Origin of the sequence: Streptomyces sp. NPDC004126 (assembly GCF_050275515.1) — a bacterium.
GTDB lineage: Bacteria > Actinomycetota > Actinomycetes > Streptomycetales > Streptomycetaceae > Streptomyces.
In genome coordinates, this window is record NZ_JBNNPF010000041.1 from 1 (window position 1) to 57,406 (window position 57,406).

Annotated in this window: 47 protein-coding genes (1 of these 47 cut by a window edge); 18 read left to right on the forward strand and 29 right to left on the reverse strand. The window is 72.0% G+C overall.

All coding sequences use genetic code 11. The features are described 5' to 3' along the window. A partial coding sequence (locus ACQKM2_RS30185) for an adenosylhomocysteinase (protein WP_427715208.1) occupies positions 1-818 on the reverse strand: 818 nt, incomplete at its 3' end. 341 nt (positions 819-1,159) lie between these two features. Here ACQKM2_RS30185 and ACQKM2_RS30190 point away from each other — a divergent pair. Then, positions 1,160-3,256: a fructose-specific PTS transporter subunit EIIC gene (locus tag ACQKM2_RS30190; RefSeq protein ID WP_427715209.1), complete on the forward strand. Its 2,097-nt coding sequence runs from the start codon at positions 1,160-1,162 to the stop codon at positions 3,254-3,256. Positions 3,257-3,331: 75 nt separating this feature from the next. Here ACQKM2_RS30190 and ACQKM2_RS30195 read toward each other — a convergent pair whose 3' ends face one another. From ACQKM2_RS30195 to ACQKM2_RS30220, 6 genes are all read right to left on the reverse strand, one after another. After that, positions 3,332-4,267 (reverse strand): cation diffusion facilitator family transporter, encoded by a 936-nt coding sequence (locus ACQKM2_RS30195; RefSeq protein WP_427715211.1) that lies wholly within the window; start codon positions 4,265-4,267, stop codon positions 3,332-3,334. Positions 4,268-4,341: 74 nt separating this feature from the next. Further along, positions 4,342-5,499: a mannose-6-phosphate isomerase, class I gene (gene manA, locus ACQKM2_RS30200; protein WP_427715213.1), complete on the reverse strand. Its 1,158-nt coding sequence runs from the start codon at positions 5,497-5,499 to the stop codon at positions 4,342-4,344. Positions 5,500-5,547: 48 nt separating this feature from the next. Further along, positions 5,548-6,681 (reverse strand): SIS domain-containing protein, encoded by a 1,134-nt coding sequence (locus ACQKM2_RS30205; protein WP_427715216.1) that lies wholly within the window; start codon positions 6,679-6,681, stop codon positions 5,548-5,550. A 59-nt stretch (positions 6,682-6,740) separates the two neighbouring features. Then, a complete protein-coding gene (locus ACQKM2_RS30210; RefSeq protein WP_007264456.1) occupies positions 6,741-6,926 on the reverse strand; it encodes a Trm112 family protein in 186 nt (61 codons plus the stop codon). Between the two features lie 301 nt (positions 6,927-7,227). Then, positions 7,228-8,598, reverse strand: coding sequence for a phosphomannomutase/phosphoglucomutase (locus ACQKM2_RS30215; RefSeq protein ID WP_427715217.1), 1,371 nt, complete (start codon positions 8,596-8,598; stop codon positions 7,228-7,230). Positions 8,599-8,676: 78 nt separating this feature from the next. Next, the gene (locus ACQKM2_RS30220) at positions 8,677-9,141 is read right to left on the reverse strand and encodes a DUF3499 domain-containing protein (protein WP_427715219.1); all 465 of its coding nucleotides are present in this window, start codon (positions 9,139-9,141) and stop codon (positions 8,677-8,679) included. A gap of 111 nt (positions 9,142-9,252) precedes the next feature. Here ACQKM2_RS30220 and ACQKM2_RS30225 point away from each other — a divergent pair, with 111 nt between their 5' ends. Beyond that, positions 9,253-9,729: a metallopeptidase family protein gene (locus ACQKM2_RS30225; protein WP_386274976.1), complete on the forward strand. Its 477-nt coding sequence runs from the start codon at positions 9,253-9,255 to the stop codon at positions 9,727-9,729. Positions 9,730-9,752: 23 nt separating this feature from the next. Here ACQKM2_RS30225 and ACQKM2_RS30230 read toward each other — a convergent pair whose 3' ends face one another. The 3 genes from ACQKM2_RS30230 to ACQKM2_RS30240 form a co-directional block, all read right to left on the reverse strand. Then, positions 9,753-11,231, reverse strand: coding sequence for a DUF5719 family protein (locus tag ACQKM2_RS30230; protein WP_427715222.1), 1,479 nt, complete (start codon positions 11,229-11,231; stop codon positions 9,753-9,755). Beyond that, positions 11,228-14,800 carry a glycosyltransferase gene (locus tag ACQKM2_RS30235; protein ID WP_427715224.1) on the reverse strand — a complete coding sequence of 1,191 codons (3,573 nt, stop codon included), beginning with the start codon at positions 14,798-14,800 and terminating at the stop codon, positions 11,228-11,230. Before ACQKM2_RS30235 ends, ACQKM2_RS30230 begins: the two co-directional genes overlap by 4 nt. A gap of 254 nt (positions 14,801-15,054) precedes the next feature. After that, positions 15,055-15,318 (reverse strand): WhiB family transcriptional regulator, encoded by a 264-nt coding sequence (locus ACQKM2_RS30240; RefSeq protein ID WP_003983763.1) that lies wholly within the window; start codon positions 15,316-15,318, stop codon positions 15,055-15,057. 644 nt (positions 15,319-15,962) lie between these two features. On the opposite strand from ACQKM2_RS30240, the gene ACQKM2_RS30245 reads away from it, so the two are divergent. From ACQKM2_RS30245 to ACQKM2_RS30255, 3 genes are read left to right on the forward strand one after another with little or no spacing between them, the layout of a single operon-like run. Then, on the forward strand, positions 15,963-16,526 hold the full coding sequence (locus ACQKM2_RS30245; protein ID WP_427715229.1) for a cysteine dioxygenase: 564 nt from the start codon (positions 15,963-15,965) through the stop codon (positions 16,524-16,526). A 13-nt stretch (positions 16,527-16,539) separates the two neighbouring features. After that, positions 16,540-17,499, forward strand: coding sequence for a 2-phospho-L-lactate transferase (gene cofD / locus ACQKM2_RS30250; RefSeq protein WP_427715232.1), 960 nt, complete (start codon positions 16,540-16,542; stop codon positions 17,497-17,499). After that, positions 17,496-18,791: a coenzyme F420-0:L-glutamate ligase gene (locus tag ACQKM2_RS30255; RefSeq protein ID WP_427715234.1), complete on the forward strand. Its 1,296-nt coding sequence runs from the start codon at positions 17,496-17,498 to the stop codon at positions 18,789-18,791. The genes cofD and ACQKM2_RS30255 overlap by 4 nt, the downstream gene beginning before the upstream one ends. Positions 18,792-18,797: 6 nt before the next feature. Here the strand turns inward: ACQKM2_RS30255 and ACQKM2_RS30260 are convergent, their stop codons facing one another. From ACQKM2_RS30260 to ACQKM2_RS30270, 3 genes are all read right to left on the reverse strand, one after another. Then, positions 18,798-19,805, reverse strand: a complete 1,008-nt coding sequence (locus tag ACQKM2_RS30260; protein WP_427715236.1) for a DNA-3-methyladenine glycosylase family protein — start codon at positions 19,803-19,805, stop codon at positions 18,798-18,800. A gap of 514 nt (positions 19,806-20,319) precedes the next feature. Continuing rightward, positions 20,320-20,766: an NUDIX hydrolase gene (locus ACQKM2_RS30265; protein WP_427715309.1), complete on the reverse strand. Its 447-nt coding sequence runs from the start codon at positions 20,764-20,766 to the stop codon at positions 20,320-20,322. Positions 20,767-20,854: 88 nt separating this feature from the next. Next, positions 20,855-21,613, reverse strand: coding sequence for a GntR family transcriptional regulator (locus ACQKM2_RS30270; RefSeq protein WP_427715312.1), 759 nt, complete (start codon positions 21,611-21,613; stop codon positions 20,855-20,857). A gap of 334 nt (positions 21,614-21,947) precedes the next feature. On the opposite strand from ACQKM2_RS30270, the gene ACQKM2_RS30275 reads away from it, so the two are divergent. Then, positions 21,948-22,118, forward strand: a complete 171-nt coding sequence (locus ACQKM2_RS30275) for a hypothetical protein (protein ID WP_427715239.1) — start codon at positions 21,948-21,950, stop codon at positions 22,116-22,118. 480 nt (positions 22,119-22,598) lie between these two features. Here the strand turns inward: ACQKM2_RS30275 and ACQKM2_RS30280 are convergent, their stop codons facing one another. Beyond that, positions 22,599-24,047, reverse strand: a complete 1,449-nt coding sequence (locus tag ACQKM2_RS30280; RefSeq protein WP_427715241.1) for a peptidoglycan recognition protein family protein — start codon at positions 24,045-24,047, stop codon at positions 22,599-22,601. 140 nt (positions 24,048-24,187) lie between these two features. On the opposite strand from ACQKM2_RS30280, the gene ACQKM2_RS30285 reads away from it, so the two are divergent. The 5 genes from ACQKM2_RS30285 (at position 24,188) to ACQKM2_RS30305 (ending at position 32,017) form a co-directional block, all read left to right on the forward strand. Continuing rightward, positions 24,188-24,937, forward strand: coding sequence for a TIGR03089 family protein (locus ACQKM2_RS30285; RefSeq protein WP_427715243.1), 750 nt, complete (start codon positions 24,188-24,190; stop codon positions 24,935-24,937). Positions 24,938-25,107: 170 nt separating this feature from the next. Continuing rightward, positions 25,108-26,400 carry an LCP family protein gene (locus ACQKM2_RS30290; RefSeq protein WP_427715245.1) on the forward strand — a complete coding sequence of 431 codons (1,293 nt, stop codon included), beginning with the start codon at positions 25,108-25,110 and terminating at the stop codon, positions 26,398-26,400. A 223-nt stretch (positions 26,401-26,623) separates the two neighbouring features. Further along, entirely contained in the window at positions 26,624-28,360 is a 1,737-nt protein-coding gene (locus ACQKM2_RS30295) for an LCP family protein (RefSeq protein ID WP_427715247.1), read from the forward strand. A gap of 329 nt (positions 28,361-28,689) precedes the next feature. Continuing rightward, positions 28,690-30,234 carry an LCP family protein gene (locus tag ACQKM2_RS30300; protein ID WP_427715314.1) on the forward strand — a complete coding sequence of 515 codons (1,545 nt, stop codon included), beginning with the start codon at positions 28,690-28,692 and terminating at the stop codon, positions 30,232-30,234. Between the two features lie 391 nt (positions 30,235-30,625). Beyond that, positions 30,626-32,017 (forward strand): LCP family protein, encoded by a 1,392-nt coding sequence (locus ACQKM2_RS30305; protein ID WP_427715317.1) that lies wholly within the window; start codon positions 30,626-30,628, stop codon positions 32,015-32,017. 19 nt (positions 32,018-32,036) lie between these two features. Here ACQKM2_RS30305 and ACQKM2_RS30310 read toward each other — a convergent pair whose 3' ends face one another. Both ACQKM2_RS30310 and ACQKM2_RS30315 read right to left on the reverse strand, forming a co-directional pair. After that, entirely contained in the window at positions 32,037-33,557 is a 1,521-nt protein-coding gene (locus ACQKM2_RS30310; RefSeq protein WP_427715248.1) for a glycosyltransferase family 39 protein, read from the reverse strand. A 118-nt stretch (positions 33,558-33,675) separates the two neighbouring features. Beyond that, positions 33,676-34,212, reverse strand: coding sequence for an acyl-CoA thioesterase (locus ACQKM2_RS30315; RefSeq protein WP_427715251.1), 537 nt, complete (start codon positions 34,210-34,212; stop codon positions 33,676-33,678). A 106-nt stretch (positions 34,213-34,318) separates the two neighbouring features. On the opposite strand from ACQKM2_RS30315, the gene ACQKM2_RS30320 reads away from it, so the two are divergent. Continuing rightward, positions 34,319-35,641 (forward strand): LCP family protein, encoded by a 1,323-nt coding sequence (locus ACQKM2_RS30320; protein WP_427715252.1) that lies wholly within the window; start codon positions 34,319-34,321, stop codon positions 35,639-35,641. An 83-nt stretch (positions 35,642-35,724) separates the two neighbouring features. Here the strand turns inward: ACQKM2_RS30320 and ACQKM2_RS30325 are convergent, their stop codons facing one another. The 3 genes from ACQKM2_RS30325 to ACQKM2_RS30335 form a co-directional block, all read right to left on the reverse strand. Further along, complete coding sequence (locus ACQKM2_RS30325) at positions 35,725-36,441, reverse strand: polyprenol monophosphomannose synthase (RefSeq protein WP_427715320.1); 717 nt, start codon at positions 36,439-36,441, stop codon at positions 35,725-35,727. Positions 36,442-36,554: 113 nt separating this feature from the next. Beyond that, positions 36,555-37,637 (reverse strand): sugar phosphate nucleotidyltransferase, encoded by a 1,083-nt coding sequence (locus tag ACQKM2_RS30330; protein ID WP_427715255.1) that lies wholly within the window; start codon positions 37,635-37,637, stop codon positions 36,555-36,557. A gap of 631 nt (positions 37,638-38,268) precedes the next feature. Further along, positions 38,269-38,811: a hypothetical protein gene (locus ACQKM2_RS30335; protein WP_427715256.1), complete on the reverse strand. Its 543-nt coding sequence runs from the start codon at positions 38,809-38,811 to the stop codon at positions 38,269-38,271. 132 nt (positions 38,812-38,943) lie between these two features. On the opposite strand from ACQKM2_RS30335, the gene ACQKM2_RS30340 reads away from it, so the two are divergent. Then, positions 38,944-40,119, forward strand: a complete 1,176-nt coding sequence (locus tag ACQKM2_RS30340; RefSeq protein ID WP_427715258.1) for a tyrosine-type recombinase/integrase — start codon at positions 38,944-38,946, stop codon at positions 40,117-40,119. Positions 40,120-40,317: 198 nt separating this feature from the next. On the opposite strand, the gene ACQKM2_RS30345 is transcribed toward ACQKM2_RS30340, so the two are convergent. Further along, a complete protein-coding gene (locus ACQKM2_RS30345) occupies positions 40,318-41,475 on the reverse strand; it encodes an acyl-CoA dehydrogenase family protein (protein ID WP_365146144.1) in 1,158 nt (385 codons plus the stop codon). 240 nt (positions 41,476-41,715) lie between these two features. Between ACQKM2_RS30345 and ACQKM2_RS30350 the strand changes: the two genes are divergently transcribed. Both ACQKM2_RS30350 and ACQKM2_RS30355 read left to right on the forward strand, forming a co-directional pair. Continuing rightward, positions 41,716-43,059, forward strand: a complete 1,344-nt coding sequence (locus ACQKM2_RS30350) for a UDP-glucose dehydrogenase family protein (protein WP_427715261.1) — start codon at positions 41,716-41,718, stop codon at positions 43,057-43,059. Between the two features lie 4 nt (positions 43,060-43,063). Next, positions 43,064-44,365, forward strand: coding sequence for a glycosyltransferase family 87 protein (locus tag ACQKM2_RS30355; protein WP_427715264.1), 1,302 nt, complete (start codon positions 43,064-43,066; stop codon positions 44,363-44,365). Here ACQKM2_RS30355 and ACQKM2_RS30360 read toward each other — a convergent pair. From ACQKM2_RS30360 to purE, 3 genes are all read right to left on the reverse strand, one after another. Beyond that, positions 44,362-45,429 carry a membrane dipeptidase gene (locus ACQKM2_RS30360; RefSeq protein ID WP_427715266.1) on the reverse strand — a complete coding sequence of 356 codons (1,068 nt, stop codon included), beginning with the start codon at positions 45,427-45,429 and terminating at the stop codon, positions 44,362-44,364. The two genes, ACQKM2_RS30355 and ACQKM2_RS30360, sit on opposite strands and share 4 nt — an antisense overlap. A 163-nt stretch (positions 45,430-45,592) precedes the next feature. Then, complete coding sequence (locus ACQKM2_RS30365; protein ID WP_427715269.1) at positions 45,593-46,771, reverse strand: dipeptidase; 1,179 nt, start codon at positions 46,769-46,771, stop codon at positions 45,593-45,595. Continuing rightward, the gene (purE, locus tag ACQKM2_RS30370; protein WP_427715270.1) at positions 46,768-47,304 is read right to left on the reverse strand and encodes a 5-(carboxyamino)imidazole ribonucleotide mutase; all 537 of its coding nucleotides are present in this window, start codon (positions 47,302-47,304) and stop codon (positions 46,768-46,770) included. The genes ACQKM2_RS30365 and purE overlap by 4 nt, the downstream gene beginning before the upstream one ends. 146 nt (positions 47,305-47,450) lie before the next feature. Here purE and ACQKM2_RS30375 point away from each other — a divergent pair, with 146 nt between their 5' ends. Next, positions 47,451-48,668 (forward strand): RNA-guided endonuclease InsQ/TnpB family protein, encoded by a 1,218-nt coding sequence (locus tag ACQKM2_RS30375; RefSeq protein ID WP_427715272.1) that lies wholly within the window; start codon positions 47,451-47,453, stop codon positions 48,666-48,668. A gap of 12 nt (positions 48,669-48,680) precedes the next feature. Here ACQKM2_RS30375 and ACQKM2_RS30380 read toward each other — a convergent pair whose 3' ends face one another. Continuing rightward, the gene (locus ACQKM2_RS30380) at positions 48,681-49,820 is read right to left on the reverse strand and encodes a 5-(carboxyamino)imidazole ribonucleotide synthase (protein WP_427715275.1); all 1,140 of its coding nucleotides are present in this window, start codon (positions 49,818-49,820) and stop codon (positions 48,681-48,683) included. A 209-nt stretch (positions 49,821-50,029) separates the two neighbouring features. Here ACQKM2_RS30380 and ACQKM2_RS30385 point away from each other — a divergent pair, with 209 nt between their 5' ends. After that, a complete protein-coding gene (locus ACQKM2_RS30385) occupies positions 50,030-50,566 on the forward strand; it encodes a GtrA family protein (protein ID WP_427715278.1) in 537 nt (178 codons plus the stop codon). 10 nt (positions 50,567-50,576) lie between these two features. Here the strand turns inward: ACQKM2_RS30385 and ACQKM2_RS30390 are convergent, their stop codons facing one another. Both ACQKM2_RS30390 and ACQKM2_RS30395 read right to left on the reverse strand, forming a co-directional pair. Then, positions 50,577-51,842: an ATP-binding protein gene (locus ACQKM2_RS30390; protein WP_427715281.1), complete on the reverse strand. Its 1,266-nt coding sequence runs from the start codon at positions 51,840-51,842 to the stop codon at positions 50,577-50,579. 52 nt (positions 51,843-51,894) lie between these two features. Further along, on the reverse strand, positions 51,895-52,572 hold the full coding sequence (locus ACQKM2_RS30395) for a response regulator transcription factor (RefSeq protein WP_125816630.1): 678 nt from the start codon (positions 52,570-52,572) through the stop codon (positions 51,895-51,897). Positions 52,573-53,044: 472 nt separating this feature from the next. On the opposite strand from ACQKM2_RS30395, the gene ACQKM2_RS30400 reads away from it, so the two are divergent. Then, the gene (locus ACQKM2_RS30400; RefSeq protein ID WP_427715285.1) at positions 53,045-54,571 is read left to right on the forward strand and encodes a peptide MFS transporter; all 1,527 of its coding nucleotides are present in this window, start codon (positions 53,045-53,047) and stop codon (positions 54,569-54,571) included. Between the two features lie 161 nt (positions 54,572-54,732). Here the strand turns inward: ACQKM2_RS30400 and ACQKM2_RS30405 are convergent, their stop codons facing one another. The 3 genes from ACQKM2_RS30405 to ACQKM2_RS30415 form a co-directional block, all read right to left on the reverse strand. Then, positions 54,733-55,083 (reverse strand): hypothetical protein, encoded by a 351-nt coding sequence (locus ACQKM2_RS30405; protein WP_427715288.1) that lies wholly within the window; start codon positions 55,081-55,083, stop codon positions 54,733-54,735. 256 nt (positions 55,084-55,339) lie between these two features. After that, the gene (locus ACQKM2_RS30410) at positions 55,340-56,671 is read right to left on the reverse strand and encodes a hypothetical protein (protein WP_427715289.1); all 1,332 of its coding nucleotides are present in this window, start codon (positions 56,669-56,671) and stop codon (positions 55,340-55,342) included. Continuing rightward, positions 56,668-57,406, reverse strand: the 3' portion of a protein-coding gene (locus tag ACQKM2_RS30415; protein WP_427715292.1) for a hypothetical protein. It continues 359 nt past the right edge of the window; only the last 739 of its 1,098 coding nucleotides appear in the window; the start codon falls outside the window, past its right edge — the gene reads right to left on this strand; it ends in the stop codon at positions 56,668-56,670. The genes ACQKM2_RS30410 and ACQKM2_RS30415 overlap by 4 nt, the downstream gene beginning before the upstream one ends.

Here is a 57,406-nt window from a genome sequence, read left to right on the forward strand (position 1 = left end):
CAGCCCTTGCCGACGTCGCCGTAACCGCACACGACCGCGACCTTGCCGCCGATCAGCACGTCGGTGGCACGGTTGATGCCGTCGATCAGCGAGTGCCGGCAGCCGTACTTGTTGTCGAACTTCGACTTCGTCACGGCGTCGTTCACGTTGATCGCCGGGAAGAGCAGGGTGCCCTCGGCCATCATCTCGTAGAGGCGGTGGACGCCGGTGGTGGTCTCCTCGGTCACGCCGCGGATCTCGGACGCGAGCTGCGTCCACTTCTGCGGGGACTCGGCCAGGGTGCGGTTGAGGAGCGTGAGGATGTACGCGTACTCCTCGGAGTCCGCGGTGGACGGGTCCGGGGCCGCGCCGGCCTTCTCGAACTCGACGCCCTTGTGGACGAGGAGGGTGGCGTCACCACCGTCGTCGAGGATCATGTTCGGGCCGCCGGTGGGGGTGTTCGGCCAGGTCAGCGCCTGCTCCGTGCACCACCAGTACTCCTCCAGCGTCTCGCCCTTCCAGGCGAAGACGGGGACGCCCTGCGGGTTCTCCGGGGTGCCGTTCGGGCCGACCGCGATGGCGGCGGCGGCGTGGTCCTGGGTGGAGAAGATGTTGCAGGAGGCCCAGCGGACGTCGGCGCCGAGGGCGACGAGGGTCTCGATCAGCACGGCGGTCTGGACCGTCATGTGCAGGGAGCCGGTGACGCGGGCTCCGGCCAGCGGCCGCGCCTCGGCGTACTCCTTGCGGATCGACATCAGACCCGGCATCTCGTGCTCGGCCAGGGTGATCTCCTTGCGGCCGAAGGCGGCAAGGGAAAGGTCGGCGACCTTGAAGTCCATGGGTGCTGCTCCTCATGGTTCGAGAGGTGGGTACGGCTGGGCCGTGCACGGGGCTGGCCGGTGCACTGAGCACAGTCCGTCGCGGGGCCCTCTCTCCCCTCGGCCGGTCACGAGGACCGCCCGACCGCCATCAGCAGCGACGCCTGACACTGATGACGAATCTACACCGGTCGGCGCATCGGACCCCAGTGGGGACGGGAAGAAGTCGCGCCTCGTTTTCAGGCCGTCCGGCGGGATGTTCGGGGCCTTTCGGACTTTTGATCCACCCCTTATCTGTTGCAGGATGCCGGTGGATGGGTTCGTACGCGATCTCGCGGACCAATGGCGTGAAGGAGACTCAAGTGACCAGTCCAGCCGGCCCTCCCGGTGACCCTGCGAGTGGGCGGAAGCGTCTGAAGCTGCTCGCCGTCACGGCGTGCCCCACGGGGATCGCGCACACCTACATGGCCGCCGAGAAGCTGACGCAGGCCGCGGCCGAGCTCGGCGTGGACATGAAGGTGGAGACCCAGGGCTCGATCGGGGCCGAGAACGTGCTCTCTGACAACGATGTCAGAGAGGCGGACGGGATCATCATCGCCGCCGACAAGGAGGTCGACCGCGAGCGCTTCGCCGGCAAGCGGGTGCTGTCCACCGGCGTCGCCGACGGCATCCACAGGCCGAAGGAGCTGATCGAGGGGGTGCGGAGCGCGCCGGTGCAGACGGGCACGGCCCCGGCGGGCGGCGCCGCCGGCGGCAGCGGCGGCGGCAAGGAGCGGAGCCTCGCGTACAAGGCGCTGATGAACGGCGTCTCGTACATGATCCCCTTCGTGGTGGTCGGCGGTCTGCTGATCGCCATCGCGCTGGCACTGGGCGGCCACGCCACGGCCGAGGGGTACGCGGTCACCCCGGGCACCTTCTGGGACCACGTGTTCCAGATCGGCGTCCTGGGCTTCACGCTGATGATCCCGATCCTGTCCGGCTACATCGCGTACGCCATCGGCGACCGGCCGGCACTGGTCCCCGGCATGATCGGCGGCTTCATCGCGAACACGGGCACGCTGTACGACTCGAAGTCGGGCGCCGGCTTCATCGGCGCGATCGTGACGGGCTTCCTGGCGGGCTACCTGGTCCTGTGGATCAAGAAGGTCAAGGTCCCCAAGGTCGTCCAGCCGATCATGCCGATCATCGTGATCCCGATCGTGGCCACGACGGCGCTCGGCCTGTTCTTCATCTACGTCATCGGCAAGCCGATCTCCTGGGTGTTCGAGAGCCTGACCTCCTGGCTGTCGGGTATGACCGGCACCAGCGCGATCCTGCTCGGCGCGCTGCTCGGCCTGATGATCGCCTTCGACATGGGCGGCCCGGTCAACAAGACGGCGTTCCTCTTCGGTACGGGCCTCATCGCGTCCGGGAACTACGCGGTCATGGGCATGTGCGCGGCGGCCATCCCGGTGATGCCGCTCGGCCAGGGCCTGGCGACGGTGCTGCGCCGCAAGCTGTACTCGGAGCAGGAGCGCGACACGGGCATGGCCGCGCTGTTCATGGGCATGTTCGGCATCTCGGAGGGCGCCATCCCGTTCGCGGCGGCGCGGCCGGCGATCGTGATCCCGGCGAACATGCTGGGCGGTGCGGTGGCGGGTGCGGTCGCCGGTGTGGCGGGCGTGGGCGACCACGTCCCGCACGGTGGGCCGGTCGTGGCCGCGCTGGGTGCGATCAGCGGCTGGGCGTGGTTCCTGATCGCGATCGCCATCGGCACGGTGGTGACGGCGCTGACGACGAACGCCCTGATCGAGATCAAGGTGCGCCGGGCCGTGCAGGCAGCGGCCGCCGGGGCCGCGCCCGCCGGGGCCGCGGCGGCGGAGCCGGTGCTCGCCGGCGTGGGTGCGGCTGCGGCTGCGGGTGCGGCTGCGGGTCCGGTGACCGGCGAAGGTGCCGGCGGGACCGCCCTGCGGGTGCTGGCGGACCCGGTGCCCGCGGGCGGCGCCGGTGCGGAGGCCGGGCCGGAGGTGTTGTCCGGGTACCTCACCGCGCGGACGGTCAGGACGGAGCTGGCCTCGGACACCAAGGAGGCCGCGATCCGGGAGATGGCCGAGATGCTGGCGTCCACCGGGAACGTCCGGGACGTGGACGAGCTCGTACGGGTGGCCCTCGCCCGGGAGGCGCAGGGCACGACGGGACTGGGCGAGTCGATCGCGATCCCGCACGCCAAGACGGACGCGGTGGTCCGCCCCACGGTCGGCTTCGCCCGGTCCTCGGAGGGCATCGAGTGGGGCGCGCTGGACGGTACGAAGGCCCGTCTGGTCTTCATGATCTCGGTGCCGGAGGCCGCCGCGGGCGACGAGCACCTGCGGATCCTGGCCCTGCTGTCGCGGAAGCTGATGGACGCGGACTTCCGCGAGCGGCTCCTGTCCGCGCCGGACGGGCCGGCCGTCCTGGAGGTGCTGAGCGAGATCCGGTAGCCCCGGCTCCCGCCCGTACGTACGAAGGCCCCCGCAGCCGGTGAGCTGCGGGGGCCTTCGCGCGTCGGGGGCCGGTCAGCGGCCGTCGGCCTTGGCGGCCTCGGGGTTGTAGATGTCCGGCTCCAGGTAGATCACGCGGGCGATCGGGACGGAGGCGCGGATGCGGGCCTCGGCGGCGTTGATGGCGTTGGCCACCTCGGTCGCGGTGTCGTCGTGCTGGACGGCGATCTTGGCGGCGACGAGGAGTTCCTCGGGGCCCAGGTGCAGGGTGCGCATGTGGATGACGCCGGTGACGGTGTCGCCGTCGACGAGCGCGGCCTTGATCTTCTCGACCTCGGCGGTGCCGGCGGCCTCGCCGAGCAGCAGGGACTTGGTCTCCAGGGCCAGGACGACGGCGATGACGATCAGCAGGACGCCGATGCAGAGGGTGCCGATGCCGTCCCAGACGCCGTTGCCGGTGAGCAGGGCGAGGCCGACGCCGCCGAGGGCGAGGACCAGGCCGACGAGCGCGCCGAGGTCCTCCAGCAGGACGACGGGCAGCTCGGGGGCCTTGGCGCTCTTGATGAACTGCTTCCAGCTCTGGCTGCCGCGGCTCTCGTTGGACTCCTTGATCGCGGTGCGGAAGGAGAAGCCCTCCGCGACGATCGCGAAGACGAGGACGCCGACGGGCCAGTACCAGGCCTCGATCTCGTGCGGGTCGTGGATCTTCTCGTAGCCCTCGTAGATGGCGAACATGCCGCCGACGGTGAAGAGCACGATGGAGACGAGGAAGGCGTAGATGTAGCGCTCGCGCCCGTACCCGAAGGGGTGCTGGGGGGTGGCCTCGCGCTGGGCCTTCTTCCCGCCGAGGAGGAGCAGGCCCTGGTTTCCGGAGTCGGCGACCGAGTGGACGCTTTCCGCGAGCATCGACGAGGAGCCGCTGAAGAGGAATGCCACGAACTTGGCTACAGCGATGGCGAGGTTGGCGGCGAGTGCCGCCACGATCGCCTTGGTACCGCCCGACGCGCTCATGGTTGCTGGGTGTCCTTCCTGGCCACTGACTACGGCCGCACATTGTTGCAGCTACGGGTGCGGCCGACGCTACGTCAGAGGACCACGGTGGCCCGGAAGACGGTGCCCGTACCGGACAGTTCGGTCTTTTCGCCCGCGGGGACGAAGACCGACTCGCCGGGGGCGAGGGCCAGTTCGCCGACGCGGGGGGCGCCGGCCGTGCAGAGCAGGATCTGCGGGGTGCCGTCCGGAAGGGCGCGGGGGGCGCCGCCGGGGGCCAGGACGTGCCGGGAGAGCCTGAATTCGTCGATCGGGGTCTCGTAGACCTCCTCGCCGTCGCCCTCGGGACGCAGGACGCCCGGGGCGCTCGGCTCGAAGATGACGACCTTGAGCAGCTCGGGGACGTCCACGTGCTTGGGCGTCAGCCCGCAGCGCAGCACGTTGTCCGAGTTGGCCATCAGCTCGACGCCGAGGCCGTCGAGGTAGGCGTGCGGGATGCCGGCGCCGAGGAACATGGCCTCGCCGGGCTGGAGCCGCACGTGGTTGAGGAGCATGGCCGCGATGACGCCCGGGTCGCCCGGGTAGTCGTGGACGAGGCCCGCGTACGCCTCGTACGGGCCGCCGAGGCGCTCGGCGGCGGCCGCGGCCTCGGCGACCGTACGGGCCATCTCCCCGCGGTCGGCGGTGAGGACGGCGGTGAGGACCTCCCGCAGGGCCGCCTCCTCGGGGTGGGCGCGCAGCAGGTCCACGTACGGCTTGAGGGAGTCGACGCCGAGGCCTTCGAGGAGGTCCGCGGCCTCCGCCGGCGGGCGGAAGCCGCACAGGCCGTCGAAGGGGGTGAGCGCGCAGATCAGCTCGGGCTTGTGGTTGGCGTCCTTGTAGTTGCGGTGGCCCGCGTCGATCGGGACGCCGCGCCGCTCCTCGTCCTCGAACCCGGCGCGGGCCTGGGCGAGGTCGGGGTGGACCTGGAGGGAGAGGGGGGCGCCGGCGGCGAGGATCTTGAGGAGGAAGGGCAGGCGGGGGCCGAACCTGGCGACGGCGGCGGCTCCGAGCTCACCCTCCGGGTCGGCGTCGATGACGGCCGCCAGGGTGGTCTCGCCGGCTCCGCGGTCGAGGCGGGAGGGGGCGCCGGGGTGGGCGCCCATCCACATCTCGGCCTGGGGCTCACCGGTCGGCTCGACTCCGAGGAGGGCCGGGATCGCGGTGGTGGATCCCCACGCGTAGGGGCGGATCGTGTTGGTGAGGCGGTCCATCGTCGTCGTCTTCCTGGATCTGGATGTGGTGCGGGCACGGGTGTGTGCCTAGCTGTGTCCCCGGGTCGCCAGCGCCAGGTAGGCGGTGGCGAAGTCGGTGACGGCGAGGAGTTCGGCGAGCTGTTCCAGCTCGCCGCCCTCCTCCGGTTCGAGCTCGCTGATGGCCGTGTCGTGGCTGAGGGCGAGCTCGCGCGCGGCCGGGGCGGCGCTGAGCCCGCCCGTCGGCCGGTCGCGCAGCAGGACGATGCGGGCGCGCAGGGCCTGGGGCTCCTCCACGCGGTCCCGGAAGAAGTCGTCCGGGTCGGCTCCGGCGGCGAAGGCCCCGGCGAGCAGCACCCCGTGCGCGGGCAGCGCCTCGGGCAGGGTTGCGGAGAGCGCGGGGCGGCCGGCCAGTTCGGCGAGGGTCGCGGCGAAGCGGCGGCCGGCGGGGCCGGCGCCCTCTCCCTCGCTCCAGATGAGGGGGAGCGAGTCGGCCAGTTCGGCTGCGAGGGTCTTGGCCGGGTTGGAGTAGGTGGCGATGGCCGGGCCGCAGCGCTCGGCGGTCCGGTCGAGCCGGTCGGCGACGCGCTGGAGGGCGTCGGGGGCGGCGCTGATCAGGCCGACCTTGTCGAGGAGGACCAGCAGCGGGGTCAGCAGGGCCCAGAGGGCTCCGGGACCGGCCGCGGCGGACTCGTCGTACTCCTGGTACGGGGCCTTGGCCATCGGAACGAGGACCCCGTGCGCGCCGCTGACCGCCTCGCCCAGCGGTGAGCGCTCGGGGGCGACGGCGACCACGGCGCAGCCGCGCCGGTAGGCCTGCTCGGCGAGGGCCGCGAGGCCGGGCTCGGTGCCGTCGGTGGTGGCGATGAGGAGCAGGTCCACGGGTCCCGCCCAGCCGGGCAGGTTCCAGCGCAGCGCCCCGGCGGCGTGCGCGACGCCGGTGGGGTGCAGGCGGGTGACCGGGGCGGAGGCTCCGGCGAGGGCGCCGAGCAGGTCGGCGACGCCGGTGGCGGCGGTGCCGGGGCCGGCGATCAGGACGGAGCGGGGGCGCCCGTCGGGGCGCAGGTCCGCGAGTCCGGCCTCGGTGGCGTGCCGGGCCGCGGTGCGGACTCTGGCCCCGGCCTCGGCGGCGCCGCGGAGCAGGCCGCGGCGGTCGGCACGGGCGAGATCGTCCGGTGCGTCGAGGAGTGACTCGTCGAGCATGGGGGCCTCCGGCGGTGTTGACGGATCCAGGCTGGTCGAGCGGTGGGGAACGGGGCCGGTCAGGCGGGGCGGCGGGCCTCGTCCACGAGGAGGACCGGGATGCCGTCGCGGACCGGGTACGCGAGACCGCAGTCCTGGCCGGTGCAGATCAGCTCGGGGGCGGTCTCGTCCGCCGACTCGTCCCGGAGGGGGGCGTGGCAGGCGGGGCAGGCGAGGATCTCCAGCAGGCCGGCTTCGAGCGGCATGGGCGGTTCCCTTCGGGGATGCGGATCGCTTATCGCGGATTGGGCGAGGTCAGCGTACCGCCGAGTCACCTGCGGTGCGGCTTGAAGGGGGTCGGGCGTTGCCCGGCAGCCTGACCGCCCTGTCGGGCGGGGACCCGGTATCGGGTGCGGCGCCTCCCCCGGACTCCGTCCGGGGGGACCCCCAGGGGGCTCTGCCCCCGAGCCCCCGCGCCTCAAACTCCCCAAGCTACCGCTGGGAGGTGCCCCCAGGCGGGGCTGATTTTGGCCCGGCGGGGCCGGTGGTGCCCCGCCGGGTCAGGGGTCAGGCGCGGACGAGGGTGAGGACCTCGTCGCGGATCTTGGTCAGGGTGGCCTCGTCGCGGGCCTCCACGTTGAGGCGCAGGAGCGGCTCGGTGTTGGAGGGGCGGAGGTTGAACCACCAGTCGGCGGCGGAGACCGTGAGGCCGTCCAGCTCGTCGAAGGTGATGCCGTCCTGGCCGGCGTAGGCGGCCTTGACCTCGGCGGTGCGGGCGGCCTGGTCGGCGACGGTGGAGTTGATCTCGCCCGAGCCGACGTAGCGGTCGTACTCCGCGACGAGGGCGGAGAGGGTGCCCTCCTGGCCGCCGAGGGCCGCGAGGACGTGGAGCGCGGCGAGCATGCCCGTGTCCGCGTTCCAGAAGTCCTTGAAGTAGTAGTGCGCGGAGTGCTCGCCGCCGAAGATGGCGCCGGTGGTGGCCATCTCCTGCTTGATGAACGAGTGGCCGACGCGGGTGCGGACCGGGGTGCCGCCGTTCTCGCGGACGACCTCCGGGACCGACCACGAGGTGATCAGGTTGTGGATGATCGTGCCGGAGCCGCCGTTGCGGGCCAGCTCGCGGGCCGCGACCAGGGCGGTGATGGCGGACGGGGAGACGCCCTCGCCGCGCTCGTCGACGACGAAGCAGCGGTCGGCGTCGCCGTCGAAGGCGAGGCCCAGGTCGGCGCCCTCGGCGAGCACGCGGGCCTGCAGGTCCACGATGTTCTTCGGGTCGAGGGGGTTGGCCTCGTGGTTCGGGAAGGTCCCGTCCAGCTCGAAGTACATGGGGACGAGGTCCAGCGGGAGGCCCTCGAAGACGGTGGGGACGGTGTGGCCGCCCATGCCGTTGCCCGCGTCGACGACGACCTTCAGCGGGCGGATGGCCGTCAGGTCGACCAGGGACTTCAGGTGCTCGGCGTAGCCGGCCAGGGTGTCCTGCTCGGTGATGGTGCCCGGGACGGTGCCGGCGGGGATCTCCGGGGCGCCCTCGTCGGTCCACTTCTCGGCGAGCTCGCGGATGGTGGCGAGGCCGGTGTCCTGGCCCACGGGCGCGGCGCCGGCGCGGCACAGCTTGATGCCGTTGTACTGGGCCGGGTTGTGCGAGGCGGTGAACATGGCGCCGGGCAGGTCCAGCTTGCCGGAGGCGTAGTACAGCTGGTCGGTGGAGCACAGGCCGATCAGGGTGACGTCGACGCCGCGGGCGGCCGCGCCCCGGGCGAAGGCGGCGGACAGGCCGGGCGAGGAGGGCCGCATGTCGTGGCCGATCACGATCGCCGTGGCGCCGGTGACCTCGACGAACGCAGCACCGAACAGTTCGGCCAGGGGCTCGTCCCACTCGTCGGGTACGACGCCGCGTACGTCGTACGCCTTGACGATGTTCGAAAGATCTGCGGCCACTGCCTGCCCTCCTGAGGGATCTGTGCGGTGGAGCAAACCTACCTTGTACGCAGAGCGGCTTTTCAGACGATCCGTACGTCAGGAATCGGGCGAACGGAGGACGCGCAGGTGTCCGCGACGGGTCTCGCCGGCCACCGGGGCACCCGGTCCGGAACCGCCGGCCTCGGCCGCGCGCTCGGGCGGACGGGCGGCCTCGCGGACCGCGTTGGCCAGGGCTTCGAGGTCGTCCCCGCTGGGGCGGGACGGGCCGGAACCGGCCGACAGGCGCACGACTTCCCAGCCGCGCGGGGCGGTCAGGCGCTCGGAGTGCTCGGCGCACAGGTCATAGCAGTGGGGTTCGGCGTAGGTGGCGAGCGGGCCGAGAACTGCGGTCGAGTCGGCGTAGACGTACGTCAGTGTGGCGACGGCAGGGCGGCCGCACGCGGTGCGCGAACAGCGACGTACAAGGCTCACGACGTTGGACGGTACCGCACTCTTGACCGGGCCGCGACGACTCGCCCCCCGGCCGCCCTCCCGTGTCGTACTCCGCCCGGGCTGCGCCACGGGTGACGAAGAGGGGCAACGGGTCCGTAAAGCGGCCCGATCTTGGCCGACGTGACACCAGGTCGTGACCGTATCGGGTCCTGGCCGTGGCGTGCGGGCTACCCTGCGGGGGTGACGGACAGTTCGCTTCCTCCCCGCCCGGCGGTTCCCGCCGCGGCCCCTTCCGAGCCGCGGCAGCGGCGGCGCGACCGGCACGGCCGGGGGATGCGCGGGCCGCTGGCCCCGCCGCAGGTGCCGCTGTCCGCGAGCCGGGCGGAGCTGTTCGGTGACCTCGTACGGGATTCCGTGGAGCGGCTGGAGCGGCGCTGGACGCAGCTGGCCGAGGTGGAGTTCGTCATCGCGGACGTGCCGGGGCCGCCGGGCGGGCCCGACGCGGGCTGGAACGACGAGGCGGTGCCGCTGGGCGGGCTGGTGGAGGCCCGGGACGGGAGGCCGGCGCGGATCGTGGTGTTCCGGCGGCCCGTGGAGATCCGGGCGAAGACGCGGGACGAGCGGGCGCTGCTGGTCCACGAGATCGTGGTGGAGCAGGTCGCGGAGCTGCTCGGGCTGTCGCCGGAGACGGTGGACCCGCGGTACGGGCAGGACTGACGCCCCGCCCGTACCCCCCTGTTTCAGCGCAGCAGGATCGAGGGGTCCTCGGCCGCCCTGGGGACCGAGACCGTGGAGCGGTCGTCGCCGAAGGCCTGGACGGTGAACATCGGGATCCCGTCGTGCGGCAGGGTCAGGGTGCGGGCCGCGTGGACGGGGCCCCCGGACAGGGTCTCGACGGTCAGGGCGTAGGGGCCCTTGCCGCCGGAGGGGGCCGGCGGCGGGGTGACCGCGCGGGTGGTGCCGCCCTTGAGGGTGATCTCCGTGGCGGTGCCCTGCCCGCCCTCGGTGCCCGGGGAGGCGGTGACGCGGACCTTCGCGTCGGCGCCGGAGGCGGTGAGGGTGAGGACGGTGGTCTTGTCGTCGGCCCGGTTGTCGGTGACGGTGGCCCGCTCGCCGACGGGGGCGCTCGCGGGGACGAAGGCCAGTTCCTGCTTGGTGCCGGTGCCGCGGACCACGCGCAGGGCGGCGACGACGGGTACGGCCTTCTTCGGGTCGGCGGGGGCCAGCAGCAGGGAGCCGGCCTCGCCCCGGGTCACGTCGCCGAGGTCCAGGGTCTCGGTCATGCCGCCCTTGAGGTGGAGGCGTTCCTTGCCGGCCGGGCTGATGGGGCCGGTGGGGCCGGACAGCTTCACGGTGAGGTCGGCGTCGTCCTCGCCGGGGGCGAAGGCGACCAGCCGTACGGAGATGGCGTCGGCCGGGATCCCGGGCAGGACCAGGGTGTCCGCCGGGCCCCCGGAGGCCGGGAGCCAGTCGGCGCCGGTGCCGTCCTCGGCCACGTGCACGGATGCGCCGACCCGGCCGGAGCGCGCCGTGACGTGCGCGGTGGCGTCCGCGAGCTGGCTGTCGGGGGCCAGCTGGGCCAGCGACACCTTGGTGGTGGACCGGGGGGCGACGTCGTAGACGGGGTCGGGGGTGCCCGGCTTGTCCTTGAGCAGGCCGTCGGGGCCGTGCAGCTTGATGGCCACCTCGGCGACGGTGTCGTCGGGGTTGGTGAGGTGGACGTAGTCCTGGCGGCCCTTGGCGGTGCCGACGCCGGGGAACCAGAAGTCGGTGCCGGGCGCGGTGCAGGCCAGCCCGAGGAGGCCGCGCGCGTGGCCGGCGGACACCTTGGTGGTCTGCTGGGCGGTCCAGCCCGGGGCCAGGGCTCCCTCGGCGGCGCCCGTCAGCGCCGGTGCCTCCGCGCCGGAGGCGGTGGCCGCGGCGGGCTTGCCGGGCTCCTTCAGGTCGAGGACCGCCTTGCCGTCCTTGTCGGCCAGCCGGGCCGTGCCGGCGCCGCCGCCCTTGCCGGGGGTGAGGGAGGTGTACGTGGTCTCGGCGATGTCGGAGGAGCTGGGCGCGGGGCACACCAGCACGGAGCGTTCCACCGGCATCCGGGCGGCGGCCGCCCGCCCGGCGCCGTCGGCCGGGGTGGCGGCGGGGGCGGTGAGGAAGGCCAGCCCGGTGGCGGCGGCCAGCGCCGCCGTCACGGCCGCGAGCGTCAGGGGGGCGCGCTGCTTCACTGGTGGCTCCCGTCCGGACGCGGGTGGTGCTGTCCGTAGGCGTCGTACTGCTGCTCGTACTCGTACGGGTGGGGCTGCTGTTGCTGCGGGAAGTGCGGTTGTCCCCCGGGCGGGGGGTACTGCCCGTAGGCGTCGTGGGCGGGCTGCGGCTGGTGCGGCTGCTGCGCCTCGTACGGGTGGGGCTCCTGGTAGGCGTACGAGTCCTCGCCGTAGACCTGCTGCGCGGGGATCTGCGCGTAGGGGTCGACGACGGCCTCGGCCGGGACCGGCTCCGGGTCGGGCGCGCCGGCCGGTCCGGTCCGGCGGCGGCGGCCGTGGCCGTGGCCGGGCTCGCCGGGGCGGTCCCCGGCGGGGGCGGCGCCGGGCTCGGTCTCCTCGGGCAGGTCGTCGTCGAGGCGGGCGCGGCGGCCGGGCAGGGCCATCACGAGGAGCAGCAGGGCGAGGGTGCCCTGTGCCCAGTGCCAGGCGGTGCGGGTGGAGGAGTCCTGGTGGACGAGGTCGAGGTGGCCGGCGTCGGTGGGCAGGGCGAAGCCCTGGGCCCAGCCGTCGACGGTCCGGGGGGTGAGGGGTTCGCCGTCGAGGGTGGCCCGCCAGCCGGCGTCGGCCCGGTCGGCGATGCGCAGGGTGCGGCCCTCGGGGCCGGCCGGGAGGTCGGCGTGGACCTCGACGGGGCCGGCTTCGACGGTGAGGGTGGCGGTCTGGCCCTGCCGGGCGGGGACGATCGCGACGCGGGAGGTGAGCCGTTCGACCTCCCACAGGGCGGTGCCGTCGTTCTGGTGGCGCTGTTTGAGGCCGGGGGTGCCGTCGAGGATGCGGCGCATGGGGGCGGAGCCGCCGGCCGGGATCATCACGTAGCGCACGGCGAAGGCGCTGAGCTGCTCGGACTGGTTGGCTCCGGAGCCGGAGACCAGGCTGGAGACGGCTTTGGCGAGGCGGGGTTCGGGGCCGGCCGCGGCGAGGAGTTCTCCGTCGCCGAGGCGGGCGCCGGAGCCGCGGACCAGGGCGTAGGAGACGGTGGCGGGCGAGTCTCCGTCGAGGACGAGGGTGCGGGTGCGGTTGGTGTCGCCCGAGTGCTCGGCGACGACGGCGGGGACCTGGACGGGGTCGCGCCGTGCCAGCGGTCCGTCGGCGCCGGCGGCGGCCCAGGCGGCGGCGAGGAGCAGCGGTCCGGCGGCGGCGGCGAGGGCGGTCAGGGCGGCGAGCGGCTGGCGCCAGCCGAAGCTGCGGGCGGCGACGCGGTACTTGGCGCCGTCGGCGCCGAGTGCGGCGGCCGCGAGGAGTCCGAGCCCGTACAGGAGGGTGCCGGGGCCGGCCCAGCCGGTGCGGTTGAGGAGGACGGCAAAGAGCAGTCCGGCGAGGGCGGCGGTCCAGGCGGTGCGGACGGCGAGGCGCCGGTCGGCGCGGAGCAGGGCGGCGAGGGCGGCGAGGAGGACGCCGGCGAGGAGGAGCGGGCCGGTGGTGCCGGGGCCGCCGGGGTCGGCGGTGAGGAGGCCGAGGGGGGTGGCGGAGCCGGTGCCGTAGGGCAGTCCGGCTTCGCGCAGGAAGCGGCCAGGGCGGGTGAGGAGGCCGAGGGACCAGGGGGCGAGGACGGCCAGGGGTACGGCGAGGACGGCGAGCAGGCGGGGGGCGTACGTCTTCCAGTGCGCGCGGCGCGCGAGGACGGCGGCGGTGCCGAGGACGGCGGCGAGGGGCCATGCGACGGGGGTGAAGGCGGTGGCCGGGGTGAGCAGCAGGGCGTACGTCCACACCGCGCGGCGGCCGCTGCCGGGTTCGGCGTCGGTGAAGCCGTGGGCGGTGGCGGCGGAGCGGGCGATGAGCGGCAGGAGCACGGCGAGGACGGCGGTGCCGAGGCGGCCGCCGGCGAGGGCTCCGGTGACGGCGGGGAGGAAGGCGTAGCCGACGGCGGCCCAGGCGCGCAGCAGGCGGGAGGTGACGAGGGGCCGGGAGGCGAAGTAGGCGGTGAGGCCGGCGAGGGGGACCGCGCCGACGAGGAGCAGGGTCAGGGCGGCCTGGGTGGAGCCGAGGAGGAGGGCGGAGAGGCCGGCCAGGACCGCGAGGTAGGGGGGTGCTCCGGCGGTGGTGCCGGTGCCGACGGGCTGCCAGTCGCCGGTGTAGGTGTGCCAGAGGCCGCCCGCGCCGGAGGGGGCGGGGAGCAGGGCGCCGCCCGTGAGGCTGCCGCCGCCGATGAGGGCGCGGCAGGCGACGAGGGAGACGAGGAGGAGGCCGGCGAAGAGGGCGGGTGAGGGGTTGCGGGCGATCCGCTTGAGCCGGCCGGGCCGGCCGGTGTCGAGGTGGTCGGCGTCGTCGCCGCCGGGGCCGGGTTCGAGGGCTGCGCCGTGCCGGGCGGCGGGGGCGGGGTCGTCGTCGCGTCCGGAGCCGAGGTGGGCGGCGAGCTGTTCGGCGCCGGCGCGGAGGGTGGCGCCGGGCGGGGGGAAGAGGGGGCGGAGTTCGGCTGCGGGGACGGCGGGGCGGCGGCGGGCCCGCCGGGCGGTGAGGATCCGGCCGGGGCGGAGCAGGGTGGTGAGGAGTCCGGTGAGTTCGTCGACGGCCTGGCCGGGGGCTTTGCCGAGGAGGTAGCCGAGGGTGCGCAGCAGGGTGCCGAGAACCAGGCGCAGCAGGACGTAGGGCAGGGCGCGGCCGGGGGTGTTGGCCAGCAGGGTGTGGACGGCGCCGGCCTTGTCGACGCGGTGGGGGCTGACGGCGGAGCGGCCGGCGCAGTCGACGGTGCGGCGTTCCCGGGCGGCGGCTTCGGCGTGCCGCAGGACGGCGTCGGGGGCGACGAGGACGGTGTGGCCGGCGCTGTGGGCGCGCCAGCAGAGGTCGACGTCGTCGCGCATCAGGGGCAGGCGGCGGTCGAAGCCGCCGAGGGCGTCGTACACGTCGCGGCGTACGAGCATGCCGGCGGTGGAGACGGAGAGGACGGGGCGGACCTGGTCGTGCTGGCCCTGGTCCTGTTCGCGGCGGTCGAGGCCGGTCCAGCGGCGGCCGCTGCGGGCGATGGTGACGCCGGCTTCGAGGAGTTGCCTGCGGTCGTACCAGCCGCGGAGTTTGGGGCCGATGACGGCGGCCTCCGGGTTGCCGTCGGCGACGCGCAGGAGTTCGGTGAGGGCGTCGGGTTCGGGTGCGCTGTCGTCGTGGAGCAGCCAGAGCCACTGGACGGGTTCGCCGTGGGGGAGGTCGGGGAGGTCGTAGGCGTCGTCGCGCCAGGTACGGCTGACGGGGTCCCAGCCGCTGGGGCGCTTGAGGTACGGGAGTTCCTCGGGGGTGAGGGTGCCGGCGCTGCGGGCGGCTTCGTCGACGGCGGCGCCGAATCCGGTGCGGCGGGCGAGGTGCAGGACGCGGTCGTCGCCGAGGGCTTCGGCGAGGAGGCGGGCGGAGTCGTCGGCGCTGCCGGTGTCGGCGGCGACGTGGTTCTGCGCGGGGCGTTCCTGGGCGAGGAGTCCTGCGAGGGTCTCGGGCAGCCAGCGGGCTCCATCGTGCGCGACGAGGACCGCGGTGACGACGTGCCGGGGGAACTCGGGGGTGGCGGCCGCCTGCTGGGAGGCCGGCGAGCTGCTGTGCGGGGACATCGCGGTACGGGCCCTCCGGCCTGGGGATCCGGGGGTGTTGTGCCCTCGGAGGCTGCTGGACAGCGCCCCACACTAACGGCTGGGAAGGGGAGGGTACGCCGCGTCGGGAGAAGGTCCGGAACGCGACGGTCCGCCTCCTGCGGGGAAGGTGCGGGAGGCGGACCGTTTGCTCAGTCTGTCGTTGTTTCCGTTGCTTTCGGTGGTGCTTCCGGTGGTGCTCCGGGACCGTTTCGGATCGCCGGTCGTCGCCGCTCTCAGACCGCGGCCTTTTTCAGCCGGCGCCGCTCGCGCTCGGACAGGCCGCCCCAGATGCCGAATCGCTCGTCGTTGGCGAGGGCGTACTCAAGGCATTCGGAGCGGACCTCGCAGGCGAGGCAGACCTTCTTGGCTTCGCGGGTGGAGCCGCCCTTCTCGGGAAAGAAGGATTCGGGGTCGGTCTGCGCGCACAGTGCGCGCTCCTGCCAACCGAGCTCCTCGTCCGCCTCTTCGACCAGCAGTTCCTGAAACAGCTCGGTCATGTGCGCCCCTCGCTCTGTCTGTGCGTCCCCGTGATGTTGCCGTTACTGATCGCCGAGTAACGACACGAGTGAAATTACAAGTGTGTGGCTCCTGTGCAGTCAAGCCGAGATCTGCTATTGGGGCCCTTATTCACTCTGCGGAACCAAGCGTATACAGAAAGTGTTCATATCGCCAAAAATCGTGACACAAGCCACAGGCTGTCCGCGGCTGCCGCCCTCGTTCGAGGTCGACGCGTCACCCCGAGGAGGGGTTGCGATTCGGCCGAAGATGCAGCCGAGATCACATTCCGATCACGAGTGACGCCGACGGGTTTGATCTCGGTTCCCGTTGAGTCGGAGCGGCACATCCCCTGGCTGCGGGTGCACAAACCTTTCTCCGCGCACAGTAACCGGATGAGGTGAAACTTTTCCCTCAAACCGGACATTGGGTTGACAGTCCGGCCCTCCGCCCGGTCTCCTTGTCCTCATGTCAGCGCCCGCAGCCGCCACCCGGACCCCCATTCGTGGGTTCCTGTGCGCTGCCCAGGTTCGCTGTTGCTGTTGCAGCTGTTGATGCCCCCGGAGCCCCTGGCTCCGCTGCGCTCCGGCCACTCCCCCACAGCAACCGCCCGGCACGACTGACACCCGTCGAGGACACCCCCACGATGAACAGCGCCTCCGCACCCTCCGCCACCCCCGCGCCCGCCGCCTCCGCGCCCGCGACCGCCCAGGCCGCCGTCGTCGAGAGCGACCTCCAGATCGCCGGCGACATCCTCGCCGTCCAGCACCTCCTCCAGCCCGCCCGCGAACACCCCGCCACCGTCGCCGAGTTCGCCGGCCTCGCCCGGTCCATCGCCGAGGACCGCGCGAGCTGGGAACACCTCGTCCAGTACGACGCCACCACCCGCTGGTACCACCGCCTGCGCACCGGCCCCGGCTACGAGGTCTGGCTGCTCAGCTGGGTCCCCGGCCAGGGCAGCGGCCTCCACGACCACGGCCGCTCCTCCGGCATCCTCACCGTCCTCGACGGCGAGCTCACCGAGCACACCCCCCGCGGCCGGCTCAGCCACCGCGCCGGCTCCCAGCGCGTCTTCGCCCCCGGCTACGCCCACGAGGTCGTCAACGACACCCTCGACGGAGCCGTCAGCCTGCACGTCTACTTCCCCGGCCTGACCGAGATGCCGATGCACAGCTGCTCCCCGGCCCGCGAGGAGCACGTACCCGCCTGACAAACTGCGGGGTATGCGCATTGTTGTTCTGGCCGGCGGCATCGGCGGCGCCCGTTTCCTCCGCGGACTCAAGTCCGCCGTCCCCGACGCGGACATCACCGTCATCGGCAACACCGGTGACGACATTCACCTGTTCGGGCTCAAGGTGTGCCCCGATCTGGACACGGTGATGTACACCCTCGGCGGTGGCATCAACGAGGACCAGGGCTGGGGCCGCACCGACGAGTCCTTCACCGTCAAGGAAGAACTCGCGGCGTACGGGGTCGGACCCACCTGGTTCGGCCTCGGCGACCGCGACTTCGCCACCCACATCGTCCGCACCCAGATGATCGGCGCCGGCTACCCGCTCAGCGCCGTCACCGAAGCCCTCTGCGACCGCTGGCAGCCCGGCGTCCGGCTGCTCCCCATGTCCGACGACCGCGTCGAGACCCACGTCGCCGTCACCGACCCGGAGACCGGCGAACGCCGCGTCGTCCACTTCCAGGAGTACTGGGTCAAGCTCCGCGCCTCCCTCGACGCCGAAGCCGTCGTCCCCGTCGGCGCCGAACAGGCCAAGCCCGCCCCCGGCGTCCTCGACGCCATCGCCGGCGCCGACGTCATCCTCTTCCCGCCGTCCAACCCCGTCGTCTCCATCGGCACCATCCTCGCCGTCCCCGGCATCCGCGAGGCCCTCGCCGCCTCCCCGGCACCCGTCGTCGGCCTCTCCCCCATCGTCGGCGGAGCACCCGTACGGGGCATGGCCGACAAGGTCCTCGCCGCCGTCGGCGTCGAAACCACCGCCGCCGCCGTCGCCCGCCACTACGGCTCCGGCCTCCTCGACGGCTGGCTCGTCGACACCTCCGACGCCGCGGCCGTCACCGAAGTCGAAGCCGCCGGCATCCCCTGCCGGGCCGTCCCGCTGATGATGACCGACACCGACGCCACCGCCGCCATGGCCCGCGCCGCACTGGACCTCGCGGAGGCCGCCCGGTGACCGTCCCCTCCTACGAGGTGCGGGCCGTCCCCGGCATCCCCGAGGTCCGGCCCGGCGACGACCTGGCCCGCCTCATCGCCGACGCGGAGCCCGGCCTGCGCGACGGGGACGTCCTCCTCGTCACCTCGAAGATCGTCTCCAAGGCCGAGGGGCGCATCGTCCGCGCCGACTCCCGCGAGGACGCCATCGACGCCGAGACCGTACGCGTCGTCGCACGCCGCGGCACACTGCGGATCACCGAGAACCGCCGCGGACTGGTCATGGCGGCCGCCGGCGTCGACGCCTCCAACACCGAACCCGGCACCGTCCTGCTGCTGCCCGAGGACCCCGACGCCTCGGCCGCCGCGATCCGCGCCGGACTGCGGGCCGCGCTCGGCGTCGACGTCGGCGTCGTCGTCACCGACACCTTCGGCCGGCCCTGGCGCTCCGGACTGACCGACGTCGCCATCGGCGCCGCCGGGGTACGCGTACTCGACGACCTGCGCGGCGGCACCGACGCCCACGGCAACCCGCTCAGCGCGACCATAGTGGCCACCGCCGACGAGCTCGCCGCCGCCGGCGACCTCGTCAAGGGCAAGGCCGCCGGACTGCCCGTCGCCGTCGTCCGCGGACTCGGACACGTACTCGGCGACGGCTCCACCGCCGCCGACCTGGTCCGCGCGCCCGCCGACGACATGTTCCGCCTCGGCACCTCGGAAGCCGTACGGGAAGCCGTCACCCAGCGCCGCACCGTACGCGCCTTCACCGACGACCCCGTCGACCCCGGCGCCGTACGCCGAGCCGTCGCCGCGGCCGTCACCGCCCCCGCACCGCACCACACCACCCCGTGGCGGTTCGTCCTGCTGGAGTCGGCCGCCGCCCGCCTCGAACTGCTCGACGCGATGCGGGACGCCTGGATCGCCGACCTGCGGCGCGACGGCAAGTCCGAGGAGTCCATCGCCAAGCGGGTGCGCCGCGGCGACGTGCTGCGGAACGCCCCGTACCTCGTCGTGCCCTGCATGGTCACCGACGGCGCCCACGACTACGGGCACGCCCGGCGGGACGCCGCCGAACGGGAGATGTTCGTCGTCGCCATGGGCGCCGGCGTGCAGAACTTCCTCGTCGCCCTGGCCGGGGAGCGGCTCGGCTCGGCGTGGGTGTCCTCGACGATGTTCTGCCGCGACGTCGTGCGCAAGGTGCTCGCGCTGCCCGACGACTGGGACCCCATGGGGGCCGTCGCGGTCGGCCGCCCGGCAGCCCCCGCCGCCGAACGGCCGGCGCGGACGCCGGAGGCCTTCATCGAGGTGCGGTAGGACTCCCTAGAGGAGGCCGATGTCGCCGCGCGGCATCCGGGGCGTGCGGCGGGGCGGGGTGCGCCCCGCCAGCAGCACGAGCCGGGCCGCGCGGTGGCGCTGCCCCTCGTACGGGGCCAGCAGCTCCAGCATCCGGGCGTCGTCGGCGTCCCGCTCGCCCGCGAGGGCGTAGCCGATGATCCCGGGCAGGTGCAGGTCGCCGGTGGTCACCGCGTCTGGAGCACCGTTGCTGCGCTGGAGGGTCTCCGCCGAGGTCCACGGCCCGATGCCGGGCACCGCCTCCAGCCGGGCCGCGGCGGGCCCCGGCTCCATCGCGGCCGCCTCCTCCAGGCGCGCGGCCACCCGGGCGGCCCGCACGATGGTGCCCGAACGCTTCATGTCCACCCCGGCACGGTGCCAGTCCCAGGAGGGGATCAGCGCCCAGTCCCGGGCGTCGGGCATCACGTACAGCTCCCCCGCGAGCGGCCCGGGCGCGGGCGTCCCGTACTGGCGGACCAGGCGGCGCCAGGCCCGGTACGCCTCGTCGGCGGTGACCTTCTGCTCCAGCACGGTCGGGATCAGCGACTCCAGCACCAGCCCGGTCCGGGTCAGCCGCAACCCCGGACGGCGGCGGTGACTGGCGTGCACCAGCCGGTGCCGGGGTACGAAGACGGCCGGATCGTCGGCGGCCCCGAGCAGCGCGGGAAGGTTCTCCAGCAGCCAGTCCCGCCCGGGCCCCCACGCCTCGGCGTCGGCCCCGTCGGGGGTCGCGGCCACGCGGAGCGTGGCGGGGCCGTCGGGGGTGCGGGTGGCCCGCCAGACGGAACCGTCGGGGGTGGTCCGGAACGTCGGATCCCCGGGCCCCCGCCGCAGCGGCCCCAGCACCAGCCCGAGGTCCAGCGGGCCGCCGGGGTTCCAGCTGCGGGTCTTCCCGCCGGCGCTTGCGGGCCGCCCCAGGCCGGGGGGTACGGCGGTATGCCCACCGCGGACGGTGGTCCGGGTGACGGGGGTGGAGGGGGTGAACCGGCCGGCCATGCGTCGAGCGTAGCGGGGTGGGGTGGGGGCGGGATCCCCTTGGACCGGATCGGGGAGGGTTTGGGGGTTTCCCGTCAGTCCCATCGTCCTTCCGCTTCGGCCCGGTCCCTCAAGGGCGCTCCCTCCGGTCGCGTCGCTTCGCGATGGCCTTCGGCCACCCTTGACCGACCGACCCGAACCGGAAAGCCGAAAGACTGCCGGGAAACCCCCAAAAGGAACGGTCACAGGGGGAGAGAAGCGAGAAACGGTTCCGTCAGCGATGAGGCGAGGGGCCGGGCGCCGGCCGACCGGGCATACGGGCCCTCAGATGTCGTGGTCCCGGGCCGGGTGCGCGGCTACCCGCACGAGAGGCCGACCAGACCAGCCCAGGAGTCCGGCAGGCGCGTCAGATCGCTACGCGCTCCTCGCATCTCAGCGTCCGACGACCGCCTGGGGCTGATGCCTGCACCAGAGGCCGAAAAGCCCAGCCCAGGCAGCCGACAGGCGCATCAGATCGCTACGCGCTCCTGACGTCTCAGCGTCCGACGACCGTCCGGGGCTGCTCTGTCAGCAGTTGACGTCCGTCGTGGCTTCGCACGTGGGGGTGGTTGTCGTCGAGGGCGTCGAGGAGTCGGATGGCGTAGACCTCGGACATGCGCTCGGCCACCTCGTCGGGTGTGAGCCACTGGACTGCCGTGCTTTCGCCGGAGAGGCGTTCCGTGCCGCCGGAAGGCTTGCAGCGGAAGACCAGTGCCACCACGCCGGCCGTGACGTTCTTGTACACACCGGTGAGCCGGTCCACTTCGACGTGGATGCCGGTTTCCTCCAGCACTTCCCGCCGCACGCCGTCTTCAGGGGTTTCCGCCAGCTCCAGCACACCGCCTGGCGGCTCCCACGTCCCGTTGTCGGCTCGGCGGATGGCCAGCAGTCGGCCGTCATCACGCACCACCACCCCGGCAACCGACACGGAATGACGTGGCATTGACCTACCCGACGGGACGCCGTTACTCATGGACATGAGCGTAGAGGGCCCGAATGCCCGGCAGTCCGACGGCCGTCCGGGTCCGGCGCTAGGCGTTGAAGTCGTATTCCAGGACGTAGGAGGCGGAGTCCAGGGTCATTGCGTTGACCTCAACGGCCCGGCCGTCCTCGGCGAACGCGGTGCGGACGATGTCGATGACGGGCGTGCCCATGGAGAGGGCCAGATGTTCGGCCTCGTCGGCGGAAGGCATGCGACACCGGACCTCCTCACGGAAGTGGACGGGCTTGTGGCCCAGCTCGGCCAGCCTTGCGTATGTGCCACCAGGTCCGGTCTCAGGCTGAGTGATGGCGGAGTCGGCCACGATGTCTGACGGCAGGTAGGACGTCGCAAGGAGCACCGGCTTGCCGTCGAGTACGAACCGACGGCTGCGCACCCAGACCGCAGACCCGTCCGGAACGCCGAGAGCTGCGGCGATCTCGTCGCTTGACGGCTCTACGTACACCTCGACCTGATCGACGACGAGCTCTCGGTCTTCGCTGTCCGTCGACCAGATGGAGCGTCCCGACCCCCACCGCTCCTGCGCGAGGCGCTGGATACCGTGCCGTCGCAGGGGCCTGAAGGCCCGGACGAAGACGCCGGCGCCCTTGCGCGCCTCCGCGAGGCCTTCGTTCTGGAGCACGCCGAGGGCCTGTCGTGCGGTCATCCGGGCGACGTCGTAGGTGGCCATGAGGTCGTTCTCGCCCGGCAGACGGTCGCCCGGGCCGTACTCGCCCGACCGGATCGCCGCCCTCAGCGCGTCGGCAATCCGCTGGTACTTCGGCTGGCGAGTGCCGCCCTGGCTGGTCATCGAAACGATCACTCCTTCTCCTCTCTAGACACCCTAGGGCCAGAGGTAAGGCACCGCACGCATCAGCCTTGCAGGCGAACGTCTCTAGAGACCTATTGACGAGAACGAGGGAATTGGCTTCACTGGAAACATCTCTAGAGATGCCGCCTCTGAAGCGCAACGGAGAGGTGTACCCGTATGCGTCTGACGTTCGTCAGTACGGAAGGATCCGAGGTCTTCGCCCATCACTGCTCCTGCCGAACGGCTGCCAGAGTCGGAGACCCCAGCGAAGACCTCCTGGACCGCGCACAGGCCGGCTGGGAGCGCTTCCTCAACACGTTCGAGGCGGCGTCCGATGAGTGAGTGCTACGAGAACGTCTCCGACACCGGCATCGAGCGCTGGATGGAGCTCGCCTACATCCGGGGCGCATCGGGTCGTGAGTTCACCACCGCCGTGGCCAACGTCGAACCCGCCTACGACCAGCCCCAGACGGCCGACGGTCGCCGAAATCAGAGAAGCGCGTAGCGATCTGACGCGCCTCTCGGCTCCCTGGGGTGCTCTTTTCGTCCTCTGGTGCGGGTATCAGCCACGGGCGGTCGTCGGACGCTGAGAAATGAGGAGCGCGTAGCGATCTGACGCGCCCCTCGGCCCCCTGGGCTGCTCTGGTCGGCCTCTCGTGCGGGTAGCCCCGCACCCGGCCCGGAGTCACGACATCTGAGGGGCCGGATGCCCGATGTGCCGGCGCCCGGCCCCTCGTCTCGTCTCCGACGGAACCGCTTCTCGCCTCTCTCCCCCTGTGACCGTTCCTTTTGGGGGTTTCCCGGCAGTCTTTCGGCATTCCGGGGCGGGACGGCCTGTCAAGGGTGGAGCGCAGCGACATCGCGAAGCGACGCGACCGAAGGGAGCGCCCTTGACAGGACGGCCCGACACGGAAGGACGATGGGACTGACGGGAAACCCCCAAACCCTCCCTGATCCGGTCCAGGGGGATCCCGCCTCCAACCCCCTACCGCCCCTGGAGCTTTGCCGATGTGGTGCGGGTCGGGGGGAGTTGGTTGTAGAGGAGGCGGCCCGGGCATTCGGTGGCGAAGCCGTCGCGGTGGCCCGAGATGACGTTCAGCTTGACGTTGCTGCCCTTCGGGTAGCGGTTGCCGCCGCCCGACTTGAGGGTGGTCTTCGCCCTCGGGTCCGCCCCGAAGAGGCCCAGCTTCCACGCCGTCAGGCGGGCCACGGCGTCCACCGCCGGGGCCGGCGGGGCCGTGGAGGTGTAGGTGCCGATCACGGCGATGCCCATGCTGTCCGCGTTGAACCCCATGGTGTGCGCGCCGAGCACCGGCTTGGCGACTCCGCCCGCCCGGCCCTCGTAGACCGTTCCGCACTTGTCGACGGCGAAGTTGTAGCCGAAGTCGCGCCAGCCGCTGCTCACCACGTGGTAGCGGTACAGGCTGCGCAGCACCGCCGGGGCGTCCTTGCAGGCGTAGTTGTTGCCGGAGGCGGTGTGGTGGACGAAGGCGGCCTTGACGGTGCTGGTGTAGACGAAGCCCGTCTCGCGCAGGGACTCGTCCGCGCCCCAGCCTCGACGGGTGACGATCTTCGGGCGGGGGCCGATGTACGGCGCGGCGGCGGCGGTGAGTTCGCCGTCGCTGGCGAAGACGGCGTCGGCCGTGGAGTCCGCCTTGTTCAGGGCGGGGATCTCCAGGGCTCCGAGCGGGGCGTGCGGGAGGTTGGCGGAGGAGGCCTCCGCCATCTCCATGGTCATGCCGGTCTGTACCGCGGTGTCGCCCTTGTCGTCGTCCGAGTCGCCCGAGTCGCCCAAGTCATCCGGGTCGTCCGCGGGGCGCTGTGCCGGGCGGGTCGTGGTGGTGCCGGTGCCGTTCTTGCCGTCCAGGACGGCCACGGGCGCGGCCGAGCCCGGGTCGACGAGTTCGATCCGCATGCCCGACGGCAGTCGGGACGCCGACCGGGTGGTGCCGGTCTCCGCCTGGACGCGTACCTCCACGGCGTCGGAGGCGCCGACCCACAGGGGGGCGGTGCTGCCGCGGACGCGGCCGGTGCCGCGTTCCGTCGCGTCGGGGTCGGCGGCGTGTTCGCCGTTGTGGGTGTCGAGGTCCTGCCAGTCCGACCACTGCCGTGTGCCGACCGCGCGGGTACGGACCTGGACGCTGCCGACGAGCGGGGTGGTCACGTCGTCCCAGACGAGGCCGACCAGCGAGAACGTCTTGACCTCGCGCGCCGCCAGGCCCCGGGTCTCGGCCGGGTCCGGTGCGGTGCTCATGCCGGGCACGCCGGGGATGCGGGCGCCCGAGGGCGCCAGGGGGACGAGCGGCAGCGACTGGGTGGATCCGGCTGGGTCCGCCGGGACCGACTCGGCCTGGGCAGGAGTGGATAGCGCGAGCGGCAGGGCCAGTGCGGCAGCCGTCGCGACGCCGATGGAGGAAGCAAGGAATCCGCGCATGGAAGCGATGCTGGGCACAGCCTCCACGAAGCGCCATCGGAGAACTGACGATCCGTCCGACGATCAGTGCGGCCGCCGACCCTCGTACGGGCGAGCCGCCACCCGCCGTACGGGGGACGGGCCCGCGTACGCTGGGCCGGGTGAACGCCACTGACCGCACCCCTGCCGACCTGCTGCGATCCGCGCTCGCCGCCGATCCGGGCCGCCCGCTCGTGACCTTCTACGACGACGCCACGGGCGAGCGCGTCGAATTGTCCGTCGCCACCTTCGCCAATTGGGTGGCCAAGACCGCCAATCTGCTCCAGGGCGACCTGGGCGCCGAGCCGGGCGACCGGCTCGCGCTGCTGCTCCCGGCGCACTGGCAGAGCGCCGTGTGGCTGCTCGCCTGTGCGTCCGTCGGGGTGGTGGCCGAGGTGGGCGGGGATCCCGCCGGTGCCGACCTGGTGGTGAGCGGGCCGGACACCCTGGAGGAGGCCCGGGCCTGTTCCGGGGAGCGGGTCGCGCTCGCGCTGCGTCCGCTGGGCGGGCGGTTCCCGCAGCCGCCGGCCGGGTTCGCGGACTACGCGGTGGAGGTGCCGGGGCAGGGCGACCGGTTCGCCCCCTTCGCGCCGGTCGACGCCGACGGCCCGGGCCTGGTGGTGGGCGGCGAGGAGCTCAGCTACGCGGAGGTGGTCGAGCGGGCGCGGGCGGACGCGGCCGGCCGGGGCGCCGGCGAGGGTGCCCGGGTGCTGTCGGGCCTCGGCTACGACAGCTGGGAGGGGCTGTCGGCCGGGCTGTACGGGGCGCTGGCCACGGGCGGCTCCGTGGTGCTGTGCCGGAACCTGGACGCGCTGTCGCCGCAGGCGCTGGAGCAGCGCGTCGAGAGCGAGCGCGTCACCCTCCGGGTCTGACGGCACGCCCTCCCGGGGGCTGCGCGGCGGCCGTGCCGCGATTTGTCACCCGCATGGCCCTTGCCCGACCCCTGTCCCCGGGCCTTCGACGCCGCCCGGGGGCAGGATCGGCTCCAGGCCGTGCTCACCCGTACGGCCGGTCGCCGGCAGGGTGAGGGGACGGAGCGCGAGTGACGGGCAGCGGCGCGGGCATACCGTTCGGCGCCGGGGTCGACGGAGGCAGTGGGAGGCCTCCGCACGGGCGCCGGCGGCGGCTGCTGCGCTGGGTGGGGCTGGGGCTGGTGCTGCTGGTGCTGGCGGGGGCGGCGGCGGGCTGGTGGGTGTACGCCAAGCTCGACGGGAACATCACGGAGGACACCTCCGCGGAGGCGGAGCTGCGGCGCTACGAGCGCGAGCGCCCGGCGCACTTCGGGGCCGGCGCCCAGAACATCCTGCTGATCGGCTCGGACTCCCGGTCGGGCACGGCCAACTCGCGCTACGGGCAGGACGAGGGCACCCAGCGTTCGGACACCACGATCCTGCTGCACCTGCCGGCGGACCGCGGGAGCGCGACGGCGGTGTCGATACCACGGGACCTGATGGCGGAGGTCCCGAGCTGTCTGAAGCCGGACGGCACCCGGACCGGTGAGCGGTTCGCGCAGTTCAACTGGGCGTTCCAGTGGGGCGGGGCCGCCTGCACGATCCGTACGGTCGAACGGCTGACCGGGATCCGGATCGACCACCACATGGTGGTGGACTTCGGCGGGTTCAAGAAGATGGTCGACGCGGTCGGCGGGGTCGAGGTGTGCCTGGAGCGGCCGGTCGTGGACGAGGAGGCGCACCTCAGGCTCCCGGCGGGGCGGCAGCTGCTCCGGGGCGAGCAGGCGCTCGGGTTCGTCCGGGCGCGGTACGGCCTGGGTGACGGCAGTGACACCGAACGGATGGAGCGCCAGCAGCAGTTCCTGGGCTCGCTGGTGGAGAAGGTGAAGAGCAACGGGGTGCTGCTGAACCCGGCGCGGCTGTATCCGCTGCTGGACGCGGCCACCTCGTCGGTGACCACCGATCCGGGGCTGGCGTCGCTGCGGGGCCTGTATGAACTCGTACGGGGTGTACGGGACATACCGACCGATCAGGTCAAGTTCCTGACGGTGCCGCGTCGCCCGTACGCGGCGGATCCGAATCGGGACGAGCTCGTCGAGCCGGACGCGGCCCGGCTGTTCCAGCAGTTGCGCATGGACCGGCCGCTGACGATCACCTCTGCGGAGCCGGATGCGCAGGTCCGGCGGGAGCCGGATCCGGAACCTGATCCGGAGCCTCGTGCGGGGTCCTCGGAGCCGGTCCGGGAGGGCGCCGGACCGGCCACGGCGACCGGCCCGGCGGCGGCCTCGCCGGAGCCGTCGCCGACCAGAAGCGGAAGCCCCGTGGGGGTCACGCCGGTGCCGACTTTCACGGGAACCACGGCGGCCGCGGCCGGCTGCCGGTAAAGCAATCCAAAAGCCCGGGGTCCGGCCGAGCCCGATGGGTGGTTTGGCCCGTTATAGAGAGAGTGGATTTTGTCACCAGCATGGTTTGGGGCTGACCTGGCCGGATAAGGTGAGCGATCCGGTGCACCGGCCGTGACAGGGGCCTTGCACCAGCAGCCGGATCGTTGACCGCGCGCCTGGGGGGAGGCGCGTCGCGAAGCACCGACGGAGGATTCGAACAACCGTGGATGCGCAAAGCCGTGGGCGGGCGGACGAGATCGACCCCGCAGACCAGTGGGTGCTCAATCCCCGCACCGGCAACTACGAACTGCGACTGGGCCATTCCGCTGCGCAGCAGCACACGGTCGCCGCGCCCCGCAGATCCCGCAGGACCGCCACGGCTCCCTCCGCGCCGACCGCTCCCTCCCCGGCCGTACCCAAGCCCCGCCGCGGCGAAGGCCTGCCCGGCGGGCGGCGCGGCGGGCGTCCGCGCAAGGGCGGCGGTCCACCCCGGCGGCGCAAGGTGCTGGTGGCGACGGGCGGGACGCTGGCGCTGCTGCTGGTCGGCGGCGGGCTGGGCTCGTACCTCTACTACGAGCACCTGAACGGCAACCTGAAGGTCATCGACACCGGTGGCGCGGGCGCCGGTTTCAAGAAGGACCAGCCGATCAACATCCTGGTGATCGGCACCGACAAGCGCAGCGGCAAGGGCAACGAGGGCTACGGGGACGCGGAGAGCGTCGGGCACGCCGACACCACGATCCTCTTCCACGTGTCCAAGGACCGCACCAACGCGACGGCGCTGTCCATCCCGCGCGACCTGATCACCGACATCCCGGCCTGCCCGACGAAGCAGTCGAACGGTTCGGTGAAGGACATCGCGGGCACCAAGGGGACCCGCTTCAACAACAGCCTGGGGCAGGAGGGGCGCGACCCGGGCTGCACGATGCGCACGGTCAAGCAGCTGACCGGCATCGAGGTCGACAACTTCATGATGGTCGACTTCAACGCGGTGAAGAACCTGAGCACGGCGGTGGGCGGGGTGCCCGTCTGCGTGGAGAAGGACGTCAACGACCGCGATTCCAAGCTGAACCTGAAGGCGGGCGAGCACCGCCTCCAGGGCGAGCAGGCGCTGGCCTTCGTGCGGACGCGGCACGCGTTCGGCAACGAGAGCGACCTGGACCGGATCAAGACCCAGCAGCAGTTCCTGGGTTCGATGATGCGGGAGATGAAGTCCAAGGAGACGCTGACCAGTCCGAAGAAGTTCGTGTCGCTGGCGGAGGCGGCCACCAAGTCGCTGACGGTGGACCAGGGGCTGGGGTCGATCGGGAAGCTCACCGACCTCGCGGGTGAGTTGAAGGACATGAACCTCAAGAACATCACCTTCACCACGCTCCCGGTGCTCGACAACCCGAACGAGCCGGTGAACCGCAAGTCGACCGTGGTCCTCAACGCGGCGCCCGCCGAGGAGCTGCTGCGGATGATCCGCGCGGACGTCTCGCTCACCGAGGTCGAGAAGAAGGAGGCGGCGGCGAAGGAAGCGGCCGACGCCGACGCCAAGGCCCGGCAGGACGCGGTGCTGCAGGGCAGCCGCGCGCCCGCGGGTGACGTCCGGGTGGACGTGTACAACGGCGGTGGGCCGCCGGGATCGGCCTCCACTACCCTGACCTGGCTGCAGAACAGCAAGGGCGTCCTCAAGGCCGGGAACCACGGCAACGCCTCCACCCGGCTGGGCGCCACCCAGCTGGAGTTCGCCCCGAACCAGGCCGACCAGGCCCGGGCGCTGGCGGACATGATGGGGCTGTCCGGTGCCGCGCTGAAGATGGGTTCCGTGGACGCGGGTCCGAGGACGCCGATGAAGCTGACGCTGGGTTCCGACTTCAAGGAGCCCGGGAAGCCGCTCGGCGCGCCGGAGGCCGCGCAGCAGGCGCCCGAGGGGCTCCAGCGGGTCGAGGCGGACAAGGCGGTCTGCGCGAAGTGAGCGGTCCGCGCCACGGGGGCGGACGGCTGTTAGGCACGCACGCACCAGCACCACCGATCTTTCGACCGGCCGGCGTATGACGGGCGGTAGCCGGTAGGACCGGCACCACACCGACCAGTAGTGATCTTGAGGGGGGACGCGTGAAGCACAGCAGCGTGCGGGGGGAGGGGGCGCCCGACCAGGCCGCCGACGGCATATCCGACGACGAGCGGAAGACCTCCGCATCGGTGCCCCCGCCCCGGAAGGGCTCGGGTACGGACCGGCCCGCGGAAGGCGGGATCCCGGTGCGGCGGCGGCGCCGCCGGGTGCTGTTCTGGGTGGCGTCCGTCATGGCGTTCCTGATCCTGGGGACGTCGGCGGCCGGGTACCTCTACTACCGTCACCTCGACGGCAACATCCGCAGCGGGCAGCGCCTGAGCGGCGAGAGCGGCGTGGAGAAGACCCACGCCAACGCCAAGGGCCAGCGGCCGCTGAACATCCTGCTGATCGGCTCGGACAGCCGCAACAAGCCGGAGAACGTCGAACTCGGCGGCAGCCGCGACACCGTGGGCAACCCCCCGCTCGCGGACGTGCAGATGCTGCTGCACGTGTCGGCCGACCGGGAGAACGCCTCCGTGGTGAGCGTCCCGCGCGACACCCGGCTCGAAATACCCGAGTGCACGGACCCGAAGACCGGCGAGAAGTTCAAGAAGACCCGGGCGATGATCAACGAGTCGCTCGGCCGGGGCGGCCCCGGCTGCACGCTGGCCACGTGGGAGAAGCTGACCAACGTCTACATCGACCACTGGATGATGATCGACTTCTCCGGTGTGGTGCAGATGGCCGACGCGGTCGGCGGCGTGCCGGTCTGCGTCAAGGACAACGTCTGGGACCGGCCGATAGCCACCTCCGGCGGCGGCTCCGGCCTCAAGCTCCAGAAGGGCACCACCCGGGTCAAGGGCGAGCAGGCCCTGCAGTGGCTGCGCACCCGGCACGCGTTCAGCAGCGACCTGGGCCGGGCGCAGGCCCAGCACATGTACATGAACTCGATGATGCGCGAGCTCAAGAGCCAGAACGCCTTCACCGACGTCGGCCGGATCACGGCGCTGGCCGAGGCCGGTACCAAGGCGCTGGAGGTCTCGGAGGAGATCGGCTCGGTCAAGAAGCTCTACAACCTGGCCATGCAGCTCAAGGACGTGCCGACCAACCGCATCACGATGACGACGATGCCGACCTTCCAGGACCCCTCGGACCCTGACCGGCTCGTGGTGAACCCGGCGGACGCCGACAAGCTGTGGACGATGCTCCGCAAGGACGTGGCCTTCGACAAGAACGGCACTCCGACCACCCCGGAGAGCCCCTCGGCGTCCGCGCCGGCCGCGTCGGCCTCGCCCTCCCCCGGGGCCTCGCAGCCGGGCCAGCCCGCGCCGTCGGGCCAGCCGTCCCAGCCGGGCCAGGCGCCGTCCGCGGCCCCGTCGACCGCGCCGGACAAGATCCAGGTGGACGTGGTCAACGGCACCGCCGTGGAGAAGATGCCGCTGGCGCCCCGGCGGGCGAACGTGGTGGCCGAGGCCCTGGTCTCCAAGGGCTTCACGGGGGCCCGCGCGGACAGCGCGCTGACCCCGGAGAAGGCCACCGTGGTGCGCTACCCGTCCCCCGACCTGGCCGACGAGGCGCAGAGCGTGGCGGCGGCCATGGGCATCCCGGGCACCGCAGTGCAGCAGTCGGCGGACGTCTCCAAGATCACCCTGGTCGTGGGCGGCGACTGGCGCGACGGCGCCGTCTACCCGCAGCAGGCGCCGCCGGAGGCCGGTTCCGTGCCGGACTCGGCCGACGCCCTCAACGGTTCGGACACCGGGGCCTGCATGGAGGTCTACAAGCCGTACCGGTGGTGAGCTGGCCCGGTCGAACGCGCAAGGGGTGACGCGGTCCGTGGAGGACCGGGTCACCCCTTGCGCCGTTTCCGGTTCCCGCGGCGGTGTCAGACCTTCACGGTCGGGTATCGGTGTCTCGTTACCGCGTACGGGGGAAACGGGTGCGCGGCGGACGAGCGGTACGGACAGCGGCTGATCGTATGGGCCTACTGTTCTGAAAAATCTGCCCGATGTGCCGGCCGGTCAGCACCGTGAGCGAACCGCCGGCTCCGTCCCCGTGCTGTCCCCCGCGGAGGTGTCCACCGTGCCCCAGCCGCACCGTCCCACCCCACCCGCCCGGCCCTCCCAGCCGCAGCGTGCGCGCGGCGGCGGCCGCCGGGGCCGGCGCCGGGACGGCCGGCCGCGGTGGGGGGTGCGGATCGCGGCCGGGATGTCGCTGGTGGTGCTGGGGTCCGGGGCGGTCGGGCACGCGGTGATGACCGGCCTGGACACCGGGATCGAACGGGTCGACCCCTTCAAGGACATGAAGAACCGCCCGCAGGCCGGGCACGGCATGAACTTCCTGCTCGTCGGCACCGACGGCCGCGACCGGATCACCCCGGAGGAGAAGCGCGCGTTCCGGCTCGGCGGCGCCCCCTGCCACTGCACCGACACGATCATGCTGGTGCACCTCTCCGCCGACCGGGAACGGGCCAGCGTCGTCAGCCTGCCCCGGGACAGCTACGCCGAGCTGCCCGCCCACCGCGACCCGGTGACCGGCAAACCGCACCGGCCGCACCCCGTGAAGCTCAACGCCGCCTACGCCGAGGGCGGGCCGAACCTGACCGTGCGCACCGTGGAGAACATGACCCGGGTCAAGATCGACCACTACCTGGAGGTGGACTTCAGCAGCTTCATGAAGACCGTGGACGCGATGGGCGGCGTGGAGATCTGCACCGTCAAGGCGCTGCACGACCAGAACACCGGCCTGGACCTGCTGCCCGGCACGCACCGGCTCAGCGGCGGCCAGGCCCTCCAGTACGTCCGCTCCCGCCATGTCGACGGGGCCTCCGACCTGGGCCGCATGCAGCGGCAGCAGCGGTTCGTCGCCGCCCTCGTCAAACAGGCCACCGGGGGCGGGGTGCTGCTCAACCCGGTGAAGTTCAAGGAGGTCAGCTCGACCCTGCTGGGCTCGGTGCGGGCCGACCGCGACTTCGGGTCGGAGCAGATGCTGGCGCTCGGCCAGGCCATGCGCGGCTTCACGCCCTCCTCGTCCGAGTTCGCCTCGGTGCCGGTCGGGGACGCCTCGTACCCGGTCAAGGGCATCGGCTCGACGGTGAAGTGGGACGGGCCGAAGGCGGCCCGGCTCTTCGAGGCGCTGCGCCAGGACCGGCCGCTCGCCCCGCCCCGGCCCGGCGGGGGCGCCGGCGGGCGGCAGCGGCCCGCCGCCGTGCCGGTGGACGTGCCGCCGCAGCAGGTCCGGGTCCAGGTGGAGAACGGGACGCGGATCGACGGGCTCGGCGGCCGGGTGGACGAGGCCCTGCGCGCCACCGGCTTCGACACCACCCGCGCCCCGGGCAACGCCGCCAGCCGCGACGTGAGGCGCACGGTGATCGCGTACGACCCGCGCTGGGACCGCTCCGCCCGCACGGTGGCGGCCGCGCTGCCGGGCAGCGAGCTGCGCGCGGTCGCCGGGCAGGGCCGCACGGTGCTGGTGACGGCCGGCTCGGAGTACCGCAAGGTGGTGCCGGTGCGGGCCGAGGACCCCTACCAGGACGGCGGGGCCCAGGCCGTCACCGGCGACCAGGTGGTGTGCGGGCCGTAGCCGTGGCCGCGGACGCCGGCTAAGCGGCGCGTTCCAGCAGGGAGACCGTCAGGCCGCGCACCGTCTTGCTCTCGACCACCTTGTAGTGGCTGCGCAGCGCTTCGGCCTGCCCCTTGGGGAGCTTGTGGTACGGGTTGTCCGTGCCGCTCCAGGTCACCACCCACACCCGGGGGGTGCCGCGCAGGCACTGGACGGGCTGGGCGCACTCCTTCGGGAACAGGTCGTCGCGCTCCAGCGCGGAGCGCTCCGCGAAGACGTCCCGGAGGTGGACGCGGTCCGGCAGGTAGTACTCCACCTGGAAGTCGATCATGAACACCCGGTCGTCGCCGCGGACCGGCACGAACCCGTCCCCGGGCCGGTAGCCCTTGGCGATGATCTTCGCGGCGGCCTGGCCGTCCTGGTCGACCCTGGCCCACTCGGTGCGCATCTGCCGCTGGTCGGGAAGGCCGAGGACGATCAGCGCGGCCAGCCCGAGCACGCCGGCCCGCCGCGGCCGCAGCGCGGCCAGCGCGGCGGCCGCGAGCACCACCCAGGCGGGCACGGTGAAGAGCAGGTAGCGGTCCATGAAGTACGAGGTGCTGCCCTGCGAGACCACCCAGGCGGCCACGATCGGGGCCGCGCCGGTCAGCAGGAGCTCCCCGGCGGGCCGCCGGCCCCGGCTCCAGGCGAGCGGGAGCAGCACCAGCGCGGCGAGGAGGAGGCCGGTCGTCGGGGAGCTGAAGAGGTTGCTCCACAGGTCGGCGAAGCTCCGCAGGTGCGGGGTCTTGATCCAGCTGATCTGCCGGGTGACCTGGCGCTGCCCCAGCAGCACCAGCGGCACCACGGGCAGCAGGCCCGCGGCCACCGTCACCGCGAACGCGACGACCGTGCGCCCGCGCCGGTCCCGCCGCCAGCGCAGCAGCACGATCAGGCCGTGCGGCAGCAGGATCAGCAGGGACACGACGTGGAACAGCCCGGCCGCCGCCACGGCGAGGGCGTACGGGGCCCAGCGCCGCAGGGCCGGACGCTCCAGCGCCCGCAGCAGCAGCCAGGTCGCGGCGCTGACGGCGAGCACGACGAAGGCGTACGAGCGCGCCTCCTGCCCGTACCGGGACACGGCCGGGACGAAGGCGAAGAGCAGCCCGGTGAAGACGGCCGTGCGGCGGTCGAAGAGCGTGCGGGCCGTCAGGACGGTGAAGGCGGCGGCACCGGCCACGGCGAGCGCCGACGGGAGCCGGAGCATGGCGAGGGAGTCCCCGAAGACGGAGACCCAGCCGTGCAGCAGGAGGTAGTAGGCGCCGGAGACGGCGTCCACGTGCTCCAGCATGTCGATCAGCTCGCCGGTGCTTCGCGAGGCGGCGTTCCAGCTGGCGAGCTCGTCCCGCCAGGGCTCGGCGCGGCCGATGCCGAAGGCGGCGACGGCCAGGGTCAGCAGGGCGGCCCACAGCCAGTCGAGGCGGGCCGGCAGCCGGCGGGGCGCCGCGGGCTCCTCGTCCGAGCCGGCGCTTCGGCGCCCGGCCGCACCGGCCGGGGAGTCGGGCAGCGTGCGTGCGGAGGTCATCGGGTGGAAGCGCCTTCTGGGGGCGGCAGGGCGCTCGACGGTCGCGGCGCGGCTGCGTACGGGTGGTCGGACGTCAGCGCAGCAGTCTACGGGGGCGTCACTGCCGCAGCCGAATGGATCACTCCTCGATGCCCTCGGCGGCCCGCCGCGCGCGCAGCTCGGTGATCGCCTGCCGGCGGGCGAGCCGGTGGGTGCGGCGGATCTGCGCCTCCTGGTAGCGGCGCTCGTCCTGCTCGGTCTCCGTGATCACGGGCGGGACCCGGCGGGGCTTGCCGTCGGAGTCCACCGCCGTGAAGACGAGGTAGGCGCTGCCGACCTGGGTGGCGGGGCTCGACTCGTTCCACCGCTCGGCGAGGACGCGCACGCCGACCTCCATCGAGGTGCGTCCGGTCCAGTTGACCTGCGCCCGGACGTGGACCAGGTCGCCGACGCGGACGGGGGCGAGGAAGGCCATCTCGTCCATGGAGGCGGTGACGGCGGGGCCGCCGGAGTGCCGCCCGGCCACGGCGCCGGCGGCGTCGTCGACCAGCTTCATGATCACGCCGCCGTGCACGGTGCCGAGCAGGTTGGTGTCGTTGGCCGTCATGATGTGGCTGAGGGTGGTCCGGGACGCCGAGATCGGCTTGCCCTCGGGTGCGTCCGGTATCTGTGTCATGCAACCACCTTAAGTGCGGCCCGTAGGCATCAGGTGTGCAACAGGCGCGGTACGAAGCACGGCCCGGGGTGTCGGGCGGTACTCCCGGCCGGGCATCCTTGTGCGCATGAGTGACTGGGACGGGTACGGCGAGCGCGATGCGCGGGGCCGCCGCGATGACGGGTACGGGCGCGGCAGCGGGCAGGCGCAGCCGGACGGTGCGCAGCGGATGCGCCACGTCCAGCGGCAGCCGCAGCAGCCGCAGCCGCAGCGCCCGGCGCGTCCGCCGGTCCCGCCGCAGGCCCCGCCGCCGGGCGGCCGTCCGGGGCGCGGGGTGCCGCAGCAGGCGCAGGGTCCCGGCTCCGGCTTCGACAGCGGCTACAACACCGGCCAGGTGTACGGGCGTCCCGCGGGCCCCGGCGGGCCGGGCCAGCGTCCGCCGGGCGGGCCGGGCAGGCCGCAGGGGCCGGCCCCGGACTGGCGCAAGCGGATCAAGATCGGTTCGATCGCGGTGGTCTCTGTACTCCTCGTGACCGGTATCGGCACCTACTTCTGGGCGGACTCGCAGGTGCGCCGCGAGGTGGACCTGTCGAAGGTCATCGAGCGCCCGAAGGAGGGCGACTGCACCACGTACCTGATCGTGGGCTCCGACAGCCGCGAGGGGATGTCCGACGAGGAGAAGAAGAAGCTCCACACGGGCTCCGCCGAGGGCAAGCGCACCGACTCGATGATGATCCTCGCGAAGTGCTCCAGCGGGAACACGATGATCTCGCTGCCGCGCGACTCGGACGTGGAGATCCCGTCCTTCGTCGGCTCCCAGTCGGGCAAGAAGTTCCCCTCGCAGGGGCGCCGGGTCAAGCTCAACGCCGCGTACGCGGAGGACGGCCCGGAGCTGCTGGTGCGGACGGTGGAGTTCAACACCGGCCTGCGCATCGACCACTACGCCGAGATCGGCTTCGCGGGCTTCGCGAACATCGTCGACGCGCTCGGCGGGGTGGAGCTGGACATCGAGCAGGGCTTCAAGGACGAGAAGTCGGGCGCCGACTTCAAGGCGGGCAAGCAGACCCTCAACGGCGAGCAGTCGCTGGCCTTCGTCCGCACCCGCTACGCCTTCGCCGAGTCGGACCTGCAGCGGACGAAGAACCAGCAGAAGTTCCTCTCCGCGCTCGCCAGCCAGGCGGCCACCCCGGGCACGGTCCTGAACCCCTTCTCCCTGTACCCGGTCATGGGCGCCGGCCTGGACACGCTGATCGTGGACAAGGACATGGGGCTGTGGGACATGGGGCAGATGTTCTTCGCGATGAAGGGCATCAGCGGCGGTGAGGGCGTGTCGATGAACATGCCGATCTCCGGTCAGCGCGGCGGCAACCTGGTCTGGGACAAGGCGAAGGTGCAGCAGCTGGTCAAGGAGATCCAGAACGACCAGAAGGTGACCGTCAAGGGGCAGTGACCCGGCCCCCGTCGGGTGGTGGAACGAAGGAGGAGGGGCACCCCGGGCGGGGTGCCCCTCCTCCTTCGTCGTCCGTCCGTGCGTTACTTGCCGGCGCGGGCGCGGAGCTTCCACGGCATGGCGATGGACTCCAGCTGGACGGCCAGGTTCATCTTGGACTCGCCGACGGTGCGGTCCTCGAAGTGGATCGGGACCTCCATCACCTGGAAGCCGCGGCGCAGGGCCTTGAACTTCATCTCCACCTGGAAGCTGTAGCCGGCGCTGCCGATCGACGCGAGGTCGATCGCCTTGAGCGCGCCGGCGCTCCACAGGTTGAAGCCGCCGGTGATGTCGCGGACGCGGGTGCCGAGGATGGTGCTCGCGTACGCGTTGGCCCAGCGGGAGAGCAGCTTGCGGTGCGCGCCCCAGGCGTCGGAGAGGGTGCCGCCCGGCACGTAGCGGGAGCCGACGACGAGACCGGCGCCGGTGGAGCGGGCGACGCCCAGCATCTCGGCGATCTTGCCGGCCGGGTGGGAGCCGTCGGCGTCCATCTGGAGGACGTACTCGGCGCCGTCCTCGACGGCCTTGGCCATGCCCGCCGCGTAGGCGCGGCCGAGGCCGTCCTTGGCGGTGCGGTGCAGGACGGACATGCGGGGCTTGCCGTCCTCGGTGAGGAAGCCCTCGGCGAGCTCGTCGGCGATCTTGCCGGTGCCGTCGGGCGAGGAGTCGTCGACGATCAGCAGGCGCAGGCCCGGCTGGTCGAGGCCCATGAGCAGCTCCACCATGCCCGGCAGGTTGCCCGCCTCGTTGTAGGTGGGCATGACCACGGTGAGCGGCGTGTCCGCCCAGGTGTCGGGGAGCTTGGTGGTTGCGACGTCGGTCGGGCGGGGAGTCTGCTGCTCGCCTATCACAGGTTGTGCCTCACTGAAGTTGGTCACCGGTCGGAGGAGAAACGGACGGCGGCGTCCGGCAGTTCAGCCTCGCACCACACCCGCACCCCTGCGCGAAGTTCGTTGTCAGCCCCCACGACGGCGCCGTCGCCGATGACCGCGCCCGTCAGCACCGTGCGCGTTCCCACCGAGGCGCCTGCGCCGATGAGGCTGGCGCTCACCACCGTGTCCGCGCCGAGGATCGCGCCGTCCAGCACGATGGAGCCCTGGACGACAGCACCCGATTCGATCCGGGCGCCGGCACCCACAACGGTACCGCCCGAGAGCTTGGCGCCCTCCGCCACCTCGGCACCGGGGAGCACGAGGGCCTCGCCGCGCGGGCCGGGGACGGCCGGGGAGGCGACGACGCCGCGCACCAGGTCGGCGGAGGCCTGGACGAAGGACTCGGGCTTGCCGAGGTCCAGCCAGTAGGTGTCCTCGGTGACGCCGTGGAGCTTGGCGCCGGAGGCGAGCAGGCCGGGGAAGGTCTCGCGCTCGACGGACACCGCCCGGCCGGCCGGGATGGAGTCGATCACGCTGCGGCGGAAGACGTAGCAGCCGGCGTTGATCTGGTCGGTGATGATCTCCTCGGGGGTCTCCGGCTTCTCGGTGAAGGCCAGCACCCGCCCGTCGGAGTCGGTGGGGACCAGGCCGAAGGCGCGGGGGTCCTCGACGCGTACGAGGTGCAGGGAGACGTCGGCGTCGGCCGCCTGGTGCGACTCGACCAGGCCGGCGATGTCGAGACCGGTGAGGATGTCGCCGTTGAAGACGAGGACCGGGGAGTCCGGGCCGCCCGTCAGGCGCTCGGCGGCGTTGCGGATGGCGCCGCCCGTGCCCAGCGGCTCGTCCTCGACGACGTATTCGAGGGTGATGCCGAAGTCGGAACCGTCGCCGAAGTAGGGCTCGAAGACCTCGGCGAGGTAGCAGGTGGCCATCACGATGTGCGTGACACCGGCGGCGGCGGCCCTGGCTATCTGGTGGGCGAGGAACGGGACGCCCGCTGCCGGAACCATCGGCTTGGGGGTGTTCACCGTCACGGGGCGCAGTCGCGTCCCCTGCCCGCCGACCAGCAGGATCGCTTCCGTCATTTTGTTCTCTCCCCAACCGGTTCGGGCGTACGAAGCTTCAAAGTTAGCCCATCCCGGGCGGTGCAAAGCCCGGAGGCGGGCCGTGCGGGCCGCCTCCGGCAACGTTCCGGTTACGGCGGGTTCCGCACTCCGGGCGGGCGCGGGGACCCGTTTGTCCCCTCTATATGTACGGCGTGCCGGCCGCGCGGCCGAAGACCCGCTGCTCAGCGGCGAAAGCCCGCCCGCGAGATCCGCCCGCGCCCCGCGGGCCGTGCGGGACGGCGGAGGGGCTCCTCCTCGGGCGGGGCGCCGCCGCCCGCCGGGGGCGTGCGGTCGCGGCCCGGCCGCCCGCTGGATCGGAATCGTTACAAAGGAGGGTGTACGGAAAGGCCCAGTCGCAACAGGTTCGACGCCGGGAGACCTGGCCATGTCTCCGCTGTTCCTCGGCAAGGACCCCCACACCGACGAGGACCCCTGTCCCACCGTCCGAGTGGACGACGAGACCGCTGACCTTGTCCTCCACGTGCGGAAGACGGATCAGGCGACCGAATTCGGCCCGATCCCGGACACGCAAGTACCACTCCAGGAAATGGGAAAGCCCCGGTTGCCTCGGGGACTCCAACGGAACACGGAGCTGAGGACGGCGGTTCGGTTAACCTTCCGCAGCCGACATGGAGTCCAGCACCGATCTGGTCTTGTCAGTCACCTCTCCACCCGCCTTGCCCGCCACGGTGCCCAAATAGCCGTCCCTGCGCGCCTTCTTCAAGTGGTCCTTGATCGTCTCCGGGCGCCGTCGGATCAGCCGGGCAAGCCATGGGACCGGAGCAGGGGCCCCACCCGCAGCCATGGCGGAGTAGGCCAGGGCCAGGGTCGCCAGGTAGCGCTCCGAAACGCCCTCCTCGGCCAGCAGGCGCCCTGCGGCCTCAGCCGAGGTGTCTAGCCGTTGCGTGAAGTCCTGGAGGCTCCTCTGGGCCTCTGGCGCCTTCTTGGCCAGCTGCGTGGCGGCAGCGATGTCCAGCCTCCGGAGAACGGTCGTGGAGACGCCTCGCACGACATCGCCGGGTTCGGCATCGTCGGCCGGTTGTACCGTCACCCGCTGCGGACCACCCGTGACGGGCCCCTCCGGCCACCACAGCCGGACCACCCAGCCCCCGTACTGCTGGGTGATCTCGTATCCACTCTCACCTGCTCGCATGCCCCTACCATACGCCACCCAGGGCGGTCCACCTGGTGTTGACAGCTGAGGGTGGCCAGCATGCAGACTGGTGGCAGGGGGGCAACCACGGACGGCACGGGGCGGCCCATTCACGACGGGAGAGGCCGGCACGTGGCAAGGGCATGGGTGGCGCGTTCCAAGGACGATCCGAAGAAATGGACGACGTTCTGGTACGACCCGGATGACGACCTGCGGCAGAAGTCGTTCGAGATGAAGAAGCGCGCTGACGAGCACCGGAAGCGGAAGGAGCAGGAGCTGGACGCAGGGGCCTGCCTGGACGACAAGCTGGGGAAGCAGCCGGTGACCGCGGTCTGGGAGCAATGGACGAATCAAAGGAAGCTGGAGAACAGCACCAAGAAGCAGTACCGATCGATCCAGAACACGACCCTCGAACCGTTCTTCAAGGCCCGCTCCATCGTCTCGTTGAAGGTCGCGGACATCGAGCAGTGGCTGTTGTGGATGGAGCAGAACCGCAAGCTCTCAGCTCGGACCCGGCGCCAGCGGTTCTCGTTCTTCTCCGGGATGATGGACTGGGCCGTGGTCAACGAGATCATCGAGCGCAACCCGTGCAAGAAGATCAGACACGCGGGCAGCCGAGCCAAGGAGCTCCGCGAGCACAAGAGCACCGCCAGGCGGCTGACGACTCGGGAAGTCCTGGCGATGCTCAACGGGGCCCCGCCCCGGTACCGAGCGATGCTCTGGCTCATGGCGGGATGCGGTCTGCGGATCGGTGAGGCCATGGCGGTCTCCCGTGATCAGATCGACTTCCAGGCCGAAGTCCTGCGCGTTGACTTCCAGATCACGGAGGACGGCAAATCCGAGTCCGGCAAGAACAGCGCTCTACAACGACGGCACATCAAGGCCCGGGACGAGGAGGAGCCTGGGCGCATCGTGCCACTCCCTCCGAATGTGGCGTTCGAGCTGCGCAGGCACATCAAGAACCACGGCATGTGGGGGCCGGAGCGCCTGCTGTTCCCCAACGCGACCCGCACCGGGTACGTGTACGCCTCGTACTTCTACCGGCAGATCTGGCTGCCCGCCCTGACGAAGGGCGAGGTGCCCTACTGCAAGCCGCATTCCATGCGGCACTACTACGGATCCCGGTTGCTCTATGCGGGCGTCCCTGAGAACGACGTGGCCGACTGGATGGGGCACAGCAGCACGGACGTGCTCCGCGAGCACTACCACTACATCTTCGAGGGGGCCGAGCAGCGCGGACGCACGGCCATCGCAACCATGCTGACGGCTGGTGCGAACGACCCCACGGGGCGGGGCGAAGTCGCCTGACCCGGCCCATGCCAAAGACCCCCGGCGCTATGCCGGGGGTCTTTTGTTTGCACAGGTCAAAGCCGGTTCGGACCTCATCGTCAGCCCAGGATCTCCCCAGCATGACGCCCAGGAGCGGCCCGGAACGGGCCCGAACGGTCCGAAAGCCGATCACGACTCCCGGGCGACACAAAGGGGCGCTGACCTGCGAAAACGCTACTAAGGAAGGTTCCTCGCCATGACGATTCGCTGGACTTGGTTCGTACCTTCATAAATTTGGGTGATCTTCGCGTCGCGCATCATGCGCTCGACCGGGTAGTCGCGGGTGTAGCCGTAGCCGCCGAGGAGCTGGACGGCGTCCGTGGTGACCTCCATGGCCACGTCGGAGGCGAAGCACTTGGCGGCGGCGCCGAAGAAGGTCAGGTCGCTGTCGACACGCTCCGACTTGGCGGCGGCCGCGTAGGTCAGCTGGCGGGCGGCCTCGATCTTCATGGCCATGTCCGCGAGCATGAACTGGACGCCCTGGAAGTCGCCGATCGGCTTGCCGAACTGCTTGCGCTCCTGGACGTAGCCCTTGGCGTAGTCCAGGGCTCCCTGGGCGATGCCGAGGGCCTGGGCGGCGATGGTGATGCGGGTGTGGTCGAGGGTCTTCATCGCGGTGGCGAAGCCGGTGCCCTCGGCGCCGATCATGCGGTCGGCGGGGATGCGGACGTTGTCGAGGTAGACCTCGCGCGTCGGGGAGCCCTTGATGCCGAGCTTCTTCTCGGGGGCGCCGAAGGAGACGCCCTCGTCGGACTTCTCGACGACGAAGGCCGAGATGCCCTTGGAGCGCTTCTCCGGGTCGGTGACGGCCATGACCGTGTAGTAGTCGGAGACGCCCGCGTTGGTGATCCAGCGCTTGACGCCGTTGAGCACCCAGAAGTCGCCGTCGCGGACCGCGCGGGTCTTCATGCCGGCCGCGTCGGAGCCCGCGTCGGGCTCGGAGAGGCAGTACGAGAACATCCCGTCGCCCTTGGCCAGCGGGCCGAGGTACTTGGCCTTGAGCTCCTCGGAGCCGGAGAGGATCACCGGGAGGGAGCCGAGCTTGTTCACGGCCGGGATCAGGGAGGAGGAGGCGCAGACGCGGGCCACTTCCTCGATCACGATCACGGTGGCGAGGGCGTCGGCGCCGGCGCCGCCGTAGGTCTCGGGCACGTGGACGGCGTGCAGGTCGTTGGCGACGAGGGCGTCGAGGGCCTCCTGCGGGAAGCGGGCCTCCTCGTCGACCGCGGCCGCGAACGGGAGGATCTTCGCCTCGCAGAGCGCGCGGACGGACTCGCGGAGCATGTCGTGCTCCTCGGCCGGGCGGTACAGGTCGAAGTCGGCAGAACCCGCCAAGATCTCTCACTCCCCAAGGTCACGCGCCGTGGAGCGGGCGACAGCCGTGTGTCGCTGTCGCGCGCCCGGCGCGGGATGCTAACTACCGTTAAGTAACCCAAATTCTAGTTCCCGGCGTCCGTGCAGCGATATGCGGCGCGTACGTGAGCTGCGTGACAGCCGGATGCTCCTGGGAACGTCCCCCCGGACCGGCCCGACTATGCTCGGGGCCGCAAACGGCCCCGCACCTCTGGAGCATCCATGGCCCCCCTCAAGATCACCGTGATCGGCACCGGCTACCTCGGCGCCACCCACGCCGCGGCCATGGCGGAACTCGGATTCGAGGTGCTGGGCCTGGACGTGGTCCCGGAGAAGATCGCGATGCTGGAGGCCGGCCGGGCCCCGATGTACGAGCCCGGCCTGGAGGATCTGCTCGCCCGGCACGTGGCGGGACTTCCCGGATCCAGCGGCCGGCTGCGGTTCACCCGGTCCTGGGAGGAGCTCGGCGCGTTCGGCGACGTCCACTTCGTGTGCGTGAACACCCCGCAGAAGCACGGCGAGTACGCCTGCGACATGTCGTACGTCGACGCGGCCTTCGAGTCGCTCGCCCCGCACCTGGACGGGCCGGCGCTGGTGGTCGGCAAGTCGACCGTGCCGGTGGGCTCCGCGGCGCGGCTCGCGGCGAAGCTGGCGGAGCTGGCCCCGGCGGGCGCGGACGTGGAACTGGCGTGGAACCCGGAGTTCCTGCGCGAGGGCTTCGCGGTGCAGGACACCCTGCACCCCGACCGGATCGTCATCGGCGTCCGGGGCGAGCGCGGCGAGAAGCTGCTGCGCGAGGTGTACGAGACCCCGATGTCCGAGGGCAGCCCGCTGGTGGTCACCGACTTCCCGACCGCGGAACTGGTCAAGACGGCCGCGAACTCCTTCCTGGCCACCAAGATCTCCTTCATCAACGCGATGGCGGAAGTGTGCGAGGCCGCCGGCGGCGACGTGGTCAAGCTGGCCGAGGCCATCGGCCACGACGACCGGATCGGCTCGAAGTTCCTGCGCGCCGGCATCGGCTTCGGCGGCGGCTGCCTGCCCAAGGACATCCGCGCCTTCATGGCCCGCGCCGGCGAGCTGGGCGCCGACCAGGCCCTGACCTTCCTGCGGGAGGTCGACTCCATCAACATGCGCCGCCGCGGCCACATGGTCGAGCTGGCCCGCGAGGCCGTCGGCGGCTCCTTCCTCGGCAAGCGGGTCGCCGTCCTCGGCGCCACCTTCAAGCCCGACTCCGACGACGTCCGCGACTCCCCCGCCCTCAACGTCGCCGGGCAGATCCACCTCCAGGGCGGCCAGGTCACCGTCTACGACCCCAAGGGCATGGACAACGCCCGCCGCGTCTTCCCCACCCTCGGCTACGCGGACTCCGCGCTCGCGGCCGCCCGCGGCGCCGAGGTCGTCCTGCACCTCACCGAGTGGCGCGAGTTCCGCGACCTCGACCCCGCCGAACTCGGCGCCGTCGTCACCGACCGCCTCGTCCTCGACGGGCGCAACGCCCTGGACCCGGCGCGCTGGCGGGCGGCCGGCTGGACGTACCGCGCGATGGGCCGGCCGCAGGCCTGACGCCATGACGACGACCAGCAGCCTCCCCGCCGGCCCGGGCGCCCCCGCCACGGCGGCCGCGCCCGCCTCGCACCGCCGGCGGACGTCCTTCGAAGCGGCCGCGCGCGGCCGCGGCGCCCTGCTCGGCATCGCCGCCTTCTGGCTGGCCAGCCGGGCCGCGATGCTCTGGATGCTCGTCAACGACTTCTTCAGCTCGAACCTCGTCCGCGTGGAGGTCACCGCGACCTACCACAACTGGTACGACGTCCTCTCGACCTGGACGCTGCCGCAGAACGACATCATGTGGCAGTACCCCCCGGCCGCGGCGGCGGTCTTCCTCTCCCCCGACCTGCTGCCGTTCCTCACCTACTTCCAGGCCTTCGTGGCCCTGACGGTGCTCTGCGACGGCGTGGTCCTGCTCGGCCTCGTCCGGGCGGCGCGCAGGAGCGACGGCAGCATGGCCGGCGCCCTGCTGTGGCTGGTGGCGCTGCCGATGATGATGGCGACCCCCTTCGCCCGCTACGACATCCAGGTCACCCTGCTCGCGGTCTTCGCGCTGCTCGCACTGCGCGGCCGCCCCCGGGCCGGCGGGATCGTCGCCGGCATCGGCGCGATGGTCAAGGTGTGGCCGCTGCTGACCCTGCTCGGCACCCCGCGCGGCAGGTCGACCCGGGACGCCCTCGTCGCGGCCGCGCTGTCCGGCGCGGCACTGCTCGCCGTCTTCGCGGCGCTGTTCAGCGACCCGCTCGGCTTCCTCGGCAACCAGGGCGACCGCGGCGTGCAGGTCGAGTCCCTCGGCGGCTCCGTGCTGATGGCGGCCCGCTTCCTGGAGCTGTGGCCCGGCCGGATCGACTTCCAGTACGGGGCCTTCGAGTACATCGGCCCGTACGTGCCGGACATCGCGCGGGCCTCGCTCGCCCTGACCCTGGCCGGCTTCCTGCTGCTCCTGCTGTGGCGCGTCCGGGCGAACCACTGGACGAGCGCGACGCCTTTCGACGCCGCGCTCTGCGCGATCATGGTCTTCACGGTCACCAGCCGCGTCATCAGCCCGCAGTACATGATCTGGCTGCTCGGTCTCGCCGCCGTCTGCCTGACCTCCAGGAACACCACCCAGCGCCCGGTCGCCTGGCTGCTCGTCGCCGCCAACGCGCTGACCACGCTGATCTTCCCGGTCTGGTACGCCGACATCCTCGCCACCAGCGCGCTCGGCACGGTCCTGCTGTGCCTGCGCAACGGCCTCCTGCTCTACGCCACGGTGTGGTCCGCGGTCCGGCTGTGGAAGGCGACCGTCCTGCGCGGGCGGGCGCCGGAGGCCGCCCCCGCTTAGGGCGCTCTGCGGTGCTGGGCGGCGCGGGCGATGAACTCCGCGTCTCGCAGCACCCTCTGGGCGTTGCCCCAGGTCAGCAGGGCCAGGTCGGATTCCGTCCAGCCCCGTTCCAGGAGCTCGGCGATCAGGTGCGGGTAGCCCGAGGGGTCCGTCAGGCCGGTCGGGCGGGGACCGCCCCGCTCGGCGCCGAAGGCCGCGCCGAGTCCGACGCACTCCGGGCCCGCGATGGCCCGTACGTGGTCCAGGTGGTCGGCCACCGCGTGCAGGGAGTCCCCGGTCCGGGCCATGTCGAAGGTGACCATCGCCAGGCCGTTCGCCGACCGCAGCGCGAGCAGCACCTCGTCGGTGGCGTTGCCCGGATGCGGGTTGAGGGCGGCGGCCCCGGTGTTCGAGACGATCACCGGCGCCTTGGACGCCGCCGCGAGCTGGCAGGCGGCGGCCGGCGGGCAGCCCGTCAGGTCCAGCAGCATCGCCAGCCGGTTCACCTCCTTGACCACCTCGTGGCCGAAGGCCGTCAGGCCCTCCTCGGCCCAGGGGGCTCCGGCGGGCGCGAGGATGCGCACGCCCAGCGCGTGGAAGGCCCGCAGCGCTCCGAGGGAGTCGGTGAGCGTACTGCCGGGGACGGGGCCGAGGAACGAGGCGATCCGGCCCCGGTTGCGGGCGTCGGCCATGTCGTCGGCGCTCAGCGCCAGGCACAGGCTGTCCGAGTAGCGGCGCATCAGGGACCGCGCCACGTCGATCTGTTCGAGGGTGTCCGACACCACCTGGTCGGCGGCGGCGTCCGCGCGCGGCCGGCCCGGGGGCACGAGCAGCGTCCAGAACTGGGCGCCGACCCCGCCGGCGCGGAGCCGCGGGATGTCGGTGTCGACACCGGTGTCCGGGGTGTCGATGTCGTGGTACGGACTCTGGCGCAGGGTCCAGACGAGGGTGTTGCACCCGTCCGCGACGGGATGGACGGCGAGCAGCGCGGCTGCGCGGTCGAGGGCGCCGCCCGTGAAGGCGGGGGCGGGGACGTCTTCGGCTCCGACGCCCACGGAGTGGGGTTCATCCTGCAGATCGGCCATGGCAGTGGCTCCGGTCTCGGCGGCAGCAGGGAGAGAAGATGCTGCCACCGTGACACGCGGGACGCCGGGGCCGCCCGGCGGATGTGGCGTTCGGGTGGTGTCCCGGTCCGCGAGCGGGCGGCACGGGGCCCGGGGCGGGCCCGGACCCCGTGCGCCGGGGCCGTCAGGGGTGGGCGTTGGAGGGGCCCCGGGTGGCCGAGAGGTCGCGGGACGCCGATTCCGCGTCGCGCAGCACCCGTACCGCGTTGGACCAGGTCAGCTTCGCCAGGTCGGCCCGGGACCAGCCGCGCCCGATCAGCTCCGCGATCAGGTTCGGGTAGCCCGACACGTCGTCCAGGCCCTCCGGGGTGAACGCGGTGCCGTCGAAGTCGCCGCCGATGCCGATGTGGTCGACGCCCGCGACCTCGCGCATGTGGTCCAGGTGGTCGGCGACGGTGGCGGCGGTGGCCACCGGGCGCGGTCGGGCCGCCTCGAACTCCCGGTGCAGGGCCATCGCCTCCGGGGTGGTGTCGAGGTGGTGGAAGCCGTGCGCGCGCAGGTTGTCGTCCGCGGCGAGGGTCCACTCGACGGCGGCGGGGAGGATGAACTTGGGCACGAACGTGGCCATCGCCACCCCGCCGTTGCCGGGGAGCCGCTCCAGCACGTCGTCGGGGACGTTGCGCGGGTGGTCGCAGACCGCGCGCGCCGAGGAGTGCGAGAAGATCACTGGCGCCCGCGAGGTGTCGAGGGCGTCGCGCATCGTCGTCGCGGCGACGTGCGAGAGGTCCACGAGCATCCCGATGCGGTTCATCTCGCGCACGACCTCGCGGCCGAAGCCGGTGAGGCCGCCGTGGCGGGGTTCGTCGGTCGCCGAGTCCGCCCAGTCGATGGTGTCGTTGTGGGTGAGCGTCATGTACCGCACGCCCAGCTGGTGCAGGGCGCGCAGGGTGGCGAGCGAGTTGTTGATGGAGTGCCCGCCCTCGGCGCCCATCAGCGAGGCGATCCGGCCCTCGGCGCGGGCCGCCTCCATGTCGTCCGCCGTCAGCGCGCGCACCAGCGAGCCCGGGTAACGGGTGATCAGCTGGTCGACGGCGTCGATCTGCTCCAGGGTGGCGCTGACCGCCTCGTCGCCGCTGTAGTCGGAGCGCACGTAAACGGACCAGAACTGGGCGCCGACCCCGCCGGCGCGGAGCCGGGGGAGGTCGGTGTGCAGGTGGTCCGACTGGTCGCCGGCGATGTCGCGCCGGTCGAGGTCGTAGCGGACCTGCTGGCGCAGCGCCCAGGGCAGGTCGTTGTGCCCGTCGACGACCGGGTACTCCGTGAGCAGCTCCCGGGCCTGCGCCAGCAGGTCCGCCGCGCTCACTTGCCGAACCCGAAGGAGTCCGCGCCCGCGACCTTCGTGCGCAGCCGCTTGCCCTTCTCGGTGGCCTGGTCGTTCAGCTCCTGCTGGAAGTCGCGCATCCGGCCGAGCAGCTCCGGGTCGTGCGCGGCCAGCATGCGTACGGCCAGCAGGCCCGCGTTGCGCGCCCCGGCGACGGAGACGGTGGCGACGGGGACCCCGGCGGGCATCTGGACGATCGACAGCAGCGAGTCCATGCCGTCGAGGTACTTCAGCGGGACCGGCACGCCGATGACGGGCAGCGGGGTGACGGAGGCGAGCATCCCGGGCAGGTGGGCGGCTCCGCCCGCGCCCGCGATGATCGCCTTCAGGCCCCGGTCTGCGGCCTGCTCGCCGTACGCCACCATCTCGCGCGGCATGCGGTGGGCGGAGACGACGTCGACCTCGTAGGGGATCTCGAACTCGTCCAGGGCCTGGGCGGCGGCCTCCATGACCGGCCAGTCGGAGTCCGAGCCCATGACGATGCCTACGACGGGGCCTGCGGGGGACGTGCTCATCCCGATCTCCTTGCGTGCGAATTCCCGGACTCGGCCGGGGTGGGAAATGCATCCACGGCCCGGAGCCGTACTGCGGCGATGTACCGCATTGTGATGCTGTGACCTGGGCTTGTGTTCGGATCATGTCCGCCCCTAGCGTCCGGGGCATGGGGGCTTCTTCCGTGAAGCGGGCGTTCAAGTACCGCTTCTACCCGAACGACGCGCAGGCAGCGGAGCTGACGCGTACGTTCGGCTGCGTGCGGAAGGTCTACAACCTGGCCCTCGCCGCCCGGTCCCAGGCGTGGGCGACCGGTCAAGGGCGAGTGGGCTACGCACAGACGTCGGCCATGCTCACGGCATGGAAGAAGACCAAGGAGCTGGCCTTTCTGGCCGAGGTGTCCTCGGTACCGCTCCAGCAGACGCTCAGGCACCTGCAGGCGGCGTACGTCCGGTTCTGGGGAAGGCAGGCGAACCACCCGCGCTTCAAGAGCAAGCGGAAGTCCCGGGCGAGCGCTGAATACACGCGCAGCGCCTTCCGCTACGTGGAAGGCCGACTGACGCTCGCGAAGATGGCCGAGCCGCTGGACATCGTCTGGTCCCGGCCCCTGCCTGACGGGGCGGTGCCGTCCACGGTCACGGTCTCCCGTGACCGTGGAGGGCGTTGGTTCGTGTCCCTGCTCTGCGAGGACACCCCGCCTCGAATGCCTGCCACGACGAACGCGATCGGCCTCGACTTCGGGCTGACGGCCCTGGTCACCCTCTCCACCGGAGAGAAGGTCCAGAACCCCAGGCCCGAACGCAGGGACCGGAAGCGCCTGGCGCGCGCCCAGCGGGCGCTGTCGCGGAAGGAGAAGGGCAGCCGGAACCGGGGCAAGGCCCGCACCCGGGTGGCGCGGCTCCATGCCCGGATCGCGGACCGCCGCCGTGATCACCTGCACAAGCTGACGACTCGACTCGTGCGCGAAAACCAAACGCTCGTGATCGAGGACCTCACCGTCCGCAACATGCTCAAGAACCGTGGGCTCGCCCGTGCCATCTCCGACGCGGGCTGGCGCGAGCTGCGCGGCATGCTGGAGTACAAGGCCGCCTGGTACGGGCGCACCCTGGTCACCGTGGACCGGTGGTTTCCCAGCACCCGCCTGTGCTCGGCCTGTGGGGCGATCGCAGGCACGATGCCCCTCAACGTCCGTGAGTGGACGTGCGTGCACTGCGGGACGGCCCACGACCGGGACGGCAACGCAGCGATCAATCTTCTGGCCGCCGGGCTGGCGGTCACTGCCTGTGGAGCGGGCGTCAGACCTCAACGGGAGTCCTCCTCTCGGCCGGGGCGGTCCGTGGTGAAGCAGGAAGCCCCACCCGCGAGGGTGGGAACCCCCTCCCGCTAGGGAGGAGGCAGGTCAATCGGTGATCGTTCCTCTGAGGTAGCCGGCTGCGTGACGTGCGCGCTCCAGCACATCGTCCAGGTCGTCGCCGTAGGTGTTGACGTGGCCGACCTTGCGGCCGTGTTTCACGTCCTTGCCGTACATGTGGATCTTCACCTGCGGGTCGTGCGCCATGCAGTGCAGGTACCCCGCGTACATGTCGGGGTAGTCCCCGCCGAGCACGTTCGCCATGACCGTCCAGCGGGCCCGGGGGCGCGGGTCGCCCAGGGGGAGGTCCAGGACCGCGCGGACGTGGTTGGCGAACTGGGAGGTGACCGCACCGTCCTGGGTCCAGTGGCCGCTGTTGTGCGGGCGCATGGCCAGTTCGTTGACGAGGATGCGGCCGTCGGTGGTCTCGAACAGCTCCACGGCCAGGTGGCCGGTCACGTCGAGCTCCTTGGCGATGCGCAGGGCCAGGGCCTGGGCCTCGCCCGCGAGGGCTTCGGAGAGATCGGGGGCGGGGGCGATCACCGTGTCGCAGACCCCGTCCACCTGGATGGACTCGACGACGGGGTAGGCCACCGCCTGGCCGTGCGGGGAGCGGACGATGTTGGCCGCGAGCTCGCGGACGTAGTCCACCTTCTCCTCGGCGAGGACCGGGACGCCCGCCTTGAAGGGGGCCTCCGCGTCCTCGGGGGTGCGGACGAGCCACACGCCCTTGCCGTCGTACCCGCCGCGCACCGTCTTGAGGATGACGGGGAACCCGCCGACCTCTTCCGCGAAGGCCGCCACGTCCGCCGGATCGCTCACGATCCGGTGGCGGGGGCTGGGCGCGCCGATCTCGTCGAGCTTGGCGCGCATCACCCCCTTGTCCTGGGCGTGCACCAACGCGTCGGGCCCCGGCCGGACGGGGATGCCGTCCGACTCCAGGGCCCGGAGGTGCTCGGTGGGTACGTGCTCGTGATCGAAGGTGATCACGTCGCAGCCGCGCGCGAAGGCGCGCAACGTCTCCAGATCGCGATAGTCGCCGATGACGACGTCGCTCACGACCTGGGCCGCCGAGTCCTGTGGGGTGTCACTGAGGATCTTGAATCTGATGCCGAGGGGGATACCCGCCTCGTGGGTCATGCGGGCGAGCTGACCGCCGCCGACCATGCCGACTACCGGGAACGTCACCTCTCCAGGGTATCCGCCGGTATTCCGCCATTCGGACGTGACCCTGGCGCGGACCCGCCGGTGGTCCCCGCGGGCCGCGTGTGCCGTGCGTCGCAAGGGGTGCCGGGGCGCGGACTCCCGGCACGGGGGACACTTAGCATGGTGTGGTTGACGAGATCGGGTGACGCGCCGCCGCGGGGCGACGACGACGGACAGGACTGAACCATCACATGAGCAGCACGCCGAACGCCGTACCGCTGTCCGAGCGCTTGCGCGGTCTGGCCCGGGAGGCCGTCAAGTTCGGGGCGGTCGGCGGAGCGGGCGTCCTGGTCAACTTCGGCGTCTTCAACCTGCTGCGCAACACGACCGACCTGCAGACGGTGCGCGCGAACGTCATAGCCATCGTGGTCGCGATCATCACGAACTACGTGGGGTTCCGCTACTTCACCTACCGTGACCGCGACCTGGGCAGCCGGCGCCGCGAGATGCTCCTCTTCGTCCTGTTCAGCGGGATCGGCATGGTCATCGAGAGCGGTGTGCTCTACGTCGGCACGTACGGCTTCGGCTTCGACAGCTCGCTCGCCAACAACGTCTTCAAGTTCGTCGGCATGGGCGTGGCGACCGTGTTCCGCTTCTGGTCCTACCGGACCTGGGTCTTCAAGGCCCTGCCCACGCCGGCCGCGCACTCGCTGGTCGTCGAGCAGCGCGACGGGCACGAGGACGACGCGACCCCCCGCACCCCCGAGCCCGCGGCCAACCAGGGCTGACGGCTGACGGCTACCTGACCGTACGCTCCGGCTCCGCGCGCTCCGGGGCGGTGCGGCTGAGGAAGAGCGCGAACACCGGCGGCCGGCTCTGGAGGAGTTCCAGACGGCCGCCGTCCGCTTCCGCGAGGTCCCGGGCGACGGCCAGGCCGATGCCCGTGGAGTTGCGGCCGCTGATGGCCCGCTCGAAGATCCGGTTGCCGAGGTCGGGCGGGACGCCGGGGCCCTCGTCGGTGACCTCGATGACGGCCTGGTTGCCGGTCACGCGGGTGCGCAGGGCGACGGTGCCGCCGCCGTGCATCAGCGCGTTCTCCACGAGGGTCGCCAGGACCTGGGAGACCGCCCCGGGGGTGCCGACGGCCCGCATGCCGGTCTTGCCGGAGCGGACCACGGCGCGTCCCGCGCTGCGGTAGGCGGGCCGCCACTCCTCCACCTGCTGTTTGACGACCTCGTCGAGGTCGAAGGGGACCGCCGAGCCGGTCCGCGGGTCCCGGGAGTTCGTCAGCAGCCGCTGGACCACGTCCGTGAGCCGCTCCACCTGGGTGAGGGCGATGCTCGCCTCCTCCCGTACGGTCTCCAGGTCGTCGGTGACCGTGATCTCCTCCAGCCGCATCGACAGGGCGGTGAGGGGGGTGCGCAGCTGGTGGGAGGCGTCGGCGGCCAGGCGCCGCTCGGCGGTCAGCATGCGGGCGATCCGCTCGGCGCTGGAGTCCAGCACGTCGGCGACCCGGTCCAGCTCGGGGACCCCGTAGCGCTTGTGCCGGGGCCGCGGGTCGCCCGAGCCGAGCCGTTCGGCGGTCTCGGCGAGGTCGGTGAGCGGGGAGGCCAGCCGGTTGGCCTGGCGCACGGCGAGCAGTACGGCCGCCACGACGGCCAGCAGCGCCACCGCGCCGACCACCGCCAGGGTCCGCCCGACCTCCTTGGTGACGGTGGCGCGGGACTCCTCGACCACCACGTGCACGCCCAGCTCGCCGCGCGCGGTGCCGCGGATGACGCTGTCGTCGATCCGGTCGCCGACCTCGACGACCGGGCGGCCGGGGATGGTGATGCGGGCGTACGTGCCGAGGTCGAGCTGCTCGGCGATGGCGCCCGCGTCGACGGGCTTGTGCTCCAGGGCGTCCGCCTCGACGATGCCGAGCAGCCGCAGCGCCTCGGAGCCGATGCGGTCCTGGGCGCTGCTGGTGATGGTCCGGGTCTCCACGATGACGAGGGAGACCCCGAACACGGCGATCACGACGAGGACCACGGCGAGCGTGGAATTGATCAGGCGGCGGCGCATGCCTAGAGGATGCCCGATGCCCCGGAGGGCGGGCGCCCGTCCTGGTGGACGGTCAGCTCTTCTCGAAGCGGAAGCCGACGCCGCGCACGGTGGCGATGTAGCGCGGGTTGGCGGCGTCGTCGCCCAGCTTCTTGCGGAGCCAGGAGATGTGCATGTCGAGGGTCTTGGTGGAGGACCACCAGGTGGTGTCCCAGACCTCGCGCATCAGCTGGTCGCGGGTGACGACCCGGCCGGCGTCGCGGACCAGGACGCGCAGCAGGTCGAACTCCTTGGCGGTGAGCTGGAGCTCCTCCTCCCCCATCCAGGCGCGGTGCGACTCGACGTCGATGCGCACGCCGTGGGTGGCGGGGGCCTGGCTGGCCTCGTTGGCGCCGCGCCGCAGCAGGGCCCGTACGCGGGCCAGCAGCTCGGCGAGGCGGAAGGGCTTGGTCACGTAGTCGTCGGCGCCGGCGTCGAGGCCGACCACGGTGTCGACCTCGTCGGCCCGGGCGGTCAGCACCAGGATCGGGAAGCCGTGGCCTTCGGCGCGCAGTCGCCGGGCCACCTCCAGGCCGTCCATGCCGGGCAGGCCCAGGTCCAGGACGACGAGGTCGACGCCGCCCTGCAGTCCGGCGTCCAGGGCGGTGGGGCCGTCCTCCCGGACCTCGACCTCGTACCCTTCCCGGCGCAGGGCGCGGGCGAGGGGTTCCGAGATGGATGCGTCGTCCTCGGCGAGCAGTACACGCGTCATGTGGGTGATGGTAGTCCGCGGCGGCTGGAAGCAGGCGCTTGCCCGCACACCCCTCTCGAACTGGGGTTATGGACTACTATCCGCCTTCGAACTTGATGGATCGGTTCCCCGGAATCCTGTGATCCATATCTCAAGGGCTTCCATATGCGGCGGTGTCCTGTCGTATGGTGGCGAGACGCCTGATGCACTACTCAGGGGATCTTTGTGCCGAAATCCGAGCCAAAGACCTCAAATTCTGCTCTGGTCGGTTGGTTCCGGCCCAGATGACAGTGAATGACCTATGGGCCGGGCCCGGCGCGCGAGGAGGCGCGCAGGGCGTGGATCCCGGTAGCGACTGCCCCTTCACCCCCTCACTACGGGGGACGAAACCCCAGGGCGTGGGGTGGGACGACCGCCGCCGGTGCCGGCTCGCCCCCCACCGGGCGCTGAACAGCTCACGAAGCCAAGCGTCCCGAGCAAGCAAGGATCGACCATGGCTTCCAGCCTGACGAAGGATTCGGCGACTCCGGCGCCTGAAAAGACCTTCTTCGGACACCCCCGTGGCCTGGCCACTCTGTTCATGACCGAGATGTGGGAGCGTTTCAGCTTCTACGGCATGAAGGCCCTGCTCCTCGTCTACCTGCTCTCCGGTGGCCCGGATGCCAAAAAGGGCAGCATGGCCGGCGGCATCGGGATGGACGAGGGCACGGCGATCACCGTGTTCTCCATCTACGCCTCCATGGTCTACCTCCTCGCCCTTCCGGGCGGGTGGCTGGGTGACCGCGTCTGGGGTCCCCGCAAGACCGTGACCATCGCGGCCGTGACGATCATGTCGGGTCACGTGGTCCTCGCCCTGCCGGGCGGCGCGACCTTCTTCGTCGGCCTGGCCCTCGTGGCCATCGGTTCCGGTCTGCTGAAGGCCAACATCTCCACGATGGTCGGCCAGCTGTACAAGGACGCGAACGACCCGCGCCGTGACGGCGGCTTCACCATCTTCTACATGGGCATCAACGCCGGCGCCTTCTTCGCTCCGCTGGTCATCGGCACCGTCGGGCAGAAGGTCAACTGGCACCTCGGCTTCGCCATGGCCGCGGTGGGCATGGGCATCGGCCTGGTCGCCTTCCTGCTGGGCACGAAGAACCTGAACCCGGTCAGCTCCGTCGTCCCGAAGCCGCTGTCGGCCGACGAGCGCTCCGCCTGGATCCGCAAGATCGTCGCCGTGGTCGCGGTCGTCGCCGTGTTCTACACCGCCGTGGGCATGGCCGGCATGTTCACCAAGGCCTGGGCGACCATCCCGCTGACCGTGATCGGCCTGATCGTGCCGACGGGCGTGCTGATCCGCATCAAGCGCGACAAGGACCTCAACCGGTCCGAGCAGTCGAAGATGACCGGCTACATCTGGTTCTTCGTCGCGGCCGCGGTCTTCTGGATGATCTACGACCAGGGTGCCTCCACCGTCCAGTCCTTCGGCGAGACCAAGGCTGCCGGGTCCCTGCTCGGCTTCGAGTTCCCCTCGTCCTGGTACCAGTCGCTGAACCCGCTCTTCGTCATGGCTCTGGCCCCGGTCTTCGCCTGGATCTGGCTGTGGCTGAACCGCAAGGGCAAGGAGCCCTCGACGGTCGGCAAGTTCGCCGCGGGCCTGTTCGTCATCGGCGTGTCGTTCTTCTTCTTCCTGGTCCCGATCGCCCTGGCCGCCAACGGCCAGGCCGTCAGCCCGATGTGGCTGGTCGGCATCTACCTGATCATGACCGTGGGCGAGCTGTGCATCTCCCCCGTCGGCCTGTCGGTCACCACGAAGATGGCCCCGGCCAAGTACGCGTCGCAGATGATGGGCGTGTGGTTCCTCGCGGTCACGGCCGGTGACTCCATCACCGGCCTCCTGTCCGACCCGGCGGTGTTCGCCGTCGACCTGAACGGCACGGTCGCGGTCGCCATCGAGGCCACCCTCGCCGTCCTGGCCGGCGTCGCGGTCTTCATGTACCGCAAGAACGTCAAGGAGCAGATGGGCGAGGTGCGCTGAGGCACCGGCCCCATAGGGGCGGCCCCGCACACCGGAAGGTGTGCGGGGCCGCCCCTTTTGGTTCCCCGACAATCCCGGGAGATATCCGGATGGCCAGCTCCGGACCGAATTCATTCACACCCCGGACGGATTACCCGAATCGAAGAATTGGGCCCTGAAAGTCAGGCGCCCTTCACTTCGGAGGAAGACCCGACCAGGAACGCCTTGAATCCGCAGCCGACGGAGACCGCCGAGCCCGTGGTGGCCCAGTCGCTGCGGAAGGTCCGCCGGACGACGTGCTCGCGCGCACCCTGGACGATGTCACAGGTGATCACAGCGCGGTGGGCGGCCCCCGAGGGGAACCGGCCGCTGCAGCGGGACGTGGCGGTCGGACGGCCGAGCTTGTCCAGGCTGGCGGTGGCCTTGCAGCCGCCGTCGATACCGCCCGTCGGCGCCGCGGAAGCCGCGGGCGCACCGAGCAGGGCCATCGCCGACGCGGCAGTGACTGCGATGACTACAGACTTGAACTTCACTTGTTACCCCGTACTTTGAGCTCTTGCCGTTCAACGGCGGAAACGGATGACATTCCCATGGGATGGAGGATGCACACCCCGTAGGCCTCATCACGGGAGGACGTTACTCGCCGGTTGGATCACCAACAAATGTTTAATTGTCACGCATCGGGGGCGGTAATAGGGGCCCGATTCCGTCCCGGTCTCGCGGCACCGGCGAAGCCCGAGTGCGCACCCTCGGACAGAAGGGTGCGCACTCCCCCGTCACCGGGAGGGGCTAGCGGGTGCCGCGCAGGCGGCGCCACGGGGTGAAGGTGAAGACCGCGCCGCCGAGCAGGATCACGGTGCCGGCGACCAGGCCGAGGGCCTTGAGGCCGCCGTCGTCGTCGGCGCCGGTCTCGGCGAGGCCGCCCGCCGCGGCGGCGGAGCCGCCGGAGGCCGCGGCGCCCGAGGTGGTGGAGCCGGAGCCGCCCGGCTGGGCGGTGGTGTCCAGCTCCAGGGAGACGCCGCTGCTGGACGCCTTGCAGGGCACGTTGATCGGGGTGGAGCCCGGGGCCATCGTGACGTCGATCGTCAGCTGGTCGGGGCTCAGCGTCACCTTGCCCGACTTGCCGGGCTTGTAGGTGCCCGTCATGTCGCTGAGGCTGACCGGGGCCTTGTCCGGGATCGGCTCGGCGTTGGCCGGGCCGGTGACCTTGACCGTGCCGCTGTCGGCGCCGCCGAGCTTGATGTCCATCGAGGGCTTGAGGGCCCCCGCGGGCAGCGCCATGGGGGCGGCCATGGCCCCCTTGGCGGTCTTGACCGTGAGGTCGAAGGCGCCGCTCGCGTTCTTCTTGGCGTTGACCGTGACCGGGGTCTTGATGCCGCCGGGGACGACCGCGCCGCAGTCGTAGGCCACCTCGACCGCCTTGCCCGGGAAGTCGGTCTGGCCGCCGCTGCCGCCGGAGCCGCCGCCGGAGCCGCCCGTGGTGGTGGCACCGCCGGTGGTGGCGCCCCCGGTGGCCGTGCCGCCCGTCGTCGTGCCGCCGGTGGTCGTGCCGCCGGTGGTCGTGCCGCCGGTGCCGCCGCCGTCCGTCACGTCGATGACCGCCCCGCCCTTCACCTCGCCCACCGGGGCGCACTTGGTGACGAAGGTCCCGAAGGAGAAGGTCACCGCGACCTCGTACTTGCCGGGGGTCACGGTGATCTTGCCGGCCTTGGTCAGCTTCAGCTTGCCCTTCATGGTGGACATCACCATGGGGGCCTTCTTCGGGATCTCCGGGTTCTTCTTCTCCCCGACGACCTTGACCTCCCCTCCCCCGCCGCCGACGGTGAGCCAGCCGGTGGGCTGGACCGAGTCCTTCGGGATCACCATCAGGTCGGTGTTGTTCGAGGCCGGCTTCACCGTCTCCCACGACACGTCGACCTCGTCGCCGACCTTGGCCGAAGCCGGTGCGGTGATCTTGGCGGTGGTCTCGCCCTCCACCGGGTCGCCGCCGCCTGCCGGCGGTACGCACTTGACCTTGAACGTGGCTTCGGCGGCCTGGGCGGGGGATGCCGCCACGGCGATACCCGCGCCGCTGAGCAGCAGCGCGACCACGGCCGCGCTCGCCCTCCGTTGGGTCTTCACGATGGTCCTTTCGTCGTCGGACTGTGATCGGACGGTGCGGATGTCTGTGGGGGCCCCGCGTCCCGCGGCTGCGGGGTGAACCACGGGAGGGCCGGCGGCCGGTCCCCGGCGGAGCCGGCGGCGGTGACCCCGGGCAGGCGGGCGGTCGCCGCCCAGGCCGGGTCCGGGGCGGCCTTCGGGCCCCGGTGGCGGCCGGGGGCGCCCGCGCGGGGGCGGACCCGGTCGACGACGGCCATGCCCGCCCGGAAGAGCGCCGTCGGGATGACCACCAGCAGCAGGCCCCAGAAGAGCAGCACCCCGTACGGGCGGTCCACGCCCCAGGGCTGGGCGGCCAGGACCGTGTCCCCGTACTTGAGGGAGACGGTGTAGTCGCCGTGGGCGCCCGCCGGCAGGGCCACGTCCAGCGCGACCTCCGCCTTGCCGCCGGGCGGGATCGTCCCCTTCCAGCGGGCCTCCTCCCACACCGGGGCGAAGACCCCCCGCGCGGTGCCGAGCTGGAAGACCGGGTCCTTGACCGGGGCCGAGCCGAGGTTGCCGACGGTGGCGGTGAACTTGCGGCCGGGCGGGGCGCCGAACCAGGTCAGCACCCCGTCCCCGCCCGCCAGCCGGACCCCCGTCAGCATCGCGAGGCGGGCCGTGCCGGACTCGGCGGGCAGGTCGGCCACCGGATGGCCGGTGATCCTGAGCGGCACGGCCACCGTGGACTGGTCCCCGTTGACGGAGGTCACGTTGACC

Bases quoted from the DNA above. Each gene is read 5' to 3' on its own strand.
- ACQKM2_RS30195 (WP_427715211.1), bottom strand. From the start codon at position 4,267: ATGAGCGCGTCGGGCGGTACCAAGGCGATCGTGGCGGCACTCGCCGCC.
- manA (WP_427715213.1), bottom strand. From the start codon at position 5,499: ATGGACCGCCTCACCAACACGATCCGCCCCTACGCGTGGGGATCCACC.
- ACQKM2_RS30205 (WP_427715216.1), bottom strand. From the start codon at position 6,681: ATGCTCGACGAGTCACTCCTCGACGCACCGGACGATCTCGCCCGTGCC.
- ACQKM2_RS30210 (WP_007264456.1), bottom strand. From the start codon at position 6,926: ATGCCGCTCGAAGCCGGCCTGCTGGAGATCCTCGCCTGCCCCGCCTGC.
- ACQKM2_RS30235 (WP_427715224.1), bottom strand. From the start codon at position 14,800: ATGTCCCCGCACAGCAGCTCGCCGGCCTCCCAGCAGGCGGCCGCCACC.
- ACQKM2_RS30240 (WP_003983763.1), bottom strand. From the start codon at position 15,318: ATGACCGAGCTGTTTCAGGAACTGCTGGTCGAAGAGGCGGACGAGGAG.
- ACQKM2_RS30245 (WP_427715229.1), top strand. From the start codon at position 15,963: ATGAACAGCGCCTCCGCACCCTCCGCCACCCCCGCGCCCGCCGCCTCC.
- cofD (WP_427715232.1), top strand. From the start codon at position 16,540: ATGCGCATTGTTGTTCTGGCCGGCGGCATCGGCGGCGCCCGTTTCCTC.
- ACQKM2_RS30260 (WP_427715236.1), bottom strand. From the start codon at position 19,805: ATGGCCGGCCGGTTCACCCCCTCCACCCCCGTCACCCGGACCACCGTC.
- ACQKM2_RS30265 (WP_427715309.1), bottom strand. From the start codon at position 20,766: ATGCCACGTCATTCCGTGTCGGTTGCCGGGGTGGTGGTGCGTGATGAC.
- ACQKM2_RS30270 (WP_427715312.1), bottom strand. From the start codon at position 21,613: ATGACCAGCCAGGGCGGCACTCGCCAGCCGAAGTACCAGCGGATTGCC.
- ACQKM2_RS30275 (WP_427715239.1), top strand. From the start codon at position 21,948: ATGAGTGAGTGCTACGAGAACGTCTCCGACACCGGCATCGAGCGCTGG.
- ACQKM2_RS30280 (WP_427715241.1), bottom strand. From the start codon at position 24,047: ATGCGCGGATTCCTTGCTTCCTCCATCGGCGTCGCGACGGCTGCCGCA.
- ACQKM2_RS30300 (WP_427715314.1), top strand. From the start codon at position 28,690: ATGGCGTTCCTGATCCTGGGGACGTCGGCGGCCGGGTACCTCTACTAC.
- ACQKM2_RS30310 (WP_427715248.1), bottom strand. From the start codon at position 33,557: ATGACCTCCGCACGCACGCTGCCCGACTCCCCGGCCGGTGCGGCCGGG.
- ACQKM2_RS30315 (WP_427715251.1), bottom strand. From the start codon at position 34,212: ATGACACAGATACCGGACGCACCCGAGGGCAAGCCGATCTCGGCGTCC.
- ACQKM2_RS30320 (WP_427715252.1), top strand. From the start codon at position 34,319: ATGAGTGACTGGGACGGGTACGGCGAGCGCGATGCGCGGGGCCGCCGC.
- ACQKM2_RS30325 (WP_427715320.1), bottom strand. From the start codon at position 36,441: ATGCCCACCTACAACGAGGCGGGCAACCTGCCGGGCATGGTGGAGCTG.
- ACQKM2_RS30330 (WP_427715255.1), bottom strand. From the start codon at position 37,637: ATGACGGAAGCGATCCTGCTGGTCGGCGGGCAGGGGACGCGACTGCGC.
- ACQKM2_RS30335 (WP_427715256.1), bottom strand. From the start codon at position 38,811: ATGCGAGCAGGTGAGAGTGGATACGAGATCACCCAGCAGTACGGGGGC.
- ACQKM2_RS30350 (WP_427715261.1), top strand. From the start codon at position 41,716: ATGGCCCCCCTCAAGATCACCGTGATCGGCACCGGCTACCTCGGCGCC.
- ACQKM2_RS30355 (WP_427715264.1), top strand. From the start codon at position 43,064: ATGACGACGACCAGCAGCCTCCCCGCCGGCCCGGGCGCCCCCGCCACG.
- ACQKM2_RS30360 (WP_427715266.1), bottom strand. From the start codon at position 45,429: ATGGCCGATCTGCAGGATGAACCCCACTCCGTGGGCGTCGGAGCCGAA.
- purE (WP_427715270.1), bottom strand. From the start codon at position 47,304: ATGAGCACGTCCCCCGCAGGCCCCGTCGTAGGCATCGTCATGGGCTCG.
- ACQKM2_RS30375 (WP_427715272.1), top strand. From the start codon at position 47,451: ATGGGGGCTTCTTCCGTGAAGCGGGCGTTCAAGTACCGCTTCTACCCG.
- ACQKM2_RS30385 (WP_427715278.1), top strand. From the start codon at position 50,030: ATGAGCAGCACGCCGAACGCCGTACCGCTGTCCGAGCGCTTGCGCGGT.
- ACQKM2_RS30390 (WP_427715281.1), bottom strand. From the start codon at position 51,842: ATGCGCCGCCGCCTGATCAATTCCACGCTCGCCGTGGTCCTCGTCGTG.
- ACQKM2_RS30395 (WP_125816630.1), bottom strand. From the start codon at position 52,572: ATGACGCGTGTACTGCTCGCCGAGGACGACGCATCCATCTCGGAACCC.
- ACQKM2_RS30400 (WP_427715285.1), top strand. From the start codon at position 53,045: ATGGCTTCCAGCCTGACGAAGGATTCGGCGACTCCGGCGCCTGAAAAG.